General features: G+C 69.5%; 57 protein-coding genes and 1 riboswitch (2 of these 58 running past the window's edge). Of the genes, 33 read left to right on the top strand and 24 right to left on the bottom strand.

All coding sequences use genetic code 11. The features are described from left to right. Positions 1-233, bottom strand: the 5' portion of a protein-coding gene (locus tag ABT304_RS23495) for a sulfurtransferase TusA family protein (RefSeq protein ID WP_350718914.1). 4 nt of this gene lie to the left of the window's left edge; 233 of the gene's 237 nt are visible here — the first part of the coding sequence; it begins with the start codon at positions 231-233; its stop codon lies off the left edge, out of view. Further along, positions 230-1,339, bottom strand: a complete 1,110-nt coding sequence (locus tag ABT304_RS23490) for a cysteine desulfurase family protein (RefSeq protein ID WP_350718912.1) — start codon at positions 1,337-1,339, stop codon at positions 230-232. Before ABT304_RS23490 ends, ABT304_RS23495 begins: the two co-directional genes overlap by 4 nt. A gap of 175 nt (positions 1,340-1,514) precedes the next feature. Here ABT304_RS23490 and ctaC point away from each other — a divergent pair, with 175 nt between their 5' ends. The 10 genes from ctaC to ABT304_RS23440 all read left to right on the top strand — a co-directional run bounded on the left by ctaC (position 1,515) and on the right by ABT304_RS23440 (position 11,029). After that, positions 1,515-2,405 (top strand): aa3-type cytochrome oxidase subunit II, encoded by an 891-nt coding sequence (gene ctaC / locus ABT304_RS23485; protein ID WP_160024393.1) that lies wholly within the window; start codon positions 1,515-1,517, stop codon positions 2,403-2,405. Next, a complete protein-coding gene (gene ctaD / locus ABT304_RS23480; protein WP_350718910.1) occupies positions 2,402-4,084 on the top strand; it encodes an aa3-type cytochrome oxidase subunit I in 1,683 nt (560 codons plus the stop codon). The genes ctaC and ctaD overlap by 4 nt, the downstream gene beginning before the upstream one ends. A gap of 5 nt (positions 4,085-4,089) precedes the next feature. After that, positions 4,090-4,506 carry a cytochrome c oxidase subunit 4 gene (locus tag ABT304_RS23475; RefSeq protein WP_350661547.1) on the top strand — a complete coding sequence of 139 codons (417 nt, stop codon included), beginning with the start codon at positions 4,090-4,092 and terminating at the stop codon, positions 4,504-4,506. 150 nt (positions 4,507-4,656) lie between these two features. Then, positions 4,657-5,865: a L,D-transpeptidase gene (locus ABT304_RS23470; RefSeq protein WP_350718908.1), complete on the top strand. Its 1,209-nt coding sequence runs from the start codon at positions 4,657-4,659 to the stop codon at positions 5,863-5,865. A 150-nt stretch (positions 5,866-6,015) separates the two neighbouring features. After that, positions 6,016-6,753, top strand: coding sequence for an HAD family hydrolase (locus ABT304_RS23465; RefSeq protein WP_350718906.1), 738 nt, complete (start codon positions 6,016-6,018; stop codon positions 6,751-6,753). Further along, complete coding sequence (gene phnD / locus ABT304_RS23460; protein WP_350718904.1) at positions 6,747-7,724, top strand: phosphate/phosphite/phosphonate ABC transporter substrate-binding protein; 978 nt, start codon at positions 6,747-6,749, stop codon at positions 7,722-7,724. The genes ABT304_RS23465 and phnD overlap by 7 nt, the downstream gene beginning before the upstream one ends. Continuing rightward, positions 7,721-8,485 carry a phosphonate ABC transporter ATP-binding protein gene (gene phnC, locus ABT304_RS23455; protein WP_350718902.1) on the top strand — a complete coding sequence of 255 codons (765 nt, stop codon included), beginning with the start codon at positions 7,721-7,723 and terminating at the stop codon, positions 8,483-8,485. Before phnD ends, phnC begins: the two co-directional genes overlap by 4 nt. Beyond that, complete coding sequence (phnE, locus tag ABT304_RS23450) at positions 8,482-9,306, top strand: phosphonate ABC transporter, permease protein PhnE (RefSeq protein ID WP_350718900.1); 825 nt, start codon at positions 8,482-8,484, stop codon at positions 9,304-9,306. Before phnC ends, phnE (ABT304_RS23450) begins: the two co-directional genes overlap by 4 nt. Further along, positions 9,303-10,181 carry a phosphonate ABC transporter, permease protein PhnE gene (phnE, locus tag ABT304_RS23445; protein WP_350718898.1) on the top strand — a complete coding sequence of 293 codons (879 nt, stop codon included), beginning with the start codon at positions 9,303-9,305 and terminating at the stop codon, positions 10,179-10,181. Before phnE (ABT304_RS23450) ends, phnE (ABT304_RS23445) begins: the two co-directional genes overlap by 4 nt. Further along, positions 10,178-11,029, top strand: a complete 852-nt coding sequence (locus ABT304_RS23440) for a MurR/RpiR family transcriptional regulator (protein ID WP_160024386.1) — start codon at positions 10,178-10,180, stop codon at positions 11,027-11,029. The genes phnE (ABT304_RS23445) and ABT304_RS23440 overlap by 4 nt, the downstream gene beginning before the upstream one ends. Positions 11,030-11,081: 52 nt before the next feature. On the opposite strand, the gene ABT304_RS23435 is transcribed toward ABT304_RS23440, so the two are convergent. From ABT304_RS23435 to ctaE, 5 genes are all read right to left on the bottom strand, one after another. After that, entirely contained in the window at positions 11,082-11,432 is a 351-nt protein-coding gene (locus ABT304_RS23435; protein ID WP_350718896.1) for a GatB/YqeY domain-containing protein, read from the bottom strand. Positions 11,433-11,554: 122 nt separating this feature from the next. Further along, entirely contained in the window at positions 11,555-13,282 is a 1,728-nt protein-coding gene (gene qcrB / locus ABT304_RS23430; RefSeq protein WP_160024384.1) for a cytochrome bc1 complex cytochrome b subunit, read from the bottom strand. Then, positions 13,279-14,442, bottom strand: a complete 1,164-nt coding sequence (gene qcrA / locus ABT304_RS23425) for a cytochrome bc1 complex Rieske iron-sulfur subunit (protein ID WP_160024383.1) — start codon at positions 14,440-14,442, stop codon at positions 13,279-13,281. Before qcrA ends, qcrB begins: the two co-directional genes overlap by 4 nt. Continuing rightward, on the bottom strand, positions 14,439-15,320 hold the full coding sequence (gene qcrC / locus ABT304_RS23420; RefSeq protein WP_350718894.1) for a cytochrome bc1 complex diheme cytochrome c subunit: 882 nt from the start codon (positions 15,318-15,320) through the stop codon (positions 14,439-14,441). Before qcrC ends, qcrA begins: the two co-directional genes overlap by 4 nt. A gap of 13 nt (positions 15,321-15,333) precedes the next feature. Continuing rightward, a complete protein-coding gene (ctaE, locus tag ABT304_RS23415; protein WP_350718892.1) occupies positions 15,334-15,999 on the bottom strand; it encodes an aa3-type cytochrome oxidase subunit III in 666 nt (221 codons plus the stop codon). A gap of 138 nt (positions 16,000-16,137) precedes the next feature. On the opposite strand from ctaE, the gene ABT304_RS23410 reads away from it, so the two are divergent. Together ABT304_RS23410 and trpD are read left to right on the top strand one after the other, a co-directional pair. Further along, positions 16,138-16,548 (top strand): hypothetical protein, encoded by a 411-nt coding sequence (locus ABT304_RS23410; RefSeq protein WP_160024381.1) that lies wholly within the window; start codon positions 16,138-16,140, stop codon positions 16,546-16,548. Continuing rightward, complete coding sequence (gene trpD / locus ABT304_RS23405) at positions 16,545-17,582, top strand: anthranilate phosphoribosyltransferase (RefSeq protein ID WP_350718891.1); 1,038 nt, start codon at positions 16,545-16,547, stop codon at positions 17,580-17,582. The genes ABT304_RS23410 and trpD overlap by 4 nt, the downstream gene beginning before the upstream one ends. A 122-nt stretch (positions 17,583-17,704) precedes the next feature. Here trpD and ABT304_RS23400 read toward each other — a convergent pair whose 3' ends face one another. After that, on the bottom strand, positions 17,705-17,983 hold the full coding sequence (locus ABT304_RS23400; protein WP_141803873.1) for an Lrp/AsnC family transcriptional regulator: 279 nt from the start codon (positions 17,981-17,983) through the stop codon (positions 17,705-17,707). 23 nt (positions 17,984-18,006) lie between these two features. Then, a complete protein-coding gene (locus ABT304_RS23395; protein ID WP_502890422.1) occupies positions 18,007-19,725 on the bottom strand; it encodes a DEDD exonuclease domain-containing protein in 1,719 nt (572 codons plus the stop codon). A gap of 85 nt (positions 19,726-19,810) precedes the next feature. Between ABT304_RS23395 and ABT304_RS23390 the strand changes: the two genes are divergently transcribed. Beyond that, positions 19,811-21,709 carry a hypothetical protein gene (locus ABT304_RS23390; RefSeq protein ID WP_350718888.1) on the top strand — a complete coding sequence of 633 codons (1,899 nt, stop codon included), beginning with the start codon at positions 19,811-19,813 and terminating at the stop codon, positions 21,707-21,709. Here the strand turns inward: ABT304_RS23390 and ABT304_RS23385 are convergent. Together ABT304_RS23385 and ABT304_RS23380 are read right to left on the bottom strand one after the other, a co-directional pair. Beyond that, a complete protein-coding gene (locus tag ABT304_RS23385; protein ID WP_350718886.1) occupies positions 21,690-23,606 on the bottom strand; it encodes an APC family permease in 1,917 nt (638 codons plus the stop codon). The genes ABT304_RS23390 and ABT304_RS23385 overlap by 20 nt on opposite strands. Before the next feature lie 82 nt (positions 23,607-23,688). Then, complete coding sequence (locus ABT304_RS23380) at positions 23,689-24,954, bottom strand: NYN domain-containing protein (protein WP_350718884.1); 1,266 nt, start codon at positions 24,952-24,954, stop codon at positions 23,689-23,691. Positions 24,955-25,077: 123 nt separating this feature from the next. Between ABT304_RS23380 and ABT304_RS23375 the strand changes: the two genes are divergently transcribed. From ABT304_RS23375 to ABT304_RS23360, 4 genes are all read left to right on the top strand, one after another. Then, complete coding sequence (locus ABT304_RS23375; protein ID WP_091049976.1) at positions 25,078-25,260, top strand: hypothetical protein; 183 nt, start codon at positions 25,078-25,080, stop codon at positions 25,258-25,260. 96 nt (positions 25,261-25,356) lie between these two features. Further along, positions 25,357-25,535: riboswitch (cyclic di-AMP (ydaO/yuaA leader) on the top strand. 17 nt (positions 25,536-25,552) lie between these two features. Next, complete coding sequence (locus tag ABT304_RS23370) at positions 25,553-26,539, top strand: C40 family peptidase (protein WP_160024376.1); 987 nt, start codon at positions 25,553-25,555, stop codon at positions 26,537-26,539. A gap of 38 nt (positions 26,540-26,577) precedes the next feature. Further along, the gene (locus tag ABT304_RS23365) at positions 26,578-27,780 is read left to right on the top strand and encodes a hypothetical protein (protein ID WP_350718882.1); all 1,203 of its coding nucleotides are present in this window, start codon (positions 26,578-26,580) and stop codon (positions 27,778-27,780) included. Then, complete coding sequence (locus ABT304_RS23360; RefSeq protein ID WP_350718881.1) at positions 27,777-29,024, top strand: M48 family metallopeptidase; 1,248 nt, start codon at positions 27,777-27,779, stop codon at positions 29,022-29,024. Before ABT304_RS23365 ends, ABT304_RS23360 begins: the two co-directional genes overlap by 4 nt. Positions 29,025-29,114: 90 nt before the next feature. Here ABT304_RS23360 and ABT304_RS23355 read toward each other — a convergent pair whose 3' ends face one another. Next, entirely contained in the window at positions 29,115-30,908 is a 1,794-nt protein-coding gene (locus tag ABT304_RS23355) for an AMP-dependent synthetase/ligase (RefSeq protein ID WP_350718879.1), read from the bottom strand. Positions 30,909-31,040: 132 nt separating this feature from the next. On the opposite strand from ABT304_RS23355, the gene ABT304_RS23350 reads away from it, so the two are divergent. The 5 genes from ABT304_RS23350 to ABT304_RS23330 are packed head-to-tail and all read left to right on the top strand — an operon-like array spanning position 31,041 to position 35,059. After that, complete coding sequence (locus ABT304_RS23350; protein ID WP_160024372.1) at positions 31,041-31,487, top strand: SRPBCC family protein; 447 nt, start codon at positions 31,041-31,043, stop codon at positions 31,485-31,487. Further along, a complete protein-coding gene (locus tag ABT304_RS23345) occupies positions 31,484-32,695 on the top strand; it encodes an ArsA family ATPase (RefSeq protein WP_350718877.1) in 1,212 nt (403 codons plus the stop codon). The genes ABT304_RS23350 and ABT304_RS23345 overlap by 4 nt, the downstream gene beginning before the upstream one ends. A 2-nt stretch (positions 32,696-32,697) precedes the next feature. Further along, positions 32,698-33,120: a DUF5304 family protein gene (locus ABT304_RS23340; protein ID WP_160024370.1), complete on the top strand. Its 423-nt coding sequence runs from the start codon at positions 32,698-32,700 to the stop codon at positions 33,118-33,120. A gap of 3 nt (positions 33,121-33,123) precedes the next feature. Continuing rightward, positions 33,124-34,077, top strand: coding sequence for an ROK family glucokinase (locus ABT304_RS23335; protein ID WP_350661499.1), 954 nt, complete (start codon positions 33,124-33,126; stop codon positions 34,075-34,077). 10 nt (positions 34,078-34,087) lie between these two features. Then, positions 34,088-35,059, top strand: coding sequence for an ROK family protein (locus tag ABT304_RS23330; protein WP_350718876.1), 972 nt, complete (start codon positions 34,088-34,090; stop codon positions 35,057-35,059). On the opposite strand, the gene ABT304_RS23325 is transcribed toward ABT304_RS23330, so the two are convergent. Beyond that, positions 35,056-35,544 (bottom strand): hypothetical protein, encoded by a 489-nt coding sequence (locus ABT304_RS23325; RefSeq protein WP_350718874.1) that lies wholly within the window; start codon positions 35,542-35,544, stop codon positions 35,056-35,058. The two genes, ABT304_RS23330 and ABT304_RS23325, sit on opposite strands and share 4 nt — an antisense overlap. 98 nt (positions 35,545-35,642) lie before the next feature. On the opposite strand from ABT304_RS23325, the gene ABT304_RS23320 reads away from it, so the two are divergent. The 4 genes from ABT304_RS23320 to ABT304_RS23305 are packed head-to-tail and all read left to right on the top strand — an operon-like array spanning position 35,643 to position 38,647. Next, positions 35,643-36,395 carry a lysophospholipid acyltransferase family protein gene (locus ABT304_RS23320; RefSeq protein ID WP_350718872.1) on the top strand — a complete coding sequence of 251 codons (753 nt, stop codon included), beginning with the start codon at positions 35,643-35,645 and terminating at the stop codon, positions 36,393-36,395. A 50-nt stretch (positions 36,396-36,445) separates the two neighbouring features. Beyond that, positions 36,446-36,889, top strand: a complete 444-nt coding sequence (locus ABT304_RS23315; protein ID WP_350718871.1) for a flavin reductase family protein — start codon at positions 36,446-36,448, stop codon at positions 36,887-36,889. Continuing rightward, positions 36,886-37,731, top strand: a complete 846-nt coding sequence (locus ABT304_RS23310) for an arylamine N-acetyltransferase family protein (RefSeq protein ID WP_350718869.1) — start codon at positions 36,886-36,888, stop codon at positions 37,729-37,731. Before ABT304_RS23315 ends, ABT304_RS23310 begins: the two co-directional genes overlap by 4 nt. Before the next feature lie 25 nt (positions 37,732-37,756). Then, the gene (locus tag ABT304_RS23305; RefSeq protein WP_350718867.1) at positions 37,757-38,647 is read left to right on the top strand and encodes a coiled-coil domain-containing protein; all 891 of its coding nucleotides are present in this window, start codon (positions 37,757-37,759) and stop codon (positions 38,645-38,647) included. Positions 38,648-38,661: 14 nt separating this feature from the next. Here ABT304_RS23305 and ABT304_RS23300 read toward each other — a convergent pair whose 3' ends face one another. After that, on the bottom strand, positions 38,662-39,189 hold the full coding sequence (locus ABT304_RS23300) for a GNAT family N-acetyltransferase (protein WP_350718865.1): 528 nt from the start codon (positions 39,187-39,189) through the stop codon (positions 38,662-38,664). Positions 39,190-39,383: 194 nt separating this feature from the next. Between ABT304_RS23300 and ABT304_RS23295 the strand changes: the two genes are divergently transcribed. Then, the gene (locus tag ABT304_RS23295) at positions 39,384-40,718 is read left to right on the top strand and encodes a glycoside hydrolase family 10 protein (RefSeq protein WP_350718863.1); all 1,335 of its coding nucleotides are present in this window, start codon (positions 39,384-39,386) and stop codon (positions 40,716-40,718) included. A 396-nt stretch (positions 40,719-41,114) separates the two neighbouring features. Then, on the top strand, positions 41,115-42,410 hold the full coding sequence (locus ABT304_RS23290) for an HNH endonuclease (protein ID WP_350718861.1): 1,296 nt from the start codon (positions 41,115-41,117) through the stop codon (positions 42,408-42,410). Between the two features lie 20 nt (positions 42,411-42,430). Here the strand turns inward: ABT304_RS23290 and ABT304_RS23285 are convergent, their stop codons facing one another. Genes ABT304_RS23285 through ABT304_RS23265 form a run of 5 tightly spaced genes read right to left on the bottom strand, consistent with a single transcriptional unit; the run spans position 42,431 to position 46,779 of the window. After that, a complete protein-coding gene (locus tag ABT304_RS23285) occupies positions 42,431-43,126 on the bottom strand; it encodes a GOLPH3/VPS74 family protein (protein ID WP_350718964.1) in 696 nt (231 codons plus the stop codon). A gap of 5 nt (positions 43,127-43,131) precedes the next feature. Next, positions 43,132-44,004, bottom strand: a complete 873-nt coding sequence (locus ABT304_RS23280; protein WP_350718859.1) for a metallophosphoesterase — start codon at positions 44,002-44,004, stop codon at positions 43,132-43,134. Continuing rightward, positions 44,001-44,474 (bottom strand): hypothetical protein, encoded by a 474-nt coding sequence (locus tag ABT304_RS23275; protein WP_350718857.1) that lies wholly within the window; start codon positions 44,472-44,474, stop codon positions 44,001-44,003. Before ABT304_RS23275 ends, ABT304_RS23280 begins: the two co-directional genes overlap by 4 nt. Beyond that, entirely contained in the window at positions 44,471-45,940 is a 1,470-nt protein-coding gene (locus ABT304_RS23270; protein ID WP_350718856.1) for an FGGY family carbohydrate kinase, read from the bottom strand. Before ABT304_RS23270 ends, ABT304_RS23275 begins: the two co-directional genes overlap by 4 nt. Next, the gene (locus ABT304_RS23265; protein ID WP_350718854.1) at positions 45,937-46,779 is read right to left on the bottom strand and encodes a DUF1028 domain-containing protein; all 843 of its coding nucleotides are present in this window, start codon (positions 46,777-46,779) and stop codon (positions 45,937-45,939) included. Before ABT304_RS23265 ends, ABT304_RS23270 begins: the two co-directional genes overlap by 4 nt. Before the next feature lie 189 nt (positions 46,780-46,968). Here ABT304_RS23265 and ABT304_RS23260 point away from each other — a divergent pair, with 189 nt between their 5' ends. Beyond that, entirely contained in the window at positions 46,969-48,387 is a 1,419-nt protein-coding gene (locus ABT304_RS23260; protein ID WP_350718852.1) for an APC family permease, read from the top strand. 110 nt (positions 48,388-48,497) lie between these two features. Continuing rightward, complete coding sequence (locus ABT304_RS23255; protein WP_160024356.1) at positions 48,498-49,838, top strand: class II 3-deoxy-7-phosphoheptulonate synthase; 1,341 nt, start codon at positions 48,498-48,500, stop codon at positions 49,836-49,838. Here the strand turns inward: ABT304_RS23255 and ABT304_RS23250 are convergent. From ABT304_RS23250 to pknB, 4 genes are all read right to left on the bottom strand, one after another. Next, on the bottom strand, positions 49,835-50,305 hold the full coding sequence (locus tag ABT304_RS23250) for a GNAT family N-acetyltransferase (protein WP_350718850.1): 471 nt from the start codon (positions 50,303-50,305) through the stop codon (positions 49,835-49,837). The genes ABT304_RS23255 and ABT304_RS23250 overlap by 4 nt on opposite strands. Before the next feature lie 8 nt (positions 50,306-50,313). After that, positions 50,314-51,258 carry a hypothetical protein gene (locus tag ABT304_RS23245; protein WP_350718848.1) on the bottom strand — a complete coding sequence of 315 codons (945 nt, stop codon included), beginning with the start codon at positions 51,256-51,258 and terminating at the stop codon, positions 50,314-50,316. A gap of 262 nt (positions 51,259-51,520) precedes the next feature. Next, entirely contained in the window at positions 51,521-52,429 is a 909-nt protein-coding gene (locus ABT304_RS23240) for a deoxyribonuclease IV (RefSeq protein WP_350718847.1), read from the bottom strand. 2 nt (positions 52,430-52,431) lie between these two features. Further along, on the bottom strand, positions 52,432-54,555 hold the full coding sequence (gene pknB / locus ABT304_RS23235) for a Stk1 family PASTA domain-containing Ser/Thr kinase (protein ID WP_350718845.1): 2,124 nt from the start codon (positions 54,553-54,555) through the stop codon (positions 52,432-52,434). A gap of 113 nt (positions 54,556-54,668) precedes the next feature. Here pknB and ABT304_RS23230 point away from each other — a divergent pair, with 113 nt between their 5' ends. Genes ABT304_RS23230 through ABT304_RS23220 form a run of 3 tightly spaced genes read left to right on the top strand, consistent with a single transcriptional unit; the run spans position 54,669 to position 55,910 of the window. Next, positions 54,669-55,040, top strand: a complete 372-nt coding sequence (locus tag ABT304_RS23230; RefSeq protein ID WP_160024352.1) for an Rv2175c family DNA-binding protein — start codon at positions 54,669-54,671, stop codon at positions 55,038-55,040. Positions 55,041-55,075: 35 nt separating this feature from the next. Then, positions 55,076-55,480: a guanyl-specific ribonuclease gene (locus tag ABT304_RS23225; protein ID WP_350718843.1), complete on the top strand. Its 405-nt coding sequence runs from the start codon at positions 55,076-55,078 to the stop codon at positions 55,478-55,480. 7 nt (positions 55,481-55,487) lie between these two features. Then, complete coding sequence (locus ABT304_RS23220; RefSeq protein ID WP_350718841.1) at positions 55,488-55,910, top strand: barstar family protein; 423 nt, start codon at positions 55,488-55,490, stop codon at positions 55,908-55,910. On the opposite strand, the gene ABT304_RS23215 is transcribed toward ABT304_RS23220, so the two are convergent. Further along, positions 55,911-55,931 carry the end of a molybdopterin-dependent oxidoreductase gene (locus tag ABT304_RS23215; RefSeq protein WP_350718839.1) on the bottom strand. 1,542 nt of this gene lie beyond the right edge of the window, so only the last 21 of its 1,563 coding nucleotides appear in the window; its start codon lies beyond the right edge, outside the window; it ends in the stop codon at positions 55,911-55,913.

Here is a 55,931-nt window from a genome sequence, read left to right as displayed (position 1 = left end):
CTGAGACGGCGTATCCGATAGACGGGTACGCCGTCTTCGGCTTCCACCTCGCCGACGAACTCCTGGCCGCGCATGCGGGCCCAGGCAGGTACGTCGTGGTGGGCGGCCACGTCGTCGGCCGCGACGGCGATGACCTCGCCGACCTCGACGTCGCCGAGGTGGCGGCCGAGCTCGATGATCGGTCGCGGGCAGGCCTGGCCGCGGCAGTCGAGGGTGACGGTCGGCGCGCTCACAGACCGGCCTCGGCGCGCAGGTCCTTGACGATTCCGGGCAGTGCGTCGAGCACGCGCTCCACATCCTCTCGCGTCGTGTCGCGGGTCAGCGATAGCCGAACGTTACCGTGTGTCAGCGCTCCCATGGCAGCAAGCACCCGAGAAGGTTCGCGGGTGTCGGAGGTGCAGGCCGAGCCGCTGGCGACACCGACGCCGATGCGGTCCAGCGCGGTCACCAGCGCCTCGCCGTCGACGTACAGCGCCGAGAAGGTCACCAGGTGGGGGAGGCGGCCCTCGGCGGGGCCGGCGACGTCCACGTCCGGGATCTCCGTCCGGACGCGTTCCCTGACCAGCGCGACCAGCTCGTGCTGGCGGGCGTTGACCTCCTCGCGCTCGGCGACGACCGCCTGGAGCGCGGCGGCGGCCGCCAAGGCCCCGGGGATGTTCGTGAAGCCTTGATCCGTACGCGACCACTCGTCGCCCGGGAACGGCCAGCGCCAGCGGGCGGACCGGCGTACGACCAGCACTCCCACACCACCGGGGCCGCCCCACTTGCGGGCGGAGCCGGCGATCGCGTCTCCGACCGACGGCAGCGGCAGCCGCCCCATGGCGGCGCCGGCGTCGACGAAGAGGGATGCCGTGCCGGCGGCGGAGGCGACCTCGTCGAGGGGCTGGAGCGTGCCGACCTCGTGGTTGGCCTGCTGGACCGCGATCACGTCGACGTCCCCGCTCTGCACCGCTTCCCGGACGGCGGCGACCTCGACCCGGGCCTCGCCGTCCACGGCCAGCTCGGTGACGGGGGAGCGCTGCGACCATCGTGCGGCGTCGATGACGGCCTGGTGCTCGACGGCACTGTGACCTATGCCACCTGATCCGAGCCCCAGCAGGCCGGCCTGCACGGCGGCGGTCCCAGAGGATGTGAAAAGCACCTCATCCCGACGCACCCCCAGCGCCTCGGCGACGACCTCGCGGGCGTTCGCGAGCAGCAGCCCGGCGTTACGGGCCGGACGGTGGAGGCGGCGGGGGTCGGCGTACCCCTGATCGGCCGCGGCGAGCAGCACTTCCCGCGCGGCGGGATGGAGGGGCTCGGCCGAGGCGGCGTCGAGGTAGGTGAAGCGGTCGGTCACAGAACCCAACGGTAGCCATACGCGACATGAGGAACCCCTGAAGATGAATCCGGAGGCGGTCGCGGTAGTCTGCCGACATCTGAGTGTTCGCATGAGAGAGAGGCTCGTAGTGGGTCTGCACTTGCCAGGGGCCGGAACGACTCCGTCCCACGCCCGCGCCCGACGTGGTGCGCTGGTGGCGACGCTGACGGCCGGCGCCCTCCTGCTGAGTGGCTGTACGGACGAGGCGGCGCGTTTCGGCTTCCCCGAGCCACGTTCTGAGCAGGGGGAGCACAACCTCGCCCTGTGGCAGGGCGCATGGATCGCCGCGTTGATCACAGGTGTCCTGACCTGGGGGCTCATCTTCTGGGCGATCTGGCGCTACCGGCGCCGCAGCGATGCCGACGTCCCGGTCCAGACGCGTTACAACCTGCCGCTGGAGATCTTCTACACGATCGCCCCGGTCCTGATGGTGATCGTGTTCTTCGACCACACCGTCAAGGTCCAGAACGAGATGCTGAAGGACGGCAACCCGACCAACGTGATCGAGGTGACCGGCCAGCAGTGGCAGTGGACCTTCAACCACGGCATCGGTGAGCCCGACCTGAGCGCGGACGAGAACCTCGTCGACGACGAGTTCGCCTACGACAGCTACGGCTACGTCGTGGGCACGGGCTCGCACATCCCGACGCTGGTCCTCCCGGAGGAGACCACCACGCGGTTCAACCTGCGCTCGGCCGACGTCATCCACAACTTCGGCATCCCGGACTTCGGCATGAAGATGGACGTCATCCCGGGTCGGGTGAACCACTACTCGATCACCACGAAGGAGGCCACGGCCACCTTCGACCCGAGCGCGGAGGACCTCATCGAGGGCACCACCTTCCGCGGCGCCTGCTACGAGCTCTGCGGCGTCTACCACGCCCGGATGATCTTCAAGGTCGCGATCCTCTCCGAGAGCGACTACAAGTCCTACGTCGACACGCTGGCGCAGAACGGCTTCGAGGCCGAGCGCCCGCTGCTCGGTGGTGGCAAGTCCACCCGCCCCGCCGACGACATCCCCACTCACGAGGAGGAGGGCGAGTGACCGCCACCGCTGCGCGCCCGGTCACCGAGGGCCGCAAGCCGCTCGGAACGCAGATCTACCAGCTGCTGACCACCACCGATCACAAGCTGATCGGCAAGATGTACCTGGTCACGTCGTTCGTCTGGTTCCTGATCGGCGGCCTGATGGCGCTGCTGATGCGCTCGGAGCTGGCCTTCCCGGGCCAGCAGGTCGTCAACGACGAGCTGTTCAACCAGCTGTTCACGATGCACGGCACGATCATGCTGCTGCTCTTCGCGACGCCGTTGTTCTTCGGCTTCTCCAACGTGATCATGCCGCTGCAGATCGGCGCGCCTGACGTCGCCTTCCCGCGGCTCAACATGTTCAGCTACTGGCTCTACCTCTTCGGCAGCCTGATCGCGGCCAGCGGCTTCCTCACCCCGACCGGCGCGGCCGACTTCGGCTGGTTCGCCTACACGCCGCTGTCCAGCGCGCAGTACTCCCCGGGTGTCGGTGGCGACCTGTGGATCATGGGTCTCTACATGGCCGGTCTGGGCACGATCCTCGGCTCGGTCAACTTCATCACCACGATCATCTGCATGCGGGCGCCGGGCATGACCATGTTCCGGATGCCGATCTTCACCTGGAACACCCTGATCACCGCGCTGCTCGCGCTGATCGCGTTCCCGATCCTGGCCGCCGCGCTGCTGATGCTCGAGTCCGACCGCCAGTTCGGCTCCCACGTCTTCGACGCCGCCCACGGTGGCCCGATCCTGTGGCAGCACCTGTTCTGGTTCTTCGGTCACCCCGAGGTCTACATCATCGCGCTGCCGTTCTTCGGCATCATCTCCGAGATCCTCCCGGTCTTCAGCCGCAAGCCGATCTTCGGCTACGTCGGCCTGGTCGCCGCGACCCTCGGTATCGCGATCCTCTCGGTGGCGGTCTGGGCGCACCACATGTTCGTCACCGGCGCGGTCAACCTGCCGTTCTTCTCCGGCATGACCTTCCTGATCGCCGTGCCCACAGGCGTGAAGTTCTTCAACTGGATCGGCACGATGTGGGGCGGATCGGTCAGTTTCGACACCCCGATGCTCTGGTCGATCGGCTTCCTGACGACCTTCCTCTTCGGTGGTCTGACCGGCATCATCCTGGCGAGCCCGCCGCTCGACTTCCAGGTCTCCGACTCCTACTTCGTGGTCGCGCACTTCCACTACGTGGTCTTCGGAACCGTCGTGTTCGCGATGTTCGCCGGCTTCTACTTCTGGTGGCCGAAGATGACCGGCCGGATGCTCGACGAGCGCCTCGGCAAGGTTCACTTCTGGCTGCTGTTCGTCGGCTTCCACGCGACCTTCCTGGTCCAGCACTGGCTGGGTGTCGAGGGCATGCAGCGACGCATCGCCGACTACCTCCCGAGCGACGGGTTCACCTTCCTGAACCAGTTCTCGACGGTGGGCGCGTTCCTGCTGAGCCTGTCGATGCTGCCGTTCTTCTACAACCTCTACATCTCGCGCAACGCCCCCAAGGTCGAGGTGGACGACCCGTGGGGTTGGGGCCGCTCGCTGGAGTGGGCCACCGCCTGCCCCGCGCCGCGCCACAACTTCGTCTCCATCCCGAAGATCCGCTCGGAGTCCCCGGCCTTCGACCTCCACCACCCGGAGATCGCCGCGCTGGAGCACGATGAAGACGATCTCGCCTCCACCAGCTCCAACAAGGAAGGCTGACCCCGATGAAGTCTGAAGCCTGGATCTTCGTGGTCTGCACCGCCTTCATGGTGCTGGTCACGCCGGCCTACTGGTTCGTCACCGCGGCCTCCGAGGAGGGCGGTGACTGGACCGGCACCTCGGCGCTGGTGATGTGCACGCTGCTGTTCGCGATGATCACCGTCTACCTCGGCTTCCACGCCATCAAGATGGACCCGCGTCCCGAGGACCGTGAGGACGGCGAGATCGCCGAGGGCGCCGGGGAGTACGGCTTCTTCCCGCCGTTCTCCTGGTGGCCGCTGTGGGCCGGCCTCACCTTCGGTCTGGTGGTCCTCGCCGTCGCGATGGCCGCCTGGTGGCTCCTCATCATCGCCGCCGTGCTCGGCCTGCTGGCCCTCGCCGGCTGGAACTTCGAGTACTACCGAGGCGAGTTCAAGCACTGAGCAGATGAACGTACGCGGGGCCCGATCCGAGATGGATCGGGCCCCGCTTCCCTTCTTGGGAAGCTCTTGGTGATGCCCGGTAGGGTTATCGCGCCCACGTCCCGGTTCAGGGCGTCGGGGTAAATGAATCAGGTCTGGAGCAGTCTCACCGTGTCAACGCAGTCACCGTTTCGCCGCCCGTCCGTGTTTGCCCGCCGCCGGGTGCTGTTGACCACCGCAGCGGCAGCCCTCGCCCCGGTTCTCGCCGCGTGCGGGGCGGACCCGGCCTCGAAGGAGCCCAAGAAGCCCGCCGAGCCGACGGTGCAGATCACGTCCAACATCGAGGACAACGCCACCGGCGTCGCGGTCGACAAGGTCGTCAAGGTCGATGTGGCCAAGGGGCGTCTCGACGAGGTCATGCTGACCGGCGCCAAGGGCACCAAGGTGCGGGGCACGATCACCGAGGACGGGCTCAGCTGGAGCGCGGGTGAGGTGCTCGAGCCGACCGCCTCCTACACCCTCGCGGTCACCGCGACCGGCGACGACGGTCTGGAGCAGACGAGCCAGATCAAGTTCTCGACCGAGGACCTCGGCCTGGACCGGCAGACCTACCCGTCGATCGCGCCGCTCGACGGCGAGACGGTCGGCGTCGGGATGCCGATCATCGTGACGTACGACCTGCCGGTGAAGAACAAGGCCGCCTTCGAGAAGAAGATGATCGTCGAGTCGACCCCGAAGCAGGAGGGGTCGTGGTACTGGGTGAGCGACAAGGAAGTGCACTACCGCCCGCGCACCTACTGGCAGGCCAACTCCACGATCAACGTGAAGCTCAACATCAACTCGGTCCCCGCCGGTGGCGGCATCTTCGGCCAGAAGGACCGCGAGATCACGTTCAAGACCGGTGACGCGCACATCTACCGGGCCAACGCGCAGACCCACCAGATGGAAGTCTTCAAGAACGGGCAGAAGATCCGGACCATCCCGATCACGACCGGCAAGGAAGGGTTCATCACCCGCAGTGGCGTGAAGGTGATCATCGAGAAGTTCAAGCGCAAGACCATGAACTCCGAGACCATCGGGATCAACCAGGGCGACCGGGAGTACTACAACATGGAGGGCGTGAAGTGGGCCATGCGGCTGACGTTCTCCGGTGAGTTCATCCACGGCGCGCCGTGGTCGGTCGCGCAGCAGGGCAACGCCAACGTCTCCCACGGGTGCACCGGGATGAGCGACGAGAACGCCAAGTTCCTCTACGACATGACCCGCCGCGGTGACGTCGTCGAGACCGTCGGCACCAACCGCCAGATGACCTTCAGCAACGGCTGGGGCGACTGGAACACCTCCTACGACGAATACCGGGCGGGGTCTGCCCTCGCCTGAGTCCACATTGTGCATTGCAGTAATTAGCGTGCGACATCGTGTGGTTGATGCTTGAACCTGATGGCGACTTTACCTACGTTCCACCTAACACGTAATCGCGTTGCGCAGGGCTGACCCCGACGGCCCGCGCCGCCTTGGAAGGTGGACTCGTTGCCTCGGCCTGTGCTGGTGCTCGACCTGGACGGCACGGTGTGTCTCGGAGACACACCGGCACTTCTCTACGCCACCCGGGTGGCGGACCTCACCGACGCCCCTGAGGCGCTTCTGGAGACCGCAGCGGCCTTCCTTGGGCAGAGACTGCCCGAGACCGCCCCGAAGACGCTGACGGGCGCTCAGGACGGCTATGAGGCGGTCAAGATCCTGGGCCTGGCGGCCGGGGTCTCCGAGGAGCAGCTCAGCGCTGCGTACGTCGCGAGCCGGGAGGCGATCAGCGAGCAACCGGGCGACATCCGCACGCCCGACGGGCTCATCGACCTGCTCGACGGGATCGACGCGCACCGGGTGATCTTGACCAACTCGCCCGGCGGCCGCGGCCTCGACGCGATCCTGGAGCACCTCGGCGTGCGTGACGTGGTCGACGAGGTGTGCACCGACGCGCTCAAACCGACCCGGATGAAGGGGCACCTGGACGGCTTCCTCGACCACGTCGGTGCCGCCGACACACCCGAGTGGTTGATGTCGGTCGGCGACATCTGGCGCAATGACCTTGCCCCCGCCGTCGAGCGTGGTTGTGTTGCTGCATACGTTGACGCCTTCGACCGCCGGCAGGGACCGGCACATGTTCGTGCAGGATCGTTAGTCGACCTGTACCCCGCAGTCTCGGACTGGTCGAGTGACCCGTCATCCTTCATAGCAGCTCACCCCCTCAAGGAGTCTGTCCAATGTTGAGAACCCCCAGGAACCGGTTGCTGGCGGTCGGTGCCGCCGCATCGCTCGCCCTCTCGCTCGCCGCTTGCGGTGGTGGTGAGGAGAGCGCCGCGCCCGCGGAGGATCCCGACGAGATCGTGCTGTCGCTGGTCCCCTCCGGCGACGTCGACTCGATCACCGAGAGTGCGAAGGGCCTGGAGTCCTTCCTCAGCGACAAGATCGGGATCCCGGTACGCGCCGAGGTGACCGAGAGCTATGCCGCCGCGATCGTGGCGATGAAGGCCGACCAGGCCCAGGTCGCGATGCTCGGCCCGATCGGCATGGTCCAGGCCGAGGACCAGGCCGGCGCGGTGCCGGTCCTGCAGTCGGTGCGCTTCGGCTCGGGGACCTACCACACCCAGTGGTTCACCAACGACCCCGAGACCTACTGCGCCGACGAGGTCAAGGTGGTCGAGGGCTTCAAGTACTGCAACGGCACCGACGCCGCCAAGACCGGTCCCGCCGGTGAGGAGGCGCTCGCCAAGATCAAGCCCGGCACCTCGATCGCCTTCGTCGACCAGGGCTCCGCCTCCGGCTACTACTACCCGGCCACCCAGTGGGGTCAGGTCACCGGCGGCGACGCCCTGGTCGACCTCGACGCGCAGTTCGCCGGCGACCACGACGCCGCCGTCCTGGCCGTCGCGCGCGATGACTACCCGATCGGGGTGAGCTTCGACGACGCCCGCGAGGAGGTCGCGGCCGACGAGCCGAAGGTGGCCTCCGAGGTCGTGGTCTTCGCCTACTCCACCGAGATCCCCAACGACGGCATCGTCGTCGCCGCCGGCCTCTCCAAGGAGCTGCGTACGAAGGTGACCAACGCCTTCACCGCGATGGCGAAGGACCCCAAAGGGCTCAAGACGCTGGAGGCGGTCTACGAGATCGAGGGTCTGGAGAAGGTCGACTCCGCCGCGCTGAAGAAGGCGAAGTCCGTGGAGGAGAACTTCGGCGAATGAGCATCGTCTTCGACGACGTCTCGGTGGTCTACCCGAACGGCACCCGCGGCCTGGACAAGGTCTCCCTGACCATCCCGGCGGGGGAGTTCGTCGTGGTCGTCGGGCTCTCCGGGGCCGGCAAGTCGACGCTCGTCCGTACGATCAACGGCCTGGTGCCGGTCACCTCGGGATCGCTGTCGGTGGGCGGGACCGAGGTGGCCACGGCGCGCGGGCGCCGGCTGCGCCGGCTGCGCGCCGAGATCGGGATGATCTTCCAGGGGTTCAACCTGGTCACCCGCCGCTCGGTGATGGGCAACGTGCTCACCGGCCGGCTGCACGCCCAGTCGTGGGCGCGGTCGGCCCTCGGGCTGCACACCAAGGCCGACAAGGAGATCGCCTTCGAGGCGCTGGAGCGCGTCGGGATCGTCGAGAAGGCGTGGGTACGCGCCTCCCAGCTCTCCGGCGGGCAGCAGCAGCGGGTCGCGATCGCCCGTGCGCTGGCGCAGCAGCCGTCGGTGGTGCTCGCCGACGAGCCGGTCGCCTCCCTGGACCCGCCGACGGCCAACCTGGTCATGCGTGACCTGCAACGGATCAACCGCGATCTCGGTATCACCACTGTGGTCAACCTGCACTTCCTCGATCTCGCCCGGCGCTACGCCGATCGGATCATCGGCATGCGTGCGGGTGAGGTGGTCTTCGACGGCCCCGCGGCCGAGGCCGACGACGCAGTCTTCGAGAGGATCTACGGCCGCTCGCTGACCGCCGAGGACGTCCTGGCATGAGTCAGGCGACCCTCGAGCGCCCGGGCGGCTCGCCGAAGCAGGAACGCCCGCCGCAGCCGCCGCCGAGCCCGCTCCTCATCGGGGGCATCCTGGGCGCGGTCGCCGTGACCGTGGTGGCGGGTTGGGCGATCGACTTCTCGCTCACGCCGGTCGTCGAGCAATGGCCGATGCTGACGATGATCCTCGAGGAGGTCGTGCACCCCGAGTGGGCGGAGATCACCGACCCGTCCTCGCGGCTGTGGACCGCGCTGAAGGAGACCGTGGCCATCGCGGTCATCGCGACCTTCGTGGGCTCCCTGATCGCCCTCGGGGTGGCTCTGCTGGGCTCCAAGGTGAGCGCGCCGCCCGCGGTCTACCGGGTCACGAAGCCGGTGATGTCGGTGATCCGGTCGCTGCCCGACATGGCCTACGCGCTGGTCTTCGTCGCCGTCGTCACCGGTCCGCTCCCGGGGATCCTGGCGCTGACCATCTTCAACATCGGCATCGTCGCCAAGCTGACCTCGGAGAGCATCGACGCCGTCGATCCCGGCCCCCTGGAGGCGCTCGACGCCGCCGGGGCGACCCGCTGGCAGCGCGCCCGCGTCGCGATCGTGCCCGCCGTGCTGCCCAACTACGCCTCGTACGTTCTCTATGTCTTCGAGCTCAACATCCGCGCCTCCGTGGTGCTGGGCGCGGTCGGGGCCGGCGGGATCGGGCAGCTGATCATCCTCTACTTCACCCGAGGCGACTACCCGCAGCTCGCGGCGGTCGTGATCGTCATCTTCGCGGTCGTCGTCGGGATCGACCTGCTCTCCCAGTTCCTGCGCCGGAGGCTGGTATGACCTCGGCGACAGCGACGACGCGGCCGAAGCCGCCGCCGAAGTGGCCCTACACCGCGGCCGGTCTGGTGCTGATCGGCATCGTGCTGGTGGCCGGATGGTCGCTGGACGATGCCAAGTGGGAGCGGCTGCCGCAGTTCCCCGGGGAGATCATGCAGTACGCCGGGCAGATGCTCGACGGCGTGCTCACCTGGCCGGGGGCGCATCCCGAGGGCCAGGCGGACCCGGAGCTCACCTACGGGGACTGGTGGCTGCAGGCGCTGAAGCTGATGGGGGAGTCGGTGGCGCTCGCCTGGATCGGCACCTGCGTGGGCGCGCTGTTCTCGTTCCCGCTGGCGTTCCTGGCCGCCTCCACCACCGCGCCGCTGGTCGTACGCCTCCCGGTGCGGCTCTTCTTCAACGCCATCCGCGCGGTGCCGGAGATCCTGCTCGCGGTGATCGTGATGCTGCCGCTCTTCGGGCTCAACCCGATGGCCGGCGCGATGGCGATCGGCATCCACTCGATCGGCTCGCTCGGCAAGCTGACGCTGGAGAACATCGAGGCGGTCGACCCGCGTCCCGTCGAGGCCGTCACGGCGGCCGGTGCGACGTGGTGGCAGCGGATCCGCACGGCCGTCATCCCGCAGATGATGCCGGAGACGGTGGCGTTCTGGCTCTACCGCTTCGAGGTGAACATCAGGGCAAGCGCGATCCTCGGCGTGGTGAGCGCCGGTGGAATTGGTGCGTTACTAAACCGTGTCCTTCGGGGCCGTGAGTGGGAGTGGGGTGGAATCATGCTAGCTGTGATCATCATCGTGACGATCCTGGTGGACCAGCTGTCAGCAGCGCTGCGTCACCGGATCCTGCACGGCGCCGAAGCCACTGTGGTGGCGGCATGACGAGTGCGCCGGTTCTTCCAGCCATCAGGGCCGCGATGCCGCGGCTCAACCCTTCCGAGCGTGCGGTCGCCGAGGTCGTGCTGACCCGTTCGGAGTGGGCCATCGAGGCGACCACCGCCGAGATCGCCGCCGAGGCCTCCGTCTCGACCGCGACCGTGGTCAGAGCCGCGCAGAGACTCGGGTTCCGCGGTTTCCCGCACCTCAAGGTGCTGCTGGCGCGCGACCTGGGCACGGCCAAGACCGAGACGACCGAGGGAGGCAGCCCGCTGACGGTGGTGCGCTCCTTCTTCGCCGACATCGCCGACTCCGCCTCCGACATGGTCGGGCTCCTCTCCGAGGAGCAGGTCACCCGGGCCGTGGACCTGCTCGCCGAGGCCCGTTCGATCCTGGTCGCCGGCACGGGCGTCTCCTCGCCGGTCGCCCAGGACATCGCGATGCGACTGGGCTCCCAGGGACTCAGCACCGTCGCGCCCAGCGACCATCTCGACCAGCTCATCCGGGCCCGTCTGCTCCAGCCGGGCGACGTCTGCGTCGTCGTCAGCGGCACCGGCGCCACCGCGCCCACCATCCAGGTCGCCCAGGCGGCCGTCGCCGGGGGAGCGGCCGTCATCGCGCTGACCTCCTTCACCGGCACCCAGCTGACTAAGCTCGCCGAGGTCGAGCTGGTCACCCCGCAGGGCGGTCGCGCCGGGTTCCGCCAGGAGCTCGACTCGATCATCCGGATCCCGCAGCTCATCCTCGGCAACGCACTCGTCGCCGCCGTGGCAGCCCGTGACCCCGAGGCTGCAGCCAACGTACGCGCCCGGGTGCTCGAGGTCGTCGGCGGCGAGCTCGACCCGCAGGGCTGACCACCCCAACAAGGCCGAGTCGGCGCGTTAGAACGCGCCGACTCGGCATGGTTCAGAGGTACGCCGCGAGAAGGTCTGCCTCGGCGCGGAGCTGCTCCGCCTTCTCGCCCGCGCCGTGGGACTCCAGGTCCGTCGCGGCGCTCAGCCGCTCGGTCTGCTCGCCGGTGATGATGCCGCGGATCTCCTCGTCGCTCAGATCCCTCCGCGCGGCCTCGGTGGCGCCTACACCGACGGCGGCGCCGGCGATCGGTCCGTCGACCGAGAGGGCAGTCTCCGCCACCGGCAGCGCCTCCGAGTTGGCGATGGCAGCGAGCGTGGAGCGGAGCACGGCTGTCGCCGTTTTGTCGCGCGCCTTGCGGGCGGTGAGGAGGTCGGCTCGGAGTCGAGCCTGGAGGCCGGTCATGTGCTGGACCCTAGGATCCGCGTCCGGTCGCGGGCAACCGGGTTTCGGCCGCTGGAGCGCCCAGAAACGCACGTAGCGCCGTCCCCCGGAGGGAACGGCGCCACGTGGCGTACGACTTCAACTCAGCGGCTGAGGGGCTCCTCGATCGCCGAGTGACGGTGATCGTCGAAGTCGTGACCGTCGACCTGGTGACCCTCGTGGGCGGCCAGCTCGTGGGCCACGTGCTCGGCGTGGTGGTGCGCCTCGCTGAGCTCCTCGGGGGTCGGCTTGTCCACGTCGTGGTCGTAGTAGAAGGCCCGGAGCTTCGCGCGGAGCGACAGCTTGCCGTTCTTCTTCAGCTCCGGCTCCTCGCCGGCCCGGCCGCGGTCGCGGACGGTCATGGCGAAGGCCTCGTCCTCGGGAAGCGGGAGGTGCTTCTCGTGGTAGGCGCCCTCCGGCGTACGGATGACCGTGCCGGTCTCGTAGCCGTGCAGCAGCTTCTCGTTGTCGTGACGCTGCAGCGAGATGCACCAACGACGCGTGATGATGAACGCCGCGATCGGACCCAGGAACACGAACGCCCGCAGGAAGTAGGTGATCTGGTTGATCGAGAGGTCGAACTTGATCGCGATGATGTCGTTGCCGCCGGCGGCCCAGAAGCCCGCGTAGAACGTCATCAGCGCGACGAACGTGGCGGTGCGGGTCGGAGCGTTGCGCGGGCGCTGGAGCAGGTGGTGCTCGCGCTTGTCGCCGGTGATCCAGGCCTCGATGAACGGGAGCATCAGCACGACCATCCAGGCCGCCATCGGCAGCACGATGACCGGGAAGAAGATGTTCCACGACCAGGTCGAGCCCCAGAAGTGCGACTCCCAGCCCGGCATGATGCGCAGCGCGCCGTCGGGCCAGCCCATGTACCAGTCAGGCTGCGAGCCGGCGGTGACCTTGGTCGGGTCGTAGGGACCGAACTTCCACACCGGGTTGAGCGAGAAGAAGGCGCCGAGCAGGGCGGTCACACCGAAGGTGATGAAGAAGAAGCCGGTCATCTTGGAGATGTAGTTCGGCACCATCGGGTAGCCGACGACGTTCTTCTCGGTGCGTCCGGGGCCAGGCCACTGGGTGTGCTTGTGGTAGATCAGCAGGATCAGGTGGGCACCGATCAGCGCCAGCAGCAGCGCTGGGATCAGCAGCACGTGGATCGTGAACAGGCGTGGAATGATGTCGTCGCCCGGGAACTCGCCTCCGAACAGGAAGAACGAGATGTACGTCCCCACGATGGGGATCGCCATCATGAACCCGTCCGCGGCCCGGATGCCGGTGCCGGAGAGCAGGTCGTCGGGGAGGGAGTAGCCGGTGAAGCCCTCGAGCGTGCCGAGGAGCAGCAGCGTGGCGCCGATGACCCAGTTGATCTCACGCGGCTTGCGGTGCGCGCCGGTGAAGAACACGCGCATCATGTGGATCATCATCGAGGCGATGAACAGCATCGCCGCCCAGTGGTGGACCTGGCGCAGCAGCAGGCCGCCGCGTACGTCGAAGGAGATGTCCAGCGTCGAGGCCATCGCCTCGGACATGTCGATGCCGCGCAGCGGCGCGTAGGAGCCCTGGTAGGTGATCTCGGCCATCGAGGGCTTGAACCACAGGGTCAGGAAGGTGCCGGTGACCAGCAGGACCACGAAGCTCCACAGCGCGATCTCACCCAGCATGAACGACCAGTGGTCGGGGAAGATCTTGCGGGAGAGGAACTTGCTCAGCCCGCCGATGCCGAGGCGCTCGTCGGCCCAGTTCGCGGCCGCGCCTGCCTTGGTCGGCTTGCCCGCCGGGGCAGCGGCTTCGGTGCCGTTGCTGGCGGCAACCTTGGACGTGTCGGTGCTCACTGGCCGCCCTCCTTGTAGCCGTACTGCTCAGCATCGGCGGCGTGGTCCTTGGACCAGTCGTCGAAGATCTCGTCGATGTCGTAGGTGTTGCGCTCCCAGTAGCTGACGCCCACAGGCTCAGGGTAGTCCGAGAGGGCAACCAGGAAGCCGTCCGCGTCGACGCCCAGGGGCAGCTGCGGGAGGTGGCGTCCGGCCGGGCCGAAGATGACCTTGCCGTGGTCGGCGAGGTCGAAGGTCGACTGGTGGCACGGGCACAGCAGGTGGTGCGTGGTGCGCTCGTTCAGCGAGATCGGGCAACCGACGTGGGTGCAGATCTTGGAGTAGGCCACGATGCCGTTGACCGACCAGTTGCGGGTCACGTCGTTGTCGATGTCGTTGGGGTCCATCCGCAGCAGGATGGTGGCCGCCTTCGACTTGGCGATCTGCAGCGGCGCCCCGTGCAGGCTGCCGTCGAAGATCGTCGCCGGCTCGGCGTTGACCAGGTCACCGATCTCCAGGTCGCCCGGGCGGATCGGGGTGCCGACCACGTCGCGTACGACCCGCACGCCGGCATCCCAGACGGTGTGCTCGAGGCCGGCGCCCGGGTAGGGCTGCTCCTCGGTGATCTGGGCGTTGGTCTGGCCCAGGTCCCTGAGGATGACGACCGCGGGCAGGCCGAGCAGGGCGGCCGAGCCGATCATCGCGTTGCGGATGAACGGGCGGCGAGCCATGCCGGACTCGTGGAGCGCGGCCTTGAGCTCGGCGACGGCGGCCTCGCGGGTGGCGGGGGAGGAGGCGGCCGGGTGACGGTCCTCGGTGTGCTCGATGTCGACGACGAGCTTGCGGGCCCACTGGATGACGCCGATGCCGAGGAAGAGGAGGGCGAAGCCGAGGCTCGATCCCAGCGCCAGGTTGGAGGCGCCGAAGCCGGCCCAGACGTCACCGTCGTAGCCGGGCTCGATGGTGAAGTACGCGACGACGAACAGCACCGAGCAGATCGCGGAGAGACCGAAGAAGGCGCTCACCTGGCGCTCGGCACGCTTCTCCGCCTTGGGGTCGACGTCGGTGGGACGCCAGTGATGCTCGTGCATGCCCGGGTCGGGCAGCAACGCGTCGGTGTGCGCGTTGAGCTCGGGGTGCGAGTCGTCGTGCTTCTCGATCTCGCTGAGGTCGCTGCTCACTTGGCAGATCCCTTCTTGGTCTGGTTGGTGCGCGTGGTGTGCGCGGCGATCCAGACGGCGAACGCCACCAGGACGCCGAGCCCGACGACCCACGCGACGATGCCCTCGGTCACCGGACCGAGCGAACCGTTGTTGAAGCCGCCGTAGTCGGGCTGTTCCTTCATCGACTCGACGTAGGCGATGACAGCCTTCTTCTCCTCCGGGCTGATGTTGCCGTCGGAGAAGGTGTCCATGGACTGCGGACCGGTCAGCATCGCCTGGTAGATGTGCTTCGGGTCGGTGTTGAGGATGCTCGGAGCCTCGCCGCCGCGCGGCATCGCGCCGCCGGCGCCGGTGAAGTTGTGGCAGGCGGTGCAGTTGGTCAGGAAGATCTGGCCACCGAGGGCGACCGCCGCCTCACGCTCCTCCTCGGAGGCGAAGGTGTCCGGGTCGTACTGCTCCGGCTCAGGGACGGCCGGGCCGGGGCCGAGGCTGGCGACGTACGCGGCCAAGGCGTCGATCTCGTCCTGGTTGAAGCTGGGGTCCTTGACCTCGACCTGGGCGCCGGGCTGGGCCATCGGCATCCGGCCGGTGCCGACCTGGAAGTCGACGGAGGCGGCACCCACGCCGATCAGGGAGGGGCCGTAGAGCTTCCCGTTCTGGGTGGTGATGCCCTCACCGTTGGAGCCGTGGCAGGTGGAGCAGTTGATCATGAAGAGCTCTTTGCCCTCGGCGACGAGAGCAGCGTTGTCCTTCTCCTGCTCGGCCTGGGAGGCCGGGGCGAGCGCGGCGTACGCGCCGCCGGTGCTCAACAGGGCGACCAGGAGCACGGCGGCACCGGCCAACGGGCGGCGACGGTGCCGCGACAGTCGACCGACGGAGCGGTTCAGTAGACGCACATTCAGTCCTTGGTCACTTGAGGAGGTAGATGGTCGCGAACAGGCCGATCCACACCACGTCGACGAAGTGCCAGTAGTAGGACACGACGATCGCGGAGACGGCCTGCTCGTGGGTGAAGCGCTTGGCGACGTACGTCCGGCCGAGCACGAACAGGAAGGCGATCAGGCCGCCGGTGACGTGGAGCCCGTGGAAGCCCGTCGTCAGGTAGAAGACCGAGCCGTAGGGGTCGTCGGGACCGGTGATGCCGCGGTTGAGGGCGATGCCCTCCTGCACCAGGGCTGCGTACTCGGTCGCCTGACCGGCGATGAAGACCGCGCCCATGAGGTAGGTGAGGATGAACCACTCACGCAGGCCCCACAGGCGGATCGCGAGCAGAGAGCCCTTACGTCCGACCTGGCCGCGCTCGGCGGCGAAGACGCCGAACTGGCAGGTGAACGACGACAGCACGAGGATGGTCGTGTTGACCGCCGCGAACGGGATGTTGAGCCCGGAGGTGTTGGCTTCCCACACCTCGGGGCTGACCGCGCGGATCGTGAAGTAGGCCGCGAACAGCGCCGCGAAGAACATCAGCTCGCTTGCGAGCCAGATGATCGTCCCCACGCTGACCATGCTCGGACGGTCGTGATGCCCGTGCAGGCGGGCTGTTGGAAGAGTCGATACTGTCGCCACGCCCGCCATTATGTCCTGCCCCCTTTCCAGAGTCTTCTTGGGACCCTGTGTGTCGTGTTTCAGGGTGCTGCTACACCCTTGGACACCGCTCAGGTTCGGTGTGTGACATGTGGCCGCAGGGCATGGTGTTGGCGCTAGCATCAGGGTGTGACCGACACCACCTCGAAATCACTGAAGATCCTCGTCTACAGCGACGACGTCGACGTACGCAAGCAGGTGATCCTCGCTCTGGGGCGCCGCCCGCACCCGTCTCTGCCGGAGGTGGAGTACGTCGAGGTGGCCACCGAGCCGGCCGTGCGTGCACAGTTCGACGCCGGTGGCCTGGCCCTGGCCGTGCTCGACGGTGAGACCGCTCCGGCCGGCGGACTGGGCATCGCGAAGGCGGTCAAGGACGAGGTGAAGGACGCTCCGCCGATCGTGGTCCTCATCGGTCGTCCTCAGGACGCGTGGCTCGGCACCTGGTCGCGTGCGGAAGCCACCGTGCCGCACCCGCTCGACCCGTTCGAGCTGGCCCGGACGGTCGTGGGACTGCTGCGGCCCGTTAACGTTGGCGCATGACGTCCGCGCCCAACTCCTGGCCCGAGGTCCTCACCACGCTGGTCGCGGGACAGTCCCTGTCCGCGCACCAGGCGGCGTGGGCGATGGGGGAGATCCTCTCGGGAGAGGCGACGCCCTCGCAGATCGCCGCCTTCGCGGTGGCCCTGCGTGCCAAGGGTGAGACCGTCGACGAGCTCGCAGGGGTCGCCGACGGGATGTTGGCCAAGGCCAACCCGATCTTCGTGCCCGGGCGCGTGCTCGACATCGTCGGCACCGGTGGCGACCGGTCCTTCTCGGTCAACATCTCCACGATGTCAGCGATCGTCGCGGCCGGTGCCGGGGCCAAGATCGTCAAGCACGGCAACCGGTCCGCCTCCTCCAAGTCGGGATCGGCGGACGTGCTCGAGGCCCTCGGCATCCGGCTCGACCTCGATGTCTCCCGGGTCGGCGAGGTGGCCGAGGAGGCCGGGATCACCTTCCTGTTCGCCGCGGCCTTCCACCCCGCGATGCGCCACGCTGCCGCCGCGCGGCGCGAGATCGGCATCGCCACCGTCTTCAACCTGCTGGGCCCGCTCACCAACCCGGCCCGCCCCGCGTCCTCCGCGATCGGCTGTGCCGACGCCTCCGCCGCGCCGGTCATGGCCGGCGTCTTCGCCCGCCGTGGCGTCGACGCCTGGGTCTTCCGCGGCGACGACGGCCTCGACGAGCTCACCACCACCACGACCTCGCACGTGTGGATGGTCTCGCAGGGGGTCGTGACCGAGGCGACCGTCGAGCCGCTCGACCATGGCATCGGCCGCGCCAGCGCCGAGGACCTGCGCGGTGACGACGCCGCCTACAACGCCGCCGTCGTCCGCCGTCTGCTCGCCGGGGAGAAGGGCGCCGTACGCGACGCCGTCGTGCTCAACGCCGGTGCTGCTCTCGCCGTCCACGACGCCGGGTCCGGAAGCGTCGACGAGCGGCTCGCCGGGGGCATCGCCCGCGCTGCCGACGCGATCGACTCCGGGGCTGCTCAGGGTGTGCTCGACCGGTGGGTTGCGGCTACCGCGCGTTGAGGGTTCTCGTCGTGCTGTAGGGGATTACGCGCCGAGTCGGCGCATCCGCACGCATCGCTCGCTTCGCTTCGCTCCAAGCGTGCAGATGCGCCGACTCGGCTACACCAGACGGGCTGCGCCCGTTAGTCCAGACCGATGGAGAACGCGGCTTCGAGGTCGACCTGGGAGTAGGTGCGGAAGGCGATGTGGGTCTCGGTCTCGAGTACGCCGGGGACCTTGTTGACCTTGTCGGCGACGACGTTGGCCACGTCCTCGTGGGCACGGACGCGGACCAGGGCGATCAGGTCGATCTGGCCGGTGACGGAGTAGACCTCGCTGACGCCGTCGATGGCGGCGACGGCCTCGGCCACCTCGGGGATCTGGGAGACCTCGGCATTGATGAAGACGATCGCTGTGATCACGCAGGTCACGTTAGCCGATCCTCCTAGAGCGCCGCTGCCCGCCGGCCCGCACCGCCGATCGGACAGGTCCACTCGCCCTCGATGTGGGCGAGGCGTACGCCTGGGGACTCCAGCCAGCGCAGCACCAGCTCGGTCTCCTCGGCGCTCGCGGCGGGCACCGGGCCGGGGGCGGGCAGGACCGTCTCGGCGCTGAGCTGGAGGTCTGCGACGTAGGCGTGGGCGTTGGCCTGACGCGGGATCACCCCGGCCCCGGCGAGGCGCCCGTGGCGGACGACGTGGACCGCCCAGCGGCCGTCGTCCTCACGCCGGATCGCGGTGAGGTCGGGCAGCCGGGTCAGGCCGGTGAGTCGTTGGGTGCGCGCGGCGGCGCGCAGGTAGGAGGTCAGCCGGTCGCGGTGGACGGCCGCCTCCTCGAACCGCTCCTGCTCGGCCAGGCCGGTGAGCCGCTCGGTGACCGTCTCGACCACCTCGTCGGGCCGGTGGAGCAGCGACTCGCGGACCCGGGACACCAGGGCCGCGTAGGTCTCGGACGGGACGCTCTGGTCGCACGGGCTCAGGCAGCGGTGGAGCTCGGCGAGGACGCACGGGGTCCTGCGCGGCAGCAGCGGGAGCCGGTCGGCGCACTGCCGGATGGGGAACGTGTCGTGGAGCGCCTGGAGCGCCTTCTCGGCGACCTTCTTGGAGCCGAACGGGCCGAGATAGTCGGCGTCGTCGTCGAGCACCTGCTTGACCAGCGACAGTCGGGGCCATGGCTCCTGGGTGAGCTTGACGAAGTGCATCTTCTCCGGGCGTCGCGAGCGGCGGTTGTAGGGCGGCTTGTGCTCGGCGATGAGCCGCAGCTCGCGCACGCCCGCCTCCAGCGCCGTCGCGCACTCGATGCCCTGCACGGTCGCGGCCAGCCCGACCATCTCGCCCATCCGGGAGCGGGTCTCGGAGGCCGTGAAGTAGGTGCGTACGCGAGTGCGGAGGTCCTTGGAGGTGCCGATGTAGAGCACCCGGCCCCTGTCGTCCTTGAACAGGTAGACGCCGGGGGCGTGCGGCAGGTCCTCGGCCAGATGGCGCTTCTTGCGCTGGGCGGTGGTGACCTTGGCCGAGAAGACGGCCAGGTCCTCGAGGGTCTGCACGCCGATGTTGCCGAGGCGCTCCATCATGCCGTGGAGGACGTCGACCGTCGCGCGGGCGTCGGAGAGGGCGCGGTGGTTGGGGGTCGTGGGGGAGCCGAAGACCCGGGCCAGCGAGCCGAGCTTGTGGTTGGGCGCCTCGTCGCGGGTGACCACCCGGCGGGCGATCTTCACCGTGTCGAGCACCTCGAAGCGCGGCCAGGGGCGCTCCTGCTTCGCGGCGAAGTGCTTGAGGAAGCCCACGTCGAAGGGGGCGTTGTGGGCGACCAGCACACAGCCCTCCGCGAACTCGAGGAACGCCGGGAGCACCGACTCGATGGTGGGGGAGGAGGCGACCATGGAGTTGGTGATCCCGGTCAGCACGGCGATCGACGGCGGGATGCCGGTGTGGGGGTTGACGAGGGTCTGGAACTCGCCGAGCACCTCGCCGCCGCGCACCTTCACCGCGCCGATCTCGGTGATCATGCCGCCGTTGTCGGGGCTGTTGCCGGTGGTCTCCAGGTCGACCACGCAGAAGGTCAGGTCGCGCAGCGGCCTGCCGAGCTCGTCGAAGCCCCGCTGAGCCTCCCAGCCTCCGGTGGCCTGCTCACGCTGGCGGCGGGCGACGGCCCGAGCACGCATCTCCTTGCGCGCCTCCCGCACCGCGCTACTACTGCCCATGCGAACACATTAGCGAGTGCCACCGACAGTCCTTCGCCACTAGGGTGTGGCGCACCTGACAGGGGAGGTGTGGGCGATCGCAGGGAGAAACAGCGGCATCGAGGGGGCGGCGTCCGGTAATGAGGACCGTCCCTGGGCGCGCTGGTTCGCTCGCTCGGGCTCGTTGCAGGTCGAGCCGGCCGAGGCCGGCGAGCAGGCACGGACGCTGCTGAGCGAGGACGGACAGACCGCGGCGCTGCGGTTCAACGAACGTGTGCTCGACACGCTGACCGGCGATCTTGCCGGCCTGGTCGAGTACGTCACCGTCCTCGACGGCGCCCAGGCCGACGAGGTCCTCAACACCCAGAAGCTGATCGACAACGCCTTCGCCAGGGTCTCCGCCCAAGGCGTCGACCGGTTCGTGGCCTGGCTCGCGGAGCTGCGTACGCAGGGCCATCCGGCGATCGCGGTCCAGGCGCTGCACGCCTACGGCCGGCTCGCGGACGGTGATCTGGCCGCCCTGGCGACCTCGCTGGAGTCCGCCGCGGACCCCGTGATCCTGATCGCGGCCGCCGCGCTGCACCGCCCGCCCGAGGACGCGGCCCGGCTCGCGATCGAGAACGAGCACGACGCCTCCATCGCCCACGCCGTGATCCACGACGTGCTCCGTCAGCGGACCGTCCCCGACATCGCCCGGTTCCTCCGGGCTCTGCACCTGCTCGGGGCGCCGGACCTGGTCAACGACACGGTGAAGCAGTTCGCGGCCCCTGCCAGCGGTCGCTCGAACCTCGACAAGGCCCTGCTCTACGTCGCGCTGTACGCCAGCCCGAGGCTGCGTGAGATCGCCCTGGACCTGCTCTGGCGAACCCTCGGCGCGATCGGTGACCTCGGCCGGGCGCCGGGTCCAGCCCAGCAGCAGGATCTCGTCGCGGCGTTCTGGGAGCTGTGCCCGGGCGGACGCGTGCTCGAGGACTGGTTCAAGCTGCGCCTCGACGGCAGCGAGAACGCCGAGGAGGCGCGCGAGCACGTGGTGCTGCTGCTGCGGGGAAGCCGGGGACCCGGCCGCGACAGCCTCCTGGCGGCCATGGCCGGTGACGCGACGCCGATGAACCTCAAACGCATCTGCGAGACCCTCATGGAGGAGGGCGACGAGGCCCAGGCGGCGATGCTCGTCCGTGCGATCGCCCACAGCGGCCACATCGAGCGGCTCGGCGACTTCCTCGACCGGTGGTCGTGGGCGCAGCCGTCCGCCGACACCACCCGGAAACTTCTCCACTGGGTGCTCACCCCGGAGGGCGCGGACCGCGCGCCGATGGGATCCGCGGTCGTGGAGGGTGTCGCCGGGTATCTGGCCGACGGGCACGGCAGGACGCTGGGGGAGGACCTTCGCCGGCAGGCCGCGACGCTGGTCAGGCTCCGCCCGGCCGAGGAGATCGTGGGTCTGCTCGGCCACGTGCCCTCCCGGGTCGGGAGGCGGGGCCGCTCGGCCGTCGCCGCCGACGTCGGCTGGAGGCTGGCCGAGGATCTGCTCGTCTACCCGGCGCCGACCGAGGAGACGTACGTCGCCTGGTACGCCGAGTGCCTCGTCGCCCTCGAGGAGGCCGGCTTCACCGACGCGGTGCGTACGTCCTGGCACCATCTCGCCGACGAGGCGATCAACCGCCGTGGCGCCGGGCCGACGATCGCGGAGACCGCCCACCAGCTCCGGCGCAAGGAGCTCGCCGGCACGGCCGACCGGCTGCTGATCCGCTATCTCGACCAGGCGCAGAGCGTCACCCCCGCCGACATCGTCGGCATCACCACCCGGCTGCGCCTGCACCGCTACCCGGAGGCGAGTCGCGCCGGGGTCCTGCGCCGCTCGGTGGGGCGGTGGCAGGACCGGGCCCGGGTCGATGCCGTCGTGGAGACCCTGGTCGCGGCCGGCCAGGAGGAGGAGGCCGAGTGGGTCAGGTCCGGGTCGTCGTGAGCCGGGTCTGCCTGAGGTAGCGCCGCCCGGCACCGACGAGGAGGACGAACGCGCCCGAGGCGACGATCATCACCAGCGCGCGCAGGCTCCACACGCTCCACACGGAGTCGTCGTCGATCCGGTGGCGCACGGCGCTCAGCAGCGTCAGCGCGACCAGGTAGAGCGCGAGCACGACGAACGGACGGTTCGCCGGGTCGCGAGAGACCAGGCGCGCGCCGTGGTTCTTCGCGTCGTACCAGCCCAGGCCGGGGACCCGGAGATGATGGAGCCAGGGGAGCACGAGCAGGACGAGCGATCCCCAGCCGATCACCGCCACGCCCTTCCACACCCGGTCCCACGCGGACTCGTTGACGACCAGCGCGATGACGACGAAGGCCGCGTACGCCGCGAACGGGAGCAGCCGCTGGGCACCCGTCCCGAGCAGGTCGGAGCGCACGGCCAGGACGACGCAGGTGACCGCGTACAGGATCAGGATCGGGATGGTGTTGAGCACGGCCAGGGTCTGCCAGTCGCCGCCCACCGCTACCAGGACGACCAGCGCGAGCACCAGGTTGACGAGCAGGATCAGCCAGAAGGAGTCGCTGGTGCGGCCGGGGAGCCGTGATGCCCGCGGCTCGTGCAGGCCGCTGGGGACGTACCTCTCCGCGCTCAGTGCGTAGACCTCGCGACTGAGGGCGTAGGTGAACACGATGCCTGAGCCGATCGGGGCCAGGATCGCGGCGATCCGGATCAGCACGACCAGCCAGTCGAGCGGCGCCCCGGCCAGCGTGGCCGCGTCGGTCAGGCGAGCGTAGGAGGTGCCGTGCTCGGCCCCGGAGCCGGCCATGTGCTCGGCGTAGACCAGCTGGAGGGAGGAGTAGAGCAGGAACGAGCCGACGACCGTGCCGTAGACCGCCCAGCGCACCCGCCTGGCCACCTCGCGACGGCCGCCACGGACCTCGCCGGTCACGTCCAGGGGAGCCTGGAAGCCGATGTAGGCGTAGATCACCCCGCTGGTGATCAGCGCGCTGAGCACGCCGGTCGTGGTGGGCCCGGCCGCGGTGCCCGGAGCCGTGGGCCGGCCCGGTGCCGCGAGCGCCAGGAACACCACGAAGATCACCGGGATGGCGATCTTGAGCAGCGTCAGGGCCGCGTTGGTACGCAGGACGAGACGTCGGGGCAGCAGGACGAAGGCGATGATCGCGGCGGTCACCAGCACCGCCAGGGTCGACCCGATCCCGGTGAGCCCGCCGTCGCCGGCCAGGGCGGGGACGATCTCGGCCAGCCCGTTGACGGCCGCGGCCGCCTGGGCGGCCGGGTTGATGGCGTACGAGATCCACAGCGACGCCGCGAGGATGATCACCACCAGCGGCCCGAAGGCGTCGTGCGGATGGAACAGCAGTCCGCCGGTGCGCTGGGAGATGAGCCCGAACTCGACCATCACGACCGCGATGGTGAGCATGAGCAGGCCGCCGGCGGCCCAGCCGAGGAGCGCGGCCTCGCCGAGGCTCTCGTGAAGGGTGGGAACGGCCAGGAGCCAGCCCGATCCGATCACGCCGCCCGCGGCGAGACCGACGACCTCGACGAGGCTCAGCTTGTCGGCCTGATCGGCGGGTCGCTCGTCCCGCTCGTCCTTCGCGGGCTCATCGGGGGTCACGGGTGTGACGGGCGTGACGGGAGTGACGGGCTCGGTGGGCTGCGGAGCGGGAGCCGCAGGGACCTGCGCTCGTCGCATCGCCTCGAACGCGATCGCGGTCATCAGGCCGCCGACGGCCGCGACCCAGAAGCTCGACTCGTGCAGCAGCTCGCGGAATCCCGGCGACTTGAGGGCATTGAGCTGGACGCTGCCGTAGATGGACATCACGAATCCCGCGGCGCACAGGATCATCCTGGCGATCGCGCTGAGGGTGTGCCGCACGCGCTGGTCTCCCACTCCCGATGATTCGAACGTCGGGAGAACCTATCGAATCAGGCCGGTGTGGCGCAGGAAGCCTGCAGGATCAACCGAGCAGTGGCGAGAGCGAGGAGAGCGGGACGGTGCGGGCGCCGGCGCGGCGTACGTCCTTGACGACCTCGGCATCGTCGGTGGCGACCAGGATGACGCGGCCGGCGGGCTCGGCGTCGACGAGGTCGCGGATGACGTCGTCGGCGATGACGCCCTCGGGGGAGAAGAGGACCTTGACGCCGCGCGGAGGCACCGCGGTCGGACGTACGGATGCGGAGTGGGCGTCGAAGACGACGGTCGTCTCGGCGCCGGTGCGGGCGGCGATCGGCGCGATCGCCCGCAGCAGCCGCAGCCGTTGGGCATCGAGCGCCGAGTCGGGCCACAGCGCCTTGGAGACGTTGTAGCCGTCGACGATCAGCCGGACCCGCGGCATCGCCAGGAACTGCTCGAGGTGGGCGCTGCTGGTGACCCCGGCACCGGCGGCGGCGTCGGCGGAGGCCAGCTCGGCCTCCACCCGCTCGCCCGGGGTGCCGGTGACCGGCGGCAGCGCCAGCTCGCGACGCAGACCCCCGGCCGCGTCGAGCAGCGTGTCGAGCAGGAACCGGGCGCGCAGCGAGGCGTCCTCGCGGTCCGTCTTGGACGTACGCCGCTCGGCCGCGGCCTCGCGCTCCAGCTTGTCGATCTGGCTGCGGAGCTGCCGCAGCTGGCGGTCGCGGGCGGCGAGCTCGTCCTCGGCGCGGGCGAGCGCCGTGCGGGCCTCGGTCAGGGCCTCGTCCAGCCCGGTCCCGGCCTCACGTGCGGCAGCCCGGGCCTCGCCGAGCTTGCGTCGCAGGGCGGTGTTGTCGGCCTTGAGGTCGTCGAGGCGGGCCTTGCGGTCGGCACGCACCTCGCGGAGCTCGTCCTCGGCGGCGGCGAGCTTGGCGCGCAGCCGTGCCACCTCGGCGTCGACCACCGGCACCGCGGCGGCCTCCAGCCGGTCCAGGGCCTCCTTGAGCGAGACCTCCCAGCCGTCGGGGCGGACGAGCCAGACGACCGCGGCCGCCTCGGCCGGATCCTCGGGGAGGACCACGTCGTCGGCGGAGCCCTCGGAGACGTACGCCGGTCGCAGCTGGCTGCCGACCTTCTCCCGGACCTCGTCGTCGCTCTCGAGCACCGAGGCGATCATCGCGCCGCCGGCCTTGGCCCGCCTGGCGGGCGCGAAGTCGGCGATCCGCTTGAGCGCGGGCGGCAGGCGCACCACGTCGGGAAGCACCCCGGCCGTGAGCGCGACGATGCGTCCCCGGACCGTGTCGGGGAGCGTCGCGTACGCGGAGACCTCCATGTGCCAAGTGTAGGGACCCGGTCCGCGATCGCCGCGTCGAATACCGTGCTGCGATGGTGATGACACGCCGGACGCAACCGGACGAAAGCAAAAATGTCGGTGCTCGGTGAGACCGTCACTCACATGACGACGAGAATCGACTGTGACACCTGCCTCGTGCGCGGTTTGGCGTGCCACGACTGCGTGGTCACCGTGCTTCTGGGGCCACCGCCGGAGCTGACCATCGAGGACGACGAGCGCCGGGCGCTCGACGTGCTGGCCGAAGGAGGCCTGGTCCCGCCGCTGCGCATGGTGGAAGGGATGTAGCCGAACTTTTGGGCGTGGGTGGTTGGCAGGTGGGGGATGCCGTCGGCTAGTGTGCGCAGGAACTTGGCGCTCGTGGAAGTGGGTCAACCGGCCCACGCGAGTGTCGCGCTTAGTCCAGGCCCGCTTCGGGGCGGGCCAGGAGCCGGGGAACCACACCGATCATCTGGGGTGTATCCGCCGCAAGGGCGATCTGGGAGACCAGATCGAGGAGCGGTGGTAAGGCAGGTCGTGCCTGAACCCGTCAGCTCACTCGGTAGGCGTCAACGACTACACACAAGGAGACCGTCCGCTCGTGACACGCGACCGGAAGCGACTCATTGCCGGAGCAGCCGGCATCGCCGCCATCGGAGTCGCCGGGATCATTCCCGCAGCGACCCCCGCCCAGGCAGACCCTGACATCGACGACGTTCGCAAGAAGGTCGACAAGCTCTACACCCAGGCCGAGGCGGCCAACGAGGACTACAGCAACGCCAAGCTGCGGCTGCAGGACCTCAAGGACCAGCTCGAGGACCTCAACTCCGACGAGAAGCGTCAGAGCAAGGAGCTCGACAAGATCCGCGCCGAGCTCCGTGACTCCGTGCTGCGGCAGTTCGAGGGCTCCGACGTCTCTGCCGTCGGCCAGGTGATCACCTCCGAGGACCCCCAGGAGTTCCTCGCCGGTCTCTCCACCGTCTCGTCCTACAACGCGCTGCAGGCCGACCTCCTCGCCCGGTACAACACCGAGGCGGAGGCCCTCCAGGTTCGTCGCGAGGCCACCGAGGACGCCAAGTCCCAGATGGCCAAGATCAAGACGACCATGCAGCAGAAGAAGAGCGAGATCGACAAGAAGTACGAGGCGGCCCAGGCCGAGCTCGACGAGCTGGAGGCCGATGAGCTGGAGGAGTTCCAGTCCACCGACACCAGCATCCCCTCCAACCTGCCGCCGCCCTCGGGTCGCGCCAAGGTGGCCGTCGACTACGCCCTCGCCCAGGTCGGCGACGCCTACGTCTACGGCGCCACCGGCACCGAGTCGTGGGACTGCTCCGGCCTCACCATGGGTGCCTGGGGCCAGGCCGGCGTCTCGCTCCCGCACTCCTCCTCGGCGCAGTACAGCAGCGGACCCCAGGTCTCCCGCGACCAGCTCGCCCCCGGTGACCTGGTCTTCTACTACAGCCCGATCAGCCACGTCGGCATCTACATCGGCAACGGCATGATCGTGCACGCGTCCAACCCGAGCACCGGTGTGAAGGTCTCCCCGATGGACGAGATGCCCTACACGGGCGCCGTCCGCCCGGGTTGAGTTTGACCCAGCACCCCGAAGAGGCCGATCGTTCGCAGGTGCGAACGGTCGGCTCTCTTCTTTCTCGCCCGGCCCTGATCGGGGCCGCGCTGGTGCTGGTGATGCTGCTCGCCGGGTTCGTCGGCTGGCGGCTCACCGGCGGCGGCGAGTACGTCGCCCCGACCCCGAGCAGCGCGCCGGTCGTGCGCGCCGACACCGAGGGTGCCCGGGCCTCGCTCGATGCCCTGGTCGACGGCGTACGCGACGGGGCGGAGCCCGAGGGAGAGGACGCGGCCTCGGTGGCGGTGCGCAACGCCCGGGCCATCGGCCTCGGGGACGTCACCGCGAGGTACGTCGCCGAGTCGGGCAACGTGGAGCCGGACGGCTCCTGGACGGCCGACGTCGAGATGTCCTGGCGCAGCCCCGGCGACCCGGCATTGACCGAGGAGCTGAAGGTCGGCTTCGACGCCGAGGGCGCGATCACCGGGTTCTCGGCGGCCCAGGGCACCCGGCTGCCGCTGTGGCTCAGCGGCCCGGTCGAGGTGCGCCGCACCGGCTCCACCCTCGTGGTCGCCCAGGCCTCCGCCGACGTAGCCGACCGCTACGCCGAGCTGGCCACCACCGCCGTCGCCGGGGTCCGCAAGGTGATCCCCTGGAAGAACCCGCTCCTGGTCCTCGAGGTGCCCGCGAACGGCCTCGACTCCGCGCTCGGCGCGCAGCCGGGGACCTACGCCGCCGTCGCGGCGGTGACCGCGACCGTCGACGGGTCCACGAAGGCCGGGACCCCGCTGCACGTGTGGGTCAACCAGGGCGTCATCGGCGACCTCGACGCCCCCGGCGCCCAGATCGTCATCACCCACGAGGCCACCCACGCGGCCACCGACGCCGCGACCAACACCCGCCGGCCGATGTGGCTGGTCGAGGGCTTCGCCGACTACGTCGCGCTCCGCGACACCCAGCTGCCGCTGTCCAAGACCGCCGGCCAGATCCTCGCCCAGGTCCGCGAGAACGGCGCCCCCGACCACCTCCCGGGCAAGGCCGAGTTCAACACCCGCTCGGAGCACTTCGGCGCCGAGTACGAAGCCGCCTGGCTCGCCTGCGAGGTGCTCGCCGAGGTCGGCGGCGAGCAGGCCCTGGTCGACCTCTACGAGGACACCGGGCGCGGCATCGGCTTGGAGAAGGCGCTGCAGGCCGGCTTCGGCTTCGGAGAAGAGGAGCTGACCGCCCGCTGGCGGACCCATCTGTCAGACTCGGCTCGATGAGTGGGGCGGAAGTGAGTGCGACGCGACGTACGTCGTGGGTGGTTCTCGTCCTCGGGACGGTGGCGTTCGTGGTGCTCGCCTGGGCGTTGATCCCATGGCATCCCTACCCGGGTGGCGCGCTCGACCTGCCCGACGAGCGAGACGTGTTCACGCCCGAGGAGCTCGAGCGGATGCTGGCCTACTCCGGCACCGCCCGCTGGATCAGCCGGGCCTCGCTCCTCGTCTCGCTGATCGTCGCCTGTGTGCTCGGGTTCACCTCGCTCGGCCGGCGTCTGGTGGCGCGGCTGCCCGGACCATGGCTGCTCCGGGTGGTGCTCGCCGTCGCCGTGGTCACGCTCCTCGGCTGGATCGCGACGCTGCCGTTCGGGGTGGCCATCCACCGGCTGCAGATGCGCTACGGGCTCTCCCGGCAGGCGTGGGGGCCCTGGCTGGGCGACTCGCTGCTGAACCAGGTCGTCGCGATCGTGACCACCTCCGTGGCGCTGCTCGCCCTCTTCGTCTGCATCCGCCTCGGTCGGCGTTGGTGGCCGGCGGTCGCCGCCGCCCTGGTCGCTGCTCTGGTGGTGGTCGGCTCGTTCATCTACCCGGTCGTCATCGAGCCGCTGTTCAACGACTTCGAGTCGCTGCCGCGCGGCCAGTTCCGGACCGAGGTGATGGCTATCGCCGAGCGTGAGGGCGTCGAGCTCGACGACGTCCTGGTGGTCGATGCCTCCCGGCGTACGACCTCCCTCAATGCGTACGTCACCGGTTTCGGCTCCACCCGCCGCGTCGTCCTCTACGACAACCTCGTCGACTCGCAGCGGGGCGCCGCCGCGCGCGGGGCGGTCCTCTCCGTCGTTGCCCACGAGCTCGCCCACGCCAAGCACGACGACGTCCTGGTCGGCACGGTCATCGGTGCCGCCGGCGCGGTCGCCGGCGTCGGTCTGCTCGGCCTGCTGCTCTCCTACCGGCGCCGGGACGAGTACGCCACTCCCGAAGCGGTCCCGATGCTGATGGCGGTCTTCGCGCTCGCGAGCGTGCTGGCGATGCCGATCCAGAACGGCCTCAGCCGGCACGTCGAGGCCCGCGCCGACGTCGAGGCGCTCCGTGCCACCGGCGACCTGGAGTCGTTCACCCGGCTGCAGCACGACCTCGGTGCCCGCTCGCTCTCCGACCCGTCACCGCAGGCCTGGTCGCAGTGGTGGTTCGGCTCCCACCCGACGACCTTGCAGCGGATCGCGATCGCTCATCGGGTTCTCGATTAACGGCCGAGTCGGCGCATCCGACCCCGCTGGCTCGCTTCGCTTCGCCAGACACGGGGTCAGATGCGCCGACTCGGCGCCACGAGAACAGCTTTACTTGCTGTACAGCGCCTCGACCTCGTGACTGAACTCGCGCATGACCACGTTGCGCTTCAGCTTGAGGCTGGGGGTGAGCTGGCCACCCTCCTCGGTCCAGGACTCGGGGATGATCACGAACTTGCGGATCGACTCGGCCTTGGAGACCGCCTTGTTGGCGTCGTCGACGGCGCCCTGGATGACGGCACGCAGGTCCTCGTCCTCGACGAGGTCCTCGATGTTGCCGGACTTGCCGTTGGCCTCGGCCCAGGTGGGCAGCGCCTCGGGGTCGATGGTGACGATCGCGCCGATGAACGGCTGACCGTCGCCGACGACGATGCACTGGTCGACGAGCACGTGGGCGCGCAGGCGGTCCTCGAGGACGGCCGGGGCGACGTTCTTGCCGCCGGCGGTGACCAGGATCTCCTTCTTGCGGCCGGTGATCTTGACGAAGCCCTCGTCGTCGACCTCGCCGAGGTCGCCGGAGTGGAACCAGCCGTCCTCGGTCTTCGCGTCCGAGGTGGCGGCCGGGTTCTGCCAGTACTCCTTCAGCACCTGGCCGCCCTTGAAGAGCAGCTCGCCGTCATCGGCGACACGCACCGAGGTGCCGGGGATCGGCCGGCCGACGGTGCCGATCTTGAACGCCTCGGGCAGGTTGACGGTGAGCGCGCCGGTCGTCTCGGTGAGGCCGTAGCCCTCCAGGACGGTGACGCCGATGCCGCGGTAGAAGTGGCCCAGGCGGTCGCCGAGCGGCGCCCCGCCGGAGATCGCGTAGGAGCAGTTGCCGCCGAGCGCGGCGAGCAGCTTGCCGTAGACGAGCTTGGAGAACAGCTTGTGCTTGGCGGCGAGCAGGAACGGCGCCTTGCCGGTCTCGGTGGCCCGGGAGTATTCGATGGCGACCTCGGTGGCCATGTCGAAGATGCGGCCCTTGCCGTCGGCGACGGCCTTCTGCGAGGCGGTGTTGTAGACCTTCTCGAAGACCCGCGGCACGGCCAGCACGAAGGTCGGCTGGAAGGTGCCGAGATCGGCGACGAGGTTCTTGATGTCGGGGGTGTGGCCCAGACGGGTGCGGGACGTGATGCAGCCGATCTGGATGATTCGCGCGAAGACGTGCGCGAGCGGCAGGAACAGCAGCGTGCTGCGGCCCTCGATGTTGAACAGGCCGTCGAGCGAGTCGACGACGACGCCGAGCTCGAACATGAAGTTGCCGTGGGTCAGCACGCAGCCCTTCGGGCGCCCGGTGGTGCCGGAGGTGTAGATCAGCGTCGCGGCGTCGTCGGGGGTGACCGCGCTGCGGCGGGCCTCGAGCTGCTCGTCGGTGATGTCGGCGCCGAGCTTGACCAGCAGGTCGACGGCGTTGTCGTTGATCGACCACACGCTGTTGAGCGCGGCGCAGCCCGAGCGGACCTCGCTGATCCGGCTCATGTGGCCGGCGTCCTCGGCGACGATCGCCACGGCGGCGGAGTCCTGGAGGATCCATTCGATCTGCTCGGCGGAGGAGGTCTCGTAGATCGGCACCGTCGTCGCGCCGGCGAACCAGATCGCGTAGTCGATCAGCGTCCACTCGTAGCGCGTCTTCGAGAGCAGCGCGACCCGGTCCCCAGCGCCTACACCAGCCGCGATCAGTCCCTTGGCGACCGCCGAGACCTCAGCGAGGAACTCGGACGACGTCACGTCGTCCCAGGAGCCGTCGGCGCCTGGCCGGCTGAGGACGGCGGCATCGGGTGCCTCGGCGGCGTTACGCACGACGTCGTCGCTCAGACTGCCGGTGGGGGGAACAACGTACGTCGCGGGCGTGGAGAACTCGCGCACTAGGGCCTCCGCATACTGATGGTAGGTGGGTACGAACCGGAGGTTACCCCCGTCACAGCCCGACCATTTCACCGGGATGCTATCCGGTACGCTCCATGGCACCTAGCAAGTCAGGGAGTGAGGACACCACCGATGGCCGATCAGACCACCTCGACGATCGTGATCGAGGCCGCGCCCTCGGCAGTGATGGCGGTGATCGCGGACTTCAAGTCCTATCCGGCCTGGGCCAAGGGCATGCAGGAGGTCAGCGTCCTCGAGACCGGGGTCGACGGGCGGGCCGAGCAGGTCCGGTTCGTGCTGGATGTCGCGCCGATCAAGGACGAATACACCCTGGCGTACGACTGGGACGACGACCGCCAGGTGACCTGGTCGCTGGTCAAGGGCAACCTGCTGCGGTCGATGGACGGCGCCTACGTGCTGCGCGACCTCGGCGGTCGCACCGAGGTCACCTACCGGCTCGCGCTCGACCTGAGCATCCCGTTGATCGGCATGCTCAAGCGCAAGGGCGAGAAGGTCCTGATCGACACCGCGCTGCGAGGCCTCAAGCAGAGAGTCGAGAAGCAGGGCATGCCTTCGTGAGAATCCTTCTCTTCACCGGCAAGGGCGGCGTCGGCAAGTCGACCGTCTCGGCCGGCACCGCGGCGATGTCCGCGGCCCGCGGCCTGCGCACCCTGGTCCTCTCGACCGATGCCGCCCACTCCCTGGGCGATGCGTTCGGGCTCGACAAAGCGCTGGGTTCGGAGCCGGTCCAGGTCACCGAGCACCTCTACGTCCAGCACGTCGACGCCCAGCGCCGCTTCGAGGAGTCGTGGGCGGAGGTGCAGGGCTACCTGCTGAGCGTCCTGGACACGATCGGGGTGGACCGGATCGCCGCCGAGGAGCTGACCATCATCCCGGGGGCCGAGGAGGTCTTCGCGCTCCTGGAGCTGCGCCGGATGGCGGTCTCGGGGGAGTGGGACACGATCGTGGTCGACTGCGCCCCGACCGCCGAGACGCTGCGGCTGCTCGCCCTTCCCGAGGCCCTGGGCTGGTATCTCGAGCGCATCCTCCCGGTGCAGCGCAAGATGGTGAAGGCGCTCAAGCCGGTGCTGACCAAGGCCGCCGGTGTGCCGATGCCCGGCGACTCGGTCTTCGACGCCCTGGTGCGGCTCCACGACGAGCTCGCCGAGGTCCGAGCCCTGCTCTCGGGCCCCGAGGCGTCCGTACGCATCGTGCTGACCCCCGAGCGGGTCGTGCTCGCCGAGGCACGACGCTCCTGGACGACGCTGTCCCTCTACGGCTACCGCGTCGACGGTGTGGTCGCCAACCGGATCTTCCCGGCCGGCGGCTCCGACGACTGGCGCGCCGGCTGGGTCAAGGCCCAGGACGACGTGCTCGGCGACGTGGGCGCCTCCTTCGAGGGGCTGCCCGTCTGGCGCTCGTTCTACCGGCCGACCGAGCCGGTCGGGGTCGACGACCTCCGCGAGGTGGCCGAAGCCGCGTACGCCTGGTCCGGCAGCATCGACCCGCTGGCCGTTCCCGAGACCGCGGCTCCGTTCCGCACCGAGACCACCGGCGAGGCCACGGTCGTCCATCTGGCGCTGCCCGGGCTGGCTCAGTGGGTCGAGCGCGACCAGGTGCAGCTGGGCCGCAACGGCGACGAGCTGGCGATCACCGTGGGCGCCTACCGGCGCCTGCTGACCCTTCCCGCCGCGCTTGCCCGGATGCGCGTCAGCGGGGCGCGGGTCGAGGGCGGGGAGCTGCGAGTAACGTTTTCTCGTCAGACGACGAACACCGAGAGCGAGTGATCGTGAGCGAGCAGCGCCACGAGTGGGCGGACGAGCCGTTGGGGTCGACCGCCGAGGAGCTCGGCCGGCTGATGGAGGCCATCGGCGAGTGGGCCAAGGACTCCCGGATCGGCCACTTCACCGAGGCGGTCGGAGAGCATCTCGATACCGGGGCACCGGAGTGTGCCTACTGCCCGCTGTGCCGTACCGTACATGTCCTCCGGGAGTCGAGCCCGGAGGTCAAGGTGCACCTGGCCAGCGCTGCCGCTTCGTTGATGCAGGCCGCAGTCACGGTGCTCAACGCGGCGGCCACGAGTCCGGGTGCTGGCCCTAGTGAAGGCGAGGATGCTCACAGTGATGGCGTGCGGGCTGAGGAAGATGCGACCCGGGACTGGGCGCAGCGCTCCGAGAAGGTCGAGCGGATCGATCTCGACGGCTGGAGCTGAGTCATGACGACGACGAAGAAGCTCGCCTGTGGTGTCGACGTCGGTGGCACCAAGATCCTCGGCGGCGTCGTCGACCATGACGGCAACATCATCGAGGACCACCGCGTCGAGTCGCCGGCGAAGAGCCCGGAGGCCATCGAGGCCGCCATCGTCGAGGTGGTCCTGGAGCTCAAGACCCGCCACCCGATCGAGTGCGTCGGCATCGGTGCCGCGGGCTACATCGACAAGGGCCGCTCGACGGTCATGTTCGCGCCCAACATCGCCTGGCGCGACGTACCGCTCAAGGAGCGCCTGGAGAAGGTCCTCGAGCTGCCGGTCGTGATCGAGAACGACGCCAACGCTGCTGCGTGGGGCGAGTTCGAGTACGGCGCGGGCGCCGAGGTCGACAACATGATGCTGGTGACCGTCGGCACCGGCGTCGGCGGCGGCCTGGTGCTCGAGGGCGAGCTCTACCGCGGCGCCTTCGGCGTCGGCGCCGAGATCGGCCACATGCGGGTCGTGCCCAACGGCCACCTGTGCGGCTGCGGCAACCGCGGCTGCTGGGAGCAGTACGCCTCGGGGTCGGCCCTGGTGCGCAACGTCCGCTCCGCCGCGCGCGGTGGGTCCCTACTGGCCCGCGAGGTCCTGGACCGGGCCGAGGGTGACCTCGACAAGATCAAGGGCCCGCTGATCACCGAGGCGGCCCGAGACGGGGACGCCTTCGCGATCGAGGCGCTGACCGACCTCGGCATCTGGCTCGGCGAGGGGATCGCCTCGATCGCTGCCGTGCTGGACCCGGCCGTGGTGGCCATCGGTGGGGGAGTGGCCGAGGCCGACGACCTGCTGCTCGGGCCTGCTCGGCGCGCCTTCCAGGCTCAGCTGACCGGCCGCGGACACCGGCCGATGCTCGACGTACGCAAGGCGACGCTCGGCAACCAGGCAGGGTTGATCGGCGCTGCGGACCTGGCTCGCAAGTGAGCCAGCACCAGTGAGCCTGCACATCGGTGTCGACATCGGCGGCACCAAGGTGCTCGCGGCAGAGGTCTCACCGGATGGTGAGGTGCTCCGCACCGCCCAGCGCAGCACGCCCGGACGCCGGGTCGAGCTCGAGCTGGTGGAGGACGCGCTGACCGAGGCGGTCACCGAGGTGGCCGCCGGCCGGCCCGTCGCCGGCGTCGGCCTGGCCGCCGCGGGGTTCGTGGACGCGGCCGGGGAGCGGGTCATGTTCGCTCCCCACCTGCCCTGGCGAGGCGAGCCGACTCTGAGCCGGCTCTCCTCGCGATGGGGCACCCGGGTGGCGCTCGACAACGACGCCAACTGCGCTGCGCTGGCCGAGCTGGAGCTCGGTGCGGCCCGTGGTGTCGACTCGGCCCTGCTCATCACCCTCGGCACCGGCATCGGCGGCGCCGTGATCCTGGACGGCAAGATCGTGCGCGGTCGCAACGGCATGGCCGGGGAGTTCGGACACATGCAGGTCGTGCCCGGCGGGCTCCCGTGCGAGTGCGGTCTCACCGGCTGCTGGGAGCAGTACTCCTCCGGCAACGCGCTGGTCGCCTTCGTGCGCGCCCGCGTGGAGACCGAGGAGCACGCCGGCGGGGCGCTCGACGAGCTGGCCGCCGGCGACCCGCTCAAGATCACCGGCCCGGCGGTCACCGCCGCCGCGGCCCGTGGCGACGCGCTCGCGCTGGCTGCGTACGAGTCGGTGGGATCGTGGCTGGGAGTCGGGATGGCCGGCCTCGTGGCCGCCTTCGACCCCGAGCTGTTGGTGGTCGGCGGGGGAGTCTCCACCGCGGGCGACCTGCTGCTGGCACCGGCGCGCACGGCGCTGGACGGCTCGCTCGTCGGCCGCCTGCACCGCGAGGTGCCGCCGATCGTCGCGACCGCCTTCGGCGCGGAGGCGGGCGTGGTGGGGGCGAGCATCCTGGCTCGCCGCCTCACCTCGAGCCAGAGCCAGAGCTAGACGCGAGCGCCGTCGTCCCAGGGGTCGCGGGGCTCGGACGGCATGGTCGCGAGCAGGTAGACGAAGCCGGCCAGGAAGGCCGCGACCAGGCCACCGATGACCCAGCTGTTGAAGTGCCGGCCTGTGACCTGGGTGACCACGATCAGGACCAGCACGGCGACCGGTGCGCCGAGCACTCCGATCCAGGCGAGCAGGCGCGCCGGGGTCGGCTTCGGGAGCGGCGGCGGAGGCGGCGGGACGTAGCCCTCCTCGTCGTCGCGCCACATGTCGTCATAGGCGTCCGGCTCGTCGACGGTCTCGACGATGTCGATCTTCTTCTCGAAGAGATCGCGGGCGACGGGCTCCTCCTCGAGGGCGGGGCGGTCGCCGTAGTTCTCGACGATCTCGCGCCATGCTTCGTCGTCCGACGGCTGGCTCTCCGAGGGCACGGAGGCGTCGTCTGGGGCCCCGGTCGCGTCCTCGGGCCGGTCGTCTCGGTCACTCACTCCTCAAGCCTAGCCGGATCCCATGACAGGGTGCGGGAGTCGAAGTACCTGTCTCGTTATAGGCTCATCGGTCGAAGGCAATTAGGGAAGGCGATGGGGTGTCGACGAAGCTCTTCTACTCGTTCTTGAAGTGGGTGGCGATCGGGCCCCTCCTTCGAGCGGTTTTCCGTCCGTCCTATGAGGGCACGGAGAACATCCCGCGCAAGGGCCCGGCGATCATGGCCAGCAACCACCTCTCCTACGCCGACTGGCTGTTCATGCCGCTCGGGATGAAGCGGATGGTGCGTTTCGTGGCCAAGGCGGAGTACTTCACCGGAACGGGCCCCAAGGGCTTCCTGCAGAGGGTCTTCTTCTCGGGAACCGGCAATGTGCCGATCGACCGCGGTGGGGCCACCGCCGCCGAAGGGGCGCTCATCGCCGCCAAGCGGGTCCTGGCCGAGGGCGAGCTCTTCGGGATCTACCCCGAGGGCACCCGCTCCCACGACGGCAAGCTCTACCGGGGACGTACCGGCATCGCCAGGCTGGCTCTGGACACCGGTGCGCCCGTGATCCCCGTCGCCGTGATCGGCACCGATGTGATCGCGCCTCCGGGCAAGAAGTTCGGCAAGATCGTGCACCCGCGGGTCATCTACGGCAAGCCGCTGGACTTCTCGCGCTACGAGGGCATGACCAACGATCGCTACATCCTGCGCGCGATCACCGACGAGATCGTCTACGAGATCCTGAAGCTCTCCGGCCAGGAGTACGTCGACATGTACGCCACCGAGGCCAAGAAGCTGGCCGAGGGCAAGAAGCCCGCGAAGAAGTCCTCCGGGCCGACCAAGACTGGACCTACCAAGGATGTAGCCTGACGATCCACTCGTCCCACCCGTTCCCGACGCCGGAGGATCCGGTACGCCGGTTGCGCGGTCGTCTGGGTGGGCGGGTGTCGCTGTGGACCTCAGGCTCCGCCGATTCCTGGGCGGGGCTGACGGTCTCGTCGCTGATGGTGGCCAACGGGTCGCCCGGAGCCGTCCTCGGCCTGCTCGATCCCGACTCGGACCTCCGCGACGAGCTCGAGGAGACCGGCGTGGGGGTCGTGTCGCTGCTCCACTGGCGCCATCGCGACCTGGCCGAGGCGTTCGGGGGCACCGCCCCCGCTCCCGGCGGCGCGTTCCGGCTCGGGTCGTGGGAGACGACCGAGTTCGGCCGTCGCCTCGCCGATGCGCCGACCTGGGCAGGCGTACGCCTGGTGTCGATGCAGGAAATCGGCTGGTCTGCTCTGGCGACCTGCGAGATCGTGTCGCTCGAGGTCGGTGACGACGCTGACCCGCTGGTCCACAGGCACGGGAGGTATGAGCGATGATCGAGGGCTATCTGCGACGGCTCGGCATCGAAGGGCGGCCGGAGGCGACGTACGAGACGCTCGTCGATCTTCATCACCGCCATCTCGACACGCTTCCCTACGACAACCTCTCGATCATGCTCGCCGCCATCGGGGCCGTGGGGGCGCCGGACCCGGTGGACCCCGAGGTGACGCTGGAGCGGGTCGCGGCCGGAGGCAATGCGGGCTACTGCTTCCACAACAACGGGGTCTTCTCGCTGGTGCTTGAGGAGCTCGGTTTCGACGTCGTACGCCGCTTCGGCCAGATGCTCGAGGCGACCGGTCCTTCGGGGACCTTGGACCACCTGGCGATCGAGGTCCGTGGACTGCCGACCTCATCGAACCCGGCTGGCCGGTGGGCTGCCGACGTGGGCTACGGGGACGGCTTCCGTGACCCGTTGCCGCTGGTCGACGGGCATTTCCGGCAGGCCGGCTTCGTCTACCGGCTGGCGCGGGTGGGGGAGTCGGGGTGGACCTTTCACCACGATCCCCACGGTTCGTTCAACGGGAGCTTCGTCCGCGGCGACGTTGCGCAGGACGCGATCAAGGCGTCGCACCTGCGGCTCTCCACGCCGCCCGAGGGCGACTTCACTCGCAAGCTCGTCGTGCAGCGGCGTGGCGCGACGGGTGCCGACACCGTTCGCTCGATCCGGCACACGCGGACCGGATCCGGGGCGTCGACGCGTGAGCTGCGGAACTTCGAGGAGTGGCGCGCAGCCCTGGGCGGTATCGGGCTGTCGTTCCTGGGTGCTGAGGAGGACGCGCTGCGCGAGCTCCACAAGCGACAGGCCGCCGAGTACGACGAGTGGTTGCTGACGCGGTAGTCGCCGACGTGCTGAGATGGCGGACATGAGCGACGAACCTGCCACCGAGCTGCTCGACATCGCGGCCGAGCTCTACGGGCTGCCGCTGGCCGACTTCACGCCGGAGCGCGACGCGCGGGTCAAGAGCCTGAAGGGCACGCCGCTGGCGGGTCCGGTCAAGGCGCTGAAGAAGCCCTCGACCGCGGCGTGGGTGGTGAACCTGCTGGTGCGCTACGAGACCGAGCAGGTGGAGCAGGTGATCTCGGTCGGCGCCCTGCTGCGCGAGGCACAGACGGGCATGGACGCCGCTCAGCTGCGAGAGCTCACCAAGCAGCGCCGCCAGCTGACCGCGGCGGTGACGACCCGTGCCCGCGGGCTGGCGCGCGAGCACGGTCTCCGGGTGACCGAGGCGGTCGCGACCCAGGTCGAGGCCACCTTGACCGCGGCCATGATCGACGAGTCCGCCGCTCAGGCCGTACGCAGCGGCCTGCTCGTCTCCGCACTGGCCGCCACCGGGGTCGACGCCGTGAACACGGCGTCCGCCGTCGCTCTTCCGGACGCCCTGGGCTTCGAGGTCCCCGAGGTCGTCCCGCCTCCTCGGGAGCCGCTGCGGGCCGTCCCGGACCTGCCCGACACCGCCGCCCTCGACGAGGCCCGGGAGGCGCTCACGGAGGCCGAGTCCGCGCTCTCCGGTGCGGAGGAGCAGCGCGACAAGGCGATGTCGGCCTTCAAGGATGTCGAGGCGAGGTCGCTCCAGGTGAAGTCGGAGATCGACGAGCTACGCCGACGGCTGGCGGATCTGGAGTCGACCGCCGCCGACGTCGACGACGAGCTCACCGAGGCGGAGGACGCCCGCGACTCCGCCGAGCACGCGGTCGCGGAGGCCGCCGCTGCTCGCGTCTCCGCAGCCGCCGAGGTGGAGCGCCTCGGCGGATAGGGCCGGTCGCCGGCTCAGATGCTCTTCCGCATCCGGACCAGCGGGACGGGTGCGCCGCCACGGTCATCGGTGATCCGCTCGACCGGTTCGAAGCCGTACGCGGTGTAGAGCGGCTCGCCGGAGAGGGTGCCCATCAGCTCGAGCGTGGTGAAGCCCTCCGCTGATGCGGCGCGCTCGCAGAGGTCCAGGATCAGCCGGCCCACGCCGCGTCGGGCGAAGGCCGGGTTGGTGTACATCGCCCGGACCCTGGCCGGGTCCGTCTTCGGGTCGAGGAGCTTCGGCTCGCGGCCCGGGGTGTGGTCGCCGCCGTAGAGCGTCGCCCTCCTGCTCCAGCCGCCGCAGCCGGCGATCTGGTCGTCCTCCTCGACCACGAAATAGGTGCCGTCCTCGATCAGCTGGGTGTCGATGCCCATCACCGTTCGGCTCGAGGTGATCTGGGCCGCGGTCAGGAATCCCTTCTGGAGCTCTCCGATCGACACGTTCATGATCTCCGTCAGGGCCGGGATGTCTTCGTGGGTCGCGATGCGGTGGGTGAAGGGCACGTGTCACAGCGTGTCATGACACTGCGGTCTCGCTGCCGGGCGGGCGGAAACAGGAATCCTGTGTGAGGTAAGTCACGCCAATTCGGCTGAATCTATTGACGCTATAAAACGATGTCGATAACGTTTTCCAGCGAGTTCGCGCGAGCTCTGAGGTACCACCGACCACCTTTCATTCCGGGAGAACAGGATCGATGATGACCCGAGTTCGTGTCAGACCCCTGCACGCCATGAAGGCCCGAGGAACCGCCGCCTTCACCACGCTCGCCGCCCTGGTGATCACCAGTGGCATCGCCATCACTGCCGTCGCCGGACCCGCTCGGGCCGACGGCTCCACCCTGCAGGCAGCCGCGGCCGAGTCCGGCCGCTACTTCGGCACCGCCATCGCCGCGAGTCGGATGTCCGACTCGCAGTACACGACCATCGCGAACCGCGAGTTCAACATGATCACCGCCGAGAACGAGATGAAGATGGACGCGACCGAGCCGTCGCCGAACCAGTTCAGCTTCTCTGCCGGCGACCAGATCGCCAACTGGGCGATCCAGAACGGCAAGCGGGTCCGCGGGCACGCGCTGGCCTGGCACTCCCAGCAGCCGGGCTGGATGCAGAACATGGAGGGCAGCGCGCTTCGCAGCGCGATGCTCAATCACATCGCCGGGGTCGCCGGCCACTACCGCGGCAAGATCTACGCCTGGGACGTGGTGAACGAGGCCTTCGAGGACGGCTCCTCCGGCGCCCGCCGCAACTCCAACCTGCAGCGCACCGGCAACGACTGGATCGAGGCCGCCTTCCGCGCCGCCCGCTCCGCCGACCCGAACGCGAAGCTCTGCTACAACGACTACAACACCGACAACTGGAGCCACGCGAAGACGCAGGCCGTCTACAACATGGTCCGCGACTTCAAGTCGCGCGGCGTACCCATCGACTGCGTCGGCTTCCAGGCCCACTTCAACTCGGGCAACCCGGTGCCGAGCAACTACCACGTCACGCTGCAGAACTTCGCCGACCTGGGCGTCGACGTACAGATCACCGAGCTCGACATCGCCGGCTCCGGCACCTCGCAGGCCGAGCAGTACCGCGGTGTGACCCAGGCCTGCATGGCTGTGACCCGCTGCACCGGCATCACCGTCTGGGGCGTACGCGACACCGACTCGTGGCGGGCCTCGGACACCCCGCTGCTCTTCGACGGCTCCGGCAACAAGAAGCTCGCCTACGGCTACGTCCTCGACCAGCTCAACACCGCGGACGGCGGGTCCACGCCACCGGCGGGGAGCTGCACGGTGAGCGTCACCCGGACCGAGTCCTGGAACGACCGGTTCAACACCGTGTTCACCGTCAGCGGCACCGATGACTGGGTGGTCCGGATCAGCACCGGCTCGGGCCAGAGCCTGCAGAACTCCTGGAACGCGAGCATCTCCGGTACGTCGGGAACGCTCACCGCCACACCGAACGGCAGCGGCAACCAGTTCGGGATCACGCTCTACTCGGGCGGCAACACCACTACACCGACCGCGACCTGCACCGCGGCCTGATCGCTACTAGGCGGGGCCTCGGCCGTGGTTCGCGACCGAGGCCCCGCTCGGCTGTTGGTTGAGCCGCGACCAACACGGTCGTTCTCACATTGGGCTCGTTGAGGGGCTGAGGAGGGCTCTTTTAGCGACTGCTCGTCGTTTCGGGGTTCGCCGCCGACCCTTGCTTTGAGTGTTTCTCGATCGTGCGCCGCGTCAAGGACGCCCTTCGGGCGCCGGCTTCGCCGGCCGCTTCGCGGTCCTTGACTCGGCACCCGATCGAGAAAGATTTCGCCTGTATCGGGGCGGCGGCGAGAGAGTGGCGCGGAGTTCACGTTACTTGTTCGCTGACCGCATAACATGGATTTGACCTGCTTAAATAGGTAGCATCCTGGTGCAGGCTCGCATATAATAAGACCCATGTACGACACCATCGACCGCCTCCTCGCCGGGCCGCCTGCGGGTGCGTCCGAGGCTGAGCTGGTCGACTGGATCGCGCGTCTTGAAGAGGTCAAGTGCACCGCCGAAGCCATCCAAGCCGAAGCAGCGGTACGCCTGGATGAAGCGGTCCGGGTCCGCCAGGCCGAGGCCGGGGTGCCCGCCCGCAAACTCGGTGAGGGCGTGGCCTTGCAGGTTGCGCTGGGGCGGCGGGTCTCGCCCGAGAAGGGCTTCAAGCTCCTCGGGCTCGCCAAGGTTCTGATCGCGGAGATGCCGCATACCTTCGCGTTGATGAAGGCCGGTCGGTTCTCCCAATGGCAGGCCACGATCCTGGCCCGCGAGACCGCCTGCCTCTCGCTCGATGACCGTCGGGTCATCGACTCCGAACTTTGTGCCCCCGGGCCGGACGGTGAACCTGCTCGGGCGGTGTCGATGGGGTTGCGGCAGCTCGAGAACGCCGCCAAGAAGCTCGCCATCACCCTCGACCAAGCCTCCGTCGTCGCCCGGGCCGCGAACGCCGTGAAAGACCGCCGCGTCAGTCTGCGGCCGGCACCGGACACGATGACCTGGCTCGGCGCGCTGTTGCCGGTCAAGGACGGCGTCGCCGTCTTCGCCGCCCTCGATCAGGCCGCCAAGGCTGCCGCGGCTGCCGGGGACGAGCGCACTAGGGGTCAGGTCATGGCCGACACGCTCGTTGACCGGATCACCGGCCGCAGCACCACCGGCGCGAAGCCGCGGATCGAGGTCAAGATCGTGATGACCGCCGACTCCCTCGCCAACACCAACGATCAGCCCGCCATGGTCGAGGGCTACGGACCCGTCCCCGCCGCCTGGGCCCGCGACGCCCTCAACGACGCGGACGTATTCGTGCGGCGGCTGTTCACCGACCCCGCCGGTCAGCTGGTCGCGATGGAATCCCACTCCAGGAAAGCCCCCGAGGGGCTGGCCGAGTTCATCACCACCCGCGACGGCGGGATCTGCCGCACCAACGGCTGCGACGCCCCGATCCGCAACATCGACCACGCCCAACGCCACGCCGACGGCGGCACCACCAGCACCGAGAACCTCCAAGGGCTATGCGAGCGATGCAACCAGGCCAAGGAAGCCCTCGGCTGGCAGGCCAGACCAGGACCAGATGGCAGCATCATCACGATCACACCCACGGGCCACATCTACACGAGCCCACCACCCGATACCTGGAGACAGGACCCGCCAACGCTGTCCCGGGCGGAGCTCATCCTGCGCGATGTGCTACTGGACTACGACCTCGCCGCGTGAGGGCGCTGCGCAGTGCCACGTCACCACCCAGCGTCGCCTTCGCCATTGAATCCTTGGGTGGGACTCTCGCCGCGGGGTGGATTTCCCCGTCCGCTGTCAACCGATCGCAATGCAGTCCGGACGGCTGCGGACGCCCAACTACCTCTCGCGATCGCCTTTGCCCTTCGACGGAGAGCGGTCGGACTGCCGTTGGCGGGCGTGGGGAGCTGGTCGACCACATTCAGCACGGACAGGAAGGCGATGAGAACGCCGGTTCGTGGCTCGGGCGCGGAGTCGCGGACGAGCTCGCTCATGACCCGCAGCTGGAGCGTGTCCTTGCGCTCTCGATCTGCGACAGGCCAAGTCACGGGGACGGCGAGGAAGGAGGCGTGCTCCTTACGCGCCAAGTGGCCCTGGGAGACCAAACCTGCGGCCAACTGCTCGAACCTGCCAGCACCGATGGACAGAGCAAGCGGCAGCGGCGCTCCGGACTCTTCCGCGACGCGGTCGAAGGCATCGCGCAACGGTTGCGACGACGACGGCCGCCGGTCCGGGACGGCGCGAAGCATCGTCTGCCGCATAAGGTGCTTATCGGACGCGACGGCACCATCGAGCGCGAGCTCGGCCAGAAGCGCTCCTCCGACGACCACCGCGGCGGCTCGGCTAGTCCGAACCTTCGGCGGCATCCTTCCGGCGTCGTCGAGAGCCAGGAGAATCAATTCCTCCGCTATCAGCATCAGGTTCACTCCTCCTCTGCGACGTCTTCCCCAGATGCGGGGTCGTAGAGGTAGACCTGCTCGCCCGCACGGGGGTCGCGGGCGGAGAGCACGTGGAAGGTGGGGGAGGCCGGGTCGGCGAGGTCGACCACGCTCGCGCCGGCACCGAGCACGCCGCGTACGAGATGCGGGGGAGCGGTGGTGTCGATGCGAGTGACGATGCCGGGGGTCACCCAGACGGGTATGCCGGCGAGGAATCCGCTGACCTGGAAGTGCAGGTGTCCGGTGAGGATGGCGCGTACGTCGCTGCTCCGCACCACCCGGCCGAGGGCGGAGATGTTGCGGAGGACGACATCGGCGACGTAGGGGACCGAGGCGAGGTGAAGCGGCGGATGATGCAGGACGAGGACGGTGCCGTCGCGTACCGGAGCGGCCAGCTCGTCGGCGAGGCAGGCCAGCTGGTGCTCGTCGAGGAAGCCGTGGGTCTTGCCCGGAACCAGGCTGTCGATGGTGATGACCCTGAGCTCACCCAGGTGGCTGACCGCCGCGCACAGGTCCGAGTCCGGGTCCAGCAGCCGGCCGCGGTCGCTCCCGTCGGGATCGCGATGTCCGCTGCCGAGCACCTCGCGGAACGGGCCACGGGCATCGTGGTTGCCCGTCGAGTAGAGGTGCGGGATGCCGCGCTCGGCCGCGAACGCACCCACCCGCTCCAGGACGGAGCGGCAGCCCGCAGCCGATCCGTCGTCGGCGATGTCGCCGCTGACCACGACGGCGTCCAGGCCGGGCAGGTGGCGGGCGTCGTGCAGGATGCGCTCCAGCGCGGCGACGGCGTCGACACCGTCCATGTCGATGCCGGTCGCGGAGACGTGGGTATCGGAGAGATGCAGGATCCGGGTCACGTGGTGAAGGCTGCCATGAGGACCTCGGCGACGCCGTCGTTCTCGCTCAGGACGGCGACGTCCAGGTAGTGGGCGTCGATCTTGTCCCCGACCTGGGTGAGGTCGACCTGGGCACAGGCGACCGCGTCGTCGGTGCAGCCGGCCCCGTCCAGCACCGGCGAGCCGGGTAACCGGGCGAGCCAGGTGTCGAGCTCGGCCCGGGGGACCGTCATCGCGCCCTCGATCTGCCAGTCCTGGAACCCGATGTAGGTGCAGCTTGCCGCGGAGGTCCCGTCCGGCAGGTCCGGCGCTCCCACGGCATGCGCGAGATCGACGCAGTCGGCCGGCTGGTCCTCCGCCGCCTCGCGCAGGTCGGTGCCCACCCGGGCGACGACCAGCGCGATGACCGCGACCAGCCCCGCGACGACGAGCAGCGTGCCCACCATGAGCGTCCACGCCCACCAGGGAAGCCCGCGCGGCGGACTGCTCATGCCCACTGTCGGGAGCGCTCGACCGCCCGGGTCCAGGAGGCGTACGCCTCATCGGCCGCATCGCGACGCGACGCGTCGGGGGAGAAGGTGAGGTCCAGGGCCCAGGTCTCGCGGATCTCGTCGAACGAGGACCACACACCGACCCCGAGGCCGGCGAGGAAGGCCGCACCGAGACCCGTGGTCTCGACGTGGCGAGGGCGAGAGACGTCGACCCCGAGCTGGTCGGCCTGGAGCTGGCACAGCAGGTTGTTGGCGGCCGCGCCGCCGTCGACGTTGAGCGAGGCGACGGGCGTCGGCATGGTCGCCATCACGTCACGTACCTCGAAGGTGATCGCCTCCAGGGTCGCCCGCACGATGTGGGCGCGGGTGGTGCCACGGGTGATGCCGATGATCGTGCCGCGGGCGTCGGGGTCCCAGTGGGGCGCGCCGAGGCCGGTCAGGGCGGGCACGAACACGACGCCCTCGGATGTGGCGACGGTGCTCGCCAGGGCCTCGGTCTCCGCGGCCGAGCCGATGATCTGCAGGCCGTCGCGCAGCCACTGCACCGCGGCGCCGGTCACGAAGATCGAGCCCTCGAGGACGTAGGTCACCTCTCCCGACGGTGACATCCAGCCGGGGGAGGTGAGCAGCCCGGACTCCGACCGCTGCGGGGTGGTGCCGGTGTTGGTCAGCACGAACGAGCCGGTGCCGTAGGTGCACTTGGAGTCGCCCACCTCGAACGCGGCCTGTCCGAACAGCGCCGCCTGCTGGTCCCCGGCCACTCCGGCGATCGGCAGCGAGAGATCCAGGAAGGAGCGCGGGTCGGTGACCACGCCCTCGCCCCAGTTGGGACCGATCTCCGGAAGCGCGTCGCGCGGCACCCCGAACAGGTCGCACAGCTCGTCGGACCAGTCGTTGGTGTTGATGTCGAACAGCAGCGTCCGCGACGCGTTCGAGACGTCGGAGACGTGGTGCATGCCGCGGGTCATCCGGGCGATGAGGTAGGAGTCGACGGTGCCGATCGCATAGCGCCCCGACTCCACGTGCGCCCACGTGTGCGGCTCGTTCTCACGGATCCAGGCCAGCTTCGTCGCGCTGAAGTAGGGATCCAGGCGGAGCCCGGTCAGCTCCCGGACGCGGGCGTCGTGCTCGGCCATCGAGGCGCACATCGCGGTCGTACGCCGGTCCTGCCACACGATCGCCCGCCGCGGTGACCCCAGGGTCTCCCGGTCCCACAGCACGACCGTCTCGCGCTGGTTGGTGATCCCGATTCCGACGAGGTCGTCCTTGCCGTGGGCCGCGAGGACCGTACGGCACGCCTCCAGGGTCGCCTGCCAGATCCCCTCCGGCACGTGCTCGACCCGGCCCGGGCTGGGGAAGTGCTGGTCGAACTCCTCATAGCCCCGCGCCGCGACCTCGCCCTTCTCGGTCACGATCAGGGCGGTGACGCCGGTGGTGCCGGCGTCGATGGCGAGGATCGCGCTCACTTCGGCGTCCTGACGATGTCGAGGATGCGCCGGTCGATCCAGGACAGGTCCTCCGCCACCCGCATCTCGTAGTTCTCGGTGGCGACCCAGGCGAGGAAGCCCGAGGCGCCCTGCGCCGCGGCGTACGTCTCCACCTCGGCCTCGATCTCGGGGGTGACCTGCACCTTCTCGCCCTCGGTCGACGCGGTCAGGTAGAAGTCGCTGAGGTCCAGGAGTCGCTTCAGCTCGGTGATCGGCGCCGCGTGGTCGTCGACCCGGAGGTCGGCCGCGATGTCGTCGTTGCCGCCGTAGCCGGCCTCCTCGCGCACCACCAGCAGGGCCGCGCTCTGCCGGCCGCGGCTGTCGCCGCCGGCCTCGTCGCCCGCGGCCAGGGCCGCCAGCAGCCGGTGCTGCAACGGCTCCTCGGGCCCGGAGGCCAGCCAGGCGGCCTCCATCGCCTCGACCACCTCGGGGCCGGTGAGGATGTTGCCCTGGATCGCGTACGCGCCATCCTCGGTCGAGCCGGTCCGGCCACCCGCCCAGGCGAAGCAGGACGGTCCGGTGTGGGACGCGGCGTTGCCGTCGACGTCGACGATCCCGACCTGACGGTGGTCCCGTCGCTCGTCCTCCTCCAGCAGCCTCTCGAGGGCGACCGAGGCGGTCGCACCGTCGTCGAGGTGAGCGAGCGCGAGACCCTTGTAGGCGACGTTGGCCTCGGCCTGGGTGGCGATGGCTCCGACTCCCGCGACGGCGGCCGGGACGGCCGATCCGACAGCGAGGAACTTCGAAGCGACGGCCACACCCCAGGTGGGCTCCCCGGTGCCTGGATCGACTGCTCGGGCGACGATGGAGAAGGTCATGGCGTGACCCTATCCACGAAATTTCGTCCGGTTACGGCGTGTTGACGAATTGTCGTACACCTGACGGCGAGGTTGGGCTTTGATTGAGGGATCCCTTCATCCCAATTTCGGAACTGAGTTTCGAACGTGACCAGGAAGGACATCATGACAACCCTGGCGAAAGAAGAAACACCCGAGTTGAAGAGAGTGATGGGGCCCTGGCTCCTGCTGCTCTTCATCGTCGGTGACATCCTCGGAGCGGGCGTCTATGCCGTCACCGGGACCATGGCCGGCTACGTGGGCGGCATCCTGTGGCTGCCGTTCCTGCTCGCCTTCGTGGTGGCCACCATGACGGCGTACTCCTACTTGGAGCTGGTGACCAAGTATCCGAGCGCTGCCGGCGCCGCGCTCTACACGCACAAGGCGTTCGGGTTCCACTTCCTCACCTTCATGGTGACCTTCGCGGTCGCCTGCTCGGGCATCACCAGCGCGTCGACCTCGGCCAACACGCTGGCGCAGAACTTCTTCGGCGGCCTGGAGATCAACGGCTGGATGGACGCGCCCAGCGAGGGCGTCGTCACCCTGGTCGCGTTGGGCTTCATGGTCCTGCTCGCGCTGATCAACCTGCGCGGCGTGGGCGAGAGCGTGAAGTTCAACATCGTCCTCACCCTCGTCGAGATGGTCGCCCTGTGCATCGTCATCGGCGTCGGCTTCTACGTGATCGCCCAGGGCGAGGCCGACATGGCCGAGCTGATCTCCTTCGACGACTACAACGACATGGGCGTGGTCTTCGCGGTCACCGCCGCGACCTCGGTGGCGTTCTTCGCGATGGTCGGGTTCGAGGACGCCGTCAACATGGTCGAGGAGACCAAGGAGCCGGAGAAGATCTTCCCGCGCACCATGTTCATGGGCCTGGGTGCGGCCGCGCTCCTCTACATCCTGGTCGCGGTCTCGGTCGTCAGCGTCCTGTCTCCCGGAGAGCTCGAGACGATCCGTGAGTCCGAGGGCCGGGCCCTGCTCGAGGTGGTCGCCAAGGGTGCTCCCGACTTCCCGATCGACAAGGTGTTCCCGTTCCTGGCGGTCTTCGCCGTCGCCAACACCGCGCTGATCAACATGCTGATGGCCAGCCGGCTCGTCTACGGCATGGCCAAGCAGCGGGTGCTGCCCAAGCAGCTGGGCGCGGTCCTGCCCAGCCGCCGTACGCCCTACATCGCCATCATCTTCACCACGGTGCTGGCGCTCTGCCTGATCTGGTACGTCTCCAGCGACCCGGACAGCAACATCGTCTCCAACCTCGGCTCGACGACCGCGCTGCTCCTGCTGTGCGTCTTCGCGATCGTCAACATCGCCTGCGTGGTCCTGCGCAACCGACGTGCCGACACGGACAAGGCGTTCTTCACCGCGCCGAGGTGGCTGCCGCCCATCGCCGCGATCCTGTGCATCTACCTGGCCGGCCCGTGGGTCGACCGCGACGGGATCGTCTACGAGATCGCCGGCGGCCTGATGGTCATCGGCGTGATCCTGTGGGCCATCACCTGGCTCATCAACAAGTTCGCCAACAAGGACGACGAGCCGCCCCACTTCCAGGACATCGAGCACATGGACGTAAACCCGGAGGACGACAAGTAACCGGGTGACTTCGGTCAGGGCCGGCCTACGTTCTCTCGAGGACGTACGCCGGCCCTGCCGTGTCTGAGATGACTTCGTAACAACCGGGTGATCCGCGTACCCTGAGGCTCGTGAACGACGCCTTCCCCTCCCTCGAGCAGCTGCACGCCATCGGAGCCCTTCAGCAGCCGACCTATTCCGACCCGGCCGCGCTGGCCGCGGCGGTCGAGAAGCTGAGGAACCAGCCGCCGCTCGTCTTTGCGGGGGAGTGCGACCAGCTCAAGAGCTCGATCGCCGCCGCCGGCCGTGGTGAGGCGTTCATCCTGCAGGGCGGCGACTGCGCCGAGGTCTTCGCCGAGGCGACCGCCGACAACACCCGCAACAAGCTGCGCGTGCTGCTGCAGATGGCAGTGGTCCTGACGTACGCCGCCTCCGTCCCGGTCGTGAAGATCGGCCGGCTCGCGGGGCAGTACGCCAAGCCGCGCTCCTCCGACACCGAGACCCGCGACGGCGTCACGCTGCCGGCCTACCGCGGCGACGCCGTCAACGGCTTCGAGTTCACCGAGGAGTCCCGCATCCCCGACCCGCAGCGCCTGCTGGACGTCTACCACGCCTCCTCCTCGACCCTGAACCTCGTGCGCGCGTTCACCACCGGTGGCTACGCCGACCTGCGCCAGGTGCACACCTGGAACTCCGAGTTCGTGCGCAACTCGCCCGTCGGCGCGAAGTACGAGGCGATGGGCTCTGAGATCGAGCGCGCGATCGCGTTCATGGAGGCCATCGGCGCCGACCCGGAGGAGTTCCACCGGGTCGACTTCTACTCCTCCCACGAGGCGCTGCTGCTCGAGTACGAGCACGCGATGACCCGCATCGACTCGCGCACCGAGACGCCCTACAACGTCTCCGGCCACTTCGTCTGGATCGGTGAGCGCACCCGCCAGCTCGACGGCGCCCACGTCGAGTACTTCCGCCACCTCAACAACCCGATCGGCTGCAAGCTCGGCCCCACCGCGACCCCCGACGACGCGCTCGCACTGGCCGCCAAGCTCAACCCGAAGAACGAGGAGGGCCGGCTCACCTTCATCACCCGCTTCGGTGCGGGGAAGGTGCGCGACGGGCTGCCCGGGCTGGTCGAGAAGATCACCGCCGAAGGCGTCAACGTCACCTGGATCTCCGACCCGATGCACGGCAACACCTTCTCCACCTCCAACGGCTACAAGACCCGCCGCTTCGAGGACGTCCTCGACGAGGTCCAGGGCTTCTTCGACGTCCACCACGCCCTCGGCACCGTCCCCGGCGGCATCCTCGTCGAGAACACCGGCGACGACGTCACCGAGATCATCGGCGGCGGCGAGGAGCTCGACGAGGCCGGTCTCGTGCACCGCTACGAGTCCGTCGTCGACCCGCGCCTCAACCGCGTCCAGTCGCTCGAGATGGCATTTCAGGTCGCGGAGATGCTACGTAATCGTTAGCACTCTCGGGCCCAGGCGAGCTGCATGATCTCGTCGCCGTCGTGGAGGATGCTGCGGTTGTGGGTGTCGGTGAAGCCGGTGCGCTCGTAGAGGCGCTGGGCGCGCCGGTTGTCGGTGCGGGTCCAGACGCTGAGGCCCTCCCAACCGCGTGACTGGAGGTCGCGGATCATCTCGGTGCCGACGTGGGAGCCCCAGACGGCTGGGTCGACGAAGACCATCGAGATGTGGCCGTAGCCGGGAAGTGGTACGCCGTCGACGAGATAGGTCTCGGCCACCAGCATCCCCGCCGGGCGGGTGCCGTAGTGGGCGAGCAGCGCCAGCTCGGCGGAGTCCAGCTTCTCGCGGACGCGGCGGACCCGGGCCTCGGTGGCGGTGCGCCGGCGGGCGGCGTTGGCCGCCCGCCAGACGTCGAGCGCAAGGTCGCGCTGCTCGTCGCTGCTGATCTCGGCGACGATGATCCTCGGCATCTAGGCGGCTACAGCGTCATCAGCCAGATGCCGAGCACGAGCATCACGATCATGAAGATCGCGCCCACCCACAGCAGCACGATCCAGGTCGAGGGGTTGTCCTCGGGCTCGGCGGCCATCAGCGAGGAGACGTACTCCTGCTGGGCGCCGTAGTCGCCGAAGTCCTGCTCGATCGGTTCCGGCTCGGCGACGTAGCCGTAGCCGGTCTGCCAGTCGCCGGCCTCCTCGCCGACGTAGGCATCCTCCGCGTAGCCGGTCGCGTAGGCGGGCTCGGGCTCGTAGACCTCGGCCGCAGTCTCCTGCTCCTCAGGCGGGGCCCAGTGGCGGGCCTGCCCGTTGCGCGACTCCTGGACGAGCATCCCGGAGGGCTGGACGAAGGGCTGGTACGCCGCCTCGACCGTGGCCTCGGAGACCGGCTCGGGCTCGGGGACGGGCTCGGGTCCGGGAAGGGGACCAGGCTCCGGGGTCGGGTCGGGGACCGGCTCCGGGTCGGGGACGGGCTCGGGCTCCGGGACCGGCGTCGGCTCCGGGAAGGGCGAGGGGTCCGGGACGGGCGACGGCTCGGGCTCGGGGATCACGGCCTGCTCCGCGGCGGCCGGCTCGTGTCCCGGCGGGGGAGTGGTCGGCGGAGGGGCGGTCGGCGGGGCGTACGCCGGACGGACCGCGGTGGTCCCGTCGGGCTCGTCGTCGGTGTCGAGCTTCTCCTCGACTGACGGCGCCTGGCGCCTCGAGGTGCGCTCGGTGGGCTCGTCGTTGGAGGCCGAGGACGCCGGGCCCGGCACGTTGTCGTCGCCGTAGGCGCTGATCCGAGGCAGGCTGAGGGAGGTCTGCGCCGCGTCGGGCTCGTCCTCGACGGCCTCCGGGGCGGTCGATCCGACGGGCTTCCGGATCACGGTCGTCTCGTTGGGCTCGTCGAGCTCATCGGGCTCGGGCTTCGCTTCAGCAGCGGACACGGGCGGCGTCCTTTCCTCTACATCGGTGGAGTCAGCCTCGGCTGCTCGGTCGGGATCCGTGGCGACCTCGAGTCCACACATCGGGCACGCCGGCTCATCGGACAGCCGGTGTCCACACTGTGCGCAGCTGGTCATGCCACCCCCATGGCGTCGAAGATCACTCCCGTGCGTTCCCAAGCGTAGACGACCGGAGTGAGGCCGAGCGGCGAGCTTGCTCGTCCGCTCGTGCCGAGCGAGGGAGTAACCATGCGAAGCATGGAGGTCACCCGCCTTGACCTTGGGCCGATGCCCGCAGATCGCGGAGCAGGGGGATATCGGGGTTGTCCGCGTCGCGAGAACCGGGTGTCTCCAGGATGAAGGGGACTCCGTCGGTCGCCGGATGCGCGAAGAGCTCTTCGAAGGCCTTCGTGCCGATGCGGCCGCGGCCGATCTGCTCGTGGCGGTCGAGGTGCTTGCCGCGTACGTCCTTGGAGTCGTTGGCGTGGATCAGCCGGAGCCGTCCCGGGCCACCGATCTCGACGATCCGGTCGACGCACGCGGTCGCGCCACCGGGTTCGTCCAGCGGGGCGCCGGCGGCGAAGACGTGGCAGGTGTCCAGGCAGATCCCGGCCTTGGGGTGGAAGTCGACGGCCGCCAGGTAGGCCGGCAGGTCCTCGACGCCCGCGCACAGCGAGCGTCCCTGGCCGGCGGTCGGCTCCAGCAGCAGCCAGGGAGCGTCCTCGGCGGCGATCTCGTCGAGCACCGGCAGCAGCGCCTCGCGTACCTGCTTCATCGCGACGGCGTGCTTCTCGGTCGCATCGCCGTCGGGGGAGACGAAGGAGCCGGTGTGGATGACGACCCCTTCGGCGCCGATGTCGGCGGCGCGGCGGAGGTTGTGGGCGACCAGGGCTGCCGACTTCTCGTAGGTGGCCGGGGTCGGCGAGCCCAGGTTGACCAGGTAGGGGGCGTGGACGAATGCACGCATACCGCGCCGTTCGATCTCTGCCCGGAACGCCTTGTCCTCGGCGGGCTTCCCGGCCGAGAGCGCCCAGCCGCGTGGGTTGCCGACGAAGATCTGCAGGGTCTCGCCGCCGACCGCGTCGGTGTTGGCGAGGGCCCCGGCGACGAGACCCTTGCCGACCTGTACGTGGGTGCCGATCGGGTTGCGAAGAGAGGTCCGAGAAGGGGTCAAGGTCAGTTCAGCCAGATCGTGATCTCGGAGCCGTAGGGCGCCTCGCCGCCGGCGGGCTCCTGCCGGGTCACGAAGTTGAGGCCGAGCGCGAAGTCGTCCTTCTCCTCCTTGACCTTGAAACCGGCGGCCTCGAGGGTCTGCTTCGCGGTGTCCTTGCTGCTGCCGACGACGTTGGGGACGGCGACGGCGTCGGGGCCCTTGGCGACCACGAGGGTCACGGTCTCGCCCTTGGGGAGGGTGCCGGAGTTCGGGCTCTGGCTGAGCACGGTGCCGGGCTGGATCTCCTGGTTCTCCTCCTCCTGGATCTCGACCTTCAGACCGTCGGCCTCCAGCGACTTCTTGGCGCGCTCGGCGCTACGACCGGTCCAGTCGACGATGTCGACGGGTGCCGGGCCCTTGCTGATCACGAGCACGATCGCCTTGCCGGGCCGCACCAGGGTGCCGGCGCGCGGCTGGGAGTTGATGACGTGGCCCTCGGGGACATTGTCGTTGAACTTCTCGATCGGGTCGCCGATGCCGAGGCCCTTGTCGCGGATCTCGTCCTGCGCGTCGTCGGCGAGCATGCCCTTGACCTTGGGCACGGAGTATTCCTCGACGCCCTTGCTCACGCTGATCTCGACCGTCGCCCCGGGCAGCGCCTTGTCGCCGCGGCCGGGGTCGGAGTCGATCACCACGCCCTCCTCGACGGTGTCGGAGAACTCGGTGTTGGCCGAGACCTCGAAGCCGGCGTCCTGCAGCTGCGTGGTCGCCGCGGCCTTGCTCAGACCGGCCACCGAGGGCACCCGCTCGTAGCGGCCGTCGATGAACCACCACAACCCGCCCGCCACCAGCGCGACGGCCACCATGGCGGCGCCGATCGCGATCGGGCCCTTCCAGGTCGCCGGCATGCTCCAGCGCTGCTTCGGCTGCGTGGGGGTCGGGGCGATGCGTACGTTCTCCTCGGGCTCGCTCAGCGAGAGCCGTGTGCCCGCGGGGAGCCCGACGCCCGGAGGCGGTCCCGGCGGACCCGGGGGACGACCCGGCGGCGGACCGGACGGCCCGGACGCTCCCAGGCCGAGAGCGGGCAGGACGGCGGTCGTCTCGGCGGCGGACTCGTCGCGAGCCCGTGCCGGGGAGTCGGTTCCGCCAGCGCCCTGGGTGCCCTGATCGGGTGCGCCGGGCCGGGGGAGCGCCAGGTCGGCGGTGAGGTCGGGGTCGTCGAAGATGCCCGCGGACAGGGTGGCCATGACCCGGTTGACCATGCGCAGCAGCACGCCGGCGTCGGCCGGGCGCAGCTCGGGATCACGGGCGGTCGCCCGGGCGACCAGGGCGTCGACGTACCGGGGGATGCCGGGGGCGGCCTTCGAAGGCGGCGGGACGTCCTCGTGGACGTGCTTGTAGGCGATCTCGACCGGCGAGGGGCCGCTGTGCGGCTTGCGGCCGGTGAGCAGCTCGTAGAGCACGACGCCGGCGGCGTAGACATCGGAGCGCGGCCCGGACCTGGACTCGGTGACCAGCTCGGGCGCGAGATAGGAGACGGTGCCGACCAGGTTTCCGGTGGTGGCGTCGTTGGAGTTGTTGTTCATCACCCGGGCCAGACCGAAGTCGGCGACCTTGACCCGCTGCGAGATCGAGGCGGCACCGGTGGTGATGAGCACGTTCTCGGGCTTGATGTCGCGGTGCACGATCCCGATCGCGTGGGCCGCGGTCATCGCGCTCAGGATCGGCTCGATGTAGGCCAGCGCCTTCGCCGCGCCCAGGGGAGCCTGTGAGGCGATGGTGTCGCGCAGGGTGTGTCCCTCGATGTACTCCATCGCGAGGAAGGCGACGCCGTCGTCCTCATCCTGGTCGTAGACGGCGACCACGTTGGGGTGGGAGAGCTTCGCCGCAGACCTGCCCTCGCGTACGAACCGCTCGGCGAAGTTGCCCTCCTCGTCGAGGTCCTGGTGCATGACCTTGACGGCGACGATGCGGTCCAGACGCATGTCGTGGGCCACGTAGACCGTCGCCATGCCGCCCTTCGCGACCTTCTCGACGATCCGGTAACGCATCCCCAAGACCTTGCCCAGAAGGGGGTCGGATGCGGTAGCCGAGCTTCCGCCGTGGCGCCCGATGACGTCGTCACGGGGGTCCGCCTCACTAGCCACGCGATCCTCCTGTCTCCGGTCGGAGAAGTATTCCGGACCGGGCAATGGTACGGACCAGCGGGTCCCACTCACGACTTTCCGGACCGGCTACCCGGGCCGGTAATGTGATTGTTATGAGCGATGTGCGGCTGGCGGAGCAGGACCTGGGTGCCCTGGTTGACGAGTGGATCGACTGGGCTACGGCCGCGTCGCTGCTCGGAGTGACCGTGGGAAAGGTGCGCACCATGATCCGCGAGCACGAGCTCGCCGCGGCGGTGCCGCCGGGGATGAAGGGCCAGCACATCCCGGCCCTGTTCATCCAGGACGGTCTGCCGGTCAAGGGCCTGAGCGGGCTGCTGCACGTGCTCCACGACGGACGCTACGACGACCGCGAGATCATCGCCTGGCTCTTCCTCGACGACGACCTTCCCGGCCGCCCGATCGACGCGCTTCGGGAGAACCGCGGGTCGGAGGTCAAGCGCCGGGCCCAGGCCATGGCACTCTAGACGACCAACCGTTCCGTACGTCTCGGAGGAACCTCGTGAGGTCGAAGTCCGCCCTGATCGGCCTGCTGCTCGCCATCCTGATGGCGCTGGTCGCCGGTTGCGGCGGTGACTCCGGGGCGGACGGTGGCGCGAGAACAGGCGCCGACCCCGAGAGCGGGCTCGCCTGGATCGCGGAGTCAGACCTGCCGCCCGAGGGCGTGGAGACGCTCGAGCTGATCGACGCCGGCGGCCCGTTCCCCTACCCGGGCAAGGACGGCAGCACCTTCGGCAATCGCGAGGGGATCCTGCCCGAGGAGGCGTCGGGCTACTACGCCGAATACACCGTGCCGACGCCTGGCTCCGATGACCGGGGCGCGCGGCGTATCGTCACAGGCGAGGGTGGGGAGTTCTACTTCACCGAGGACCACTACGAGTCGTTCTCACGGATCGACCGGGGGTGATGGGCACATGAGTGGACTGGCAGGTCTTCTGGCAGGGAAGGTCGATCCCGGCGTCTATCGCTGGCACACCGAGCTGGCCGCGGCAGACCTCTCGGAGTCGGTGACCGGCGCCGGCTGGTCGCTGGCGCAGATCGCCGACGTCGCCGAGACCAAGGACGAGGTGCTCGGTGCCATCGGCGCCGCGCTGGGCTTCCCGGCCCACTTCGGCCGCAACCTCGACGCGCTCTGGGACTCGCTGCGCGACCTCTCCGCGCCCACGGTGCTGCTGTGGGAGACGTGGGGGTGCGCCGCGTACGCGGATCGTGCCGGCTTCGACAAGATCGTCCGGGTGCTCCAGGACCGGTCGGCGGAGATCTCCGAGGACCGGCCGGCGTTCACCGTGCTGCTGCGCGGGGACGGTCCGGAGACGGACCTGACCGACCTGGGCTGATCACCCGACGTTGACCATACG

This window comes from Nocardioides sp. NPDC000445, from assembly GCF_040300245.1.
Classification (GTDB): domain Bacteria; phylum Actinomycetota; class Actinomycetes; order Propionibacteriales; family Nocardioidaceae; genus Nocardioides.
Note: the sequence above shows the minus strand (reverse complement) of the source record. Positions and strands in the feature narration are given on the sequence as shown.

What these genes read in the sequence shown, in the direction of transcription:
- ABT304_RS23350 (WP_160024372.1), top strand. Translation starts at nt 31,041, where the DNA reads ATGGCCGATCAGACCACCTCGACGATCGTGATCGAGGCCGCGCCCTCG.
- ABT304_RS23275 (WP_350718857.1), bottom strand. Translation starts at nt 44,474, where the DNA reads ATGAGCAGTCCGCCGCGCGGGCTTCCCTGGTGGGCGTGGACGCTCATG.
- ABT304_RS23475 (WP_350661547.1), top strand. Translation starts at nt 4,090, where the DNA reads ATGAAGTCTGAAGCCTGGATCTTCGTGGTCTGCACCGCCTTCATGGTG.
- ABT304_RS23260 (WP_350718852.1), top strand. Translation starts at nt 46,969, where the DNA reads ATGGGGCCCTGGCTCCTGCTGCTCTTCATCGTCGGTGACATCCTCGGA.
- ABT304_RS23290 (WP_350718861.1), top strand. Translation starts at nt 41,115, where the DNA reads ATGTACGACACCATCGACCGCCTCCTCGCCGGGCCGCCTGCGGGTGCG.
- ABT304_RS23440 (WP_160024386.1), top strand. Translation starts at nt 10,178, where the DNA reads ATGACGAGTGCGCCGGTTCTTCCAGCCATCAGGGCCGCGATGCCGCGG.
- ABT304_RS23435 (WP_350718896.1), bottom strand. Translation starts at nt 11,432, where the DNA reads ATGACCGGCCTCCAGGCTCGACTCCGAGCCGACCTCCTCACCGCCCGC.
- ABT304_RS23230 (WP_160024352.1), top strand. Translation starts at nt 54,669, where the DNA reads ATGAGCGATGTGCGGCTGGCGGAGCAGGACCTGGGTGCCCTGGTTGAC.
- ABT304_RS23380 (WP_350718884.1), bottom strand. Translation starts at nt 24,954, where the DNA reads ATGGAGGTCTCCGCGTACGCGACGCTCCCCGACACGGTCCGGGGACGC.
- ABT304_RS23285 (WP_350718964.1), bottom strand. Translation starts at nt 43,126, where the DNA reads ATGCTGATAGCGGAGGAATTGATTCTCCTGGCTCTCGACGACGCCGGA.
- ABT304_RS23265 (WP_350718854.1), bottom strand. Translation starts at nt 46,779, where the DNA reads ATGACCTTCTCCATCGTCGCCCGAGCAGTCGATCCAGGCACCGGGGAG.
- ABT304_RS23305 (WP_350718867.1), top strand. Translation starts at nt 37,757, where the DNA reads ATGAGCGACGAACCTGCCACCGAGCTGCTCGACATCGCGGCCGAGCTC.
- ABT304_RS23250 (WP_350718850.1), bottom strand. Translation starts at nt 50,305, where the DNA reads ATGCCGAGGATCATCGTCGCCGAGATCAGCAGCGACGAGCAGCGCGAC.
- ABT304_RS23395 (WP_502890422.1), bottom strand. Translation starts at nt 19,725, where the DNA reads ATGCGTGCTCGGGCCGTCGCCCGCCGCCAGCGTGAGCAGGCCACCGGA.
- ABT304_RS23295 (WP_350718863.1), top strand. Translation starts at nt 39,384, where the DNA reads ATGACCCGAGTTCGTGTCAGACCCCTGCACGCCATGAAGGCCCGAGGA.
- ABT304_RS23335 (WP_350661499.1), top strand. Translation starts at nt 33,124, where the DNA reads ATGACGACGACGAAGAAGCTCGCCTGTGGTGTCGACGTCGGTGGCACC.
- phnC (WP_350718902.1), top strand. Translation starts at nt 7,721, where the DNA reads ATGAGCATCGTCTTCGACGACGTCTCGGTGGTCTACCCGAACGGCACC.
- ctaE (WP_350718892.1), bottom strand. Translation starts at nt 15,999, where the DNA reads ATGGCGGGCGTGGCGACAGTATCGACTCTTCCAACAGCCCGCCTGCAC.
- ABT304_RS23220 (WP_350718841.1), top strand. Translation starts at nt 55,488, where the DNA reads ATGAGTGGACTGGCAGGTCTTCTGGCAGGGAAGGTCGATCCCGGCGTC.
- ABT304_RS23375 (WP_091049976.1), top strand. Translation starts at nt 25,078, where the DNA reads ATGACGACGAGAATCGACTGTGACACCTGCCTCGTGCGCGGTTTGGCG.
- trpD (WP_350718891.1), top strand. Translation starts at nt 16,545, where the DNA reads ATGACGTCCGCGCCCAACTCCTGGCCCGAGGTCCTCACCACGCTGGTC.
- ABT304_RS23310 (WP_350718869.1), top strand. Translation starts at nt 36,886, where the DNA reads ATGATCGAGGGCTATCTGCGACGGCTCGGCATCGAAGGGCGGCCGGAG.
- phnE (WP_350718898.1), top strand. Translation starts at nt 9,303, where the DNA reads ATGACCTCGGCGACAGCGACGACGCGGCCGAAGCCGCCGCCGAAGTGG.
- ABT304_RS23360 (WP_350718881.1), top strand. Translation starts at nt 27,777, where the DNA reads ATGAGTGGGGCGGAAGTGAGTGCGACGCGACGTACGTCGTGGGTGGTT.
- phnD (WP_350718904.1), top strand. Translation starts at nt 6,747, where the DNA reads ATGTTGAGAACCCCCAGGAACCGGTTGCTGGCGGTCGGTGCCGCCGCA.
- phnE (WP_350718900.1), top strand. Translation starts at nt 8,482, where the DNA reads ATGAGTCAGGCGACCCTCGAGCGCCCGGGCGGCTCGCCGAAGCAGGAA.